Here is a 57,671-nt window from a genome sequence, read left to right as displayed (position 1 = left end):
CGACGTTTTCCATCGCTGCGACGCTGTTGGCCCTCACCACCCGAGCCAAGCCGCAGAGGTTCTCCGAGACAATCGGGTTCCGTTTGTGAGGCATCGCTGACGATCCCTTTTGTCCTTCGGAGAAAAATTCTTCGGCTTCGAGCACTTCCGTGCGCTGAAGATGACGAATCTCGGTAGCAAACTTCTCGATGCTTGCAGCAAGCAAGGCAAGCGCCGTTGCATAGAAGGCATGGCGATCACGTTGGACGACCTGATTCGAGACGGGATCCACCTTCAAGCCGAGTTTGTCACACACATATACTTCGATGGCGGGCGCCTGGTGCGCGAAGGTCCCCATCGCGCCGGACAACTTGCCGACGGCAATCTCGTTCCGAGCCTGCCGCAACCGTGCCTGATGACGTCGGACTTCTTCGTACCACAGGGCCATCTTCAGACCAAATGAGATTGGCTCACCATGAATGCCATGCGACCGTCCCACCATGACCTGGCTCTTGTAGCGGAGCGCCTGCTGTTTCAGCACGACGAGAAGCTCCTCGACTCCCCTCAAAATCAGATCGAGCGCCTCGGTCATTTGTACGGCAAGCGACGTATCGACAATGTCCGAAGACGTGAGTCCCATATGGAGAAACCGATGTTCCGGCCCTACCGTATCCATGAGCGATTCAAGAAAGGCGATCACATCATGCTTGGTAACCTTTTCGATTTCGGCAATCCGTTCAACATCGATCTTGGCCTTTTTCCTGATTTTCGCCGCCGTCCCACGTGGCGCCTGCCCGGCCTGCTCGAAGGCCGCACAGGCTTGCAGCTCAACCTCCAACCAGATCTCATACTTGTGCTTCAGGTCCCAGATGGCCTTCATTTGGGGACGTGTGTAACGCTCAATCACTGTCGGCTCTCCCACCAACCGCCCGATCCGGGTCCGCCCGTTTTGCGGCCAACCGCGACTCGGTCGCCAAGACCTTGTCGAGAACCGCGTTCACGAACTTTGAGGCATCGTCATCGCCGAAACTTTTCGCGAGTTCGATAGCTTCATCCATGGTGACCTTTGCAGGCACCTCATCCAACCATAGTAACTCGTACAGTCCGGCACGCAGGATGTTGCGGTCGACGACCGGCATGCGGTTCACCGTCCAATTCGTCGCATACTTACCGATGGTAGCATCGAGTTCATTTTTATGCTCCAGCACACCCTGTACCAACCCTTCCGCGAACGCTTTGGACTCCTCGGACGCCGAGTATTCATGCCAAAATTCGTCGAGCGGCACGTCAGCCTTTCCGTGAATGTCATGCTGAAACAGAATCTGCAAGGCTCGCTCGCGCGCCTGATGACGAGCTCCCATACCTTAGCTCGTAAGCCGCCGCGCGGCCATCCGGGGTGCAACCGATGTCCCCGCATCCGATTTCTGTCTGATCCTGTTCACCTGTCTCATCACCATCATCATCTCGATCGCAGACTTCGCCGCCTCGCCGCCACGGTTGAATTGCCTCGGGTCCGCGCGCTCCACTGCCTGCGCAACTGTCTCGGTGGTCAACACACCGAAAATGATCGGAATATCGGTGTCCAAAGCCGCTTGACCGATGCCTCGGCTGACCTCAGCACAGATATACTCAAAATGTGGGGTGTCGCCACGAATGACCGCCCCCAGGCAAATCACCGCATCAAACCGACCGGACTTGGCCATGGCGCGCGCGACAAGTGGAATTTCGAATGCCCCCGGTACCCGCACGACATGAAGGCTCTCCTTACGGACACCATAGGCACTCAGCGTATCGACGCAGGCATTCAGTAATTTGTTCGTGACCTGTTGGTTGAACTTCGCCGCGACAATGCCGATTCGAAATCCCACCGCGGAGCGTCCCATCCTTCTGTACTTCATCTTTCAACTGCCGCCCTGTCTGAAATTCCTGACATCGGACTTGAGCTGAAACAGCACATCAAACTTTCTTGAGAAGATGGCCCAATTTCGCCTTCTTCGTCCGAAGATACCGGACATTCGCCGCGCGCGGGGGAATTTCAATCGGAACACGTTCGACGACTTTGAGGCCATATCCTTCGATCCCGACGATCTTCCGCGGGTTATTCGTCATCACTCTGATCGCATGCAGCCCCAAATCCACAAGGATTTGCGCACCTACACCGTACGTTCGCAGGTCAGGCTTAAAACCCAACTTCAGATTTGCCTCGACCGTATCACTACCTTTATCTTGAAGCCCATAGGCCTTGATCTTGTTCAGCAATCCAATCCCGCGCCCCTCCTGTTTATTCAAATAGAGCAGCACCCCGCGTCCCTCTTTTTGAATCATCTCCATTGCTTTATGGAGTTGATCTCGGCAATCACATCGTAGCGATCCCAGCACTTCAGCCGTTAGGCATCCCGAATGCACACGCACCAGAGTTGGTTCTCCATCGTCTACTCGCCCTTTCACCAACGCGATATGCGTGACGTTGTCTATCAGGTTCTCGAATGCCACTGCTTCGAACTCGCCGAACATTGTCGGTAAATGGGCGCTCGCCGCCCTCTTCACAAAAGTTTCGCGCTGCATACGGTATTCGATGAGAGATTTAATCGTAACCATCTTCAGTTTATGGTGCTTCGCAAACTTGGTGAGTTCCGGCACGCGAGCCATTGTGCCGTCCTCATTCATGATTTCGCAGATGACGCCAGCTGGCGTAAGCCCAGCCAACCTCGCGAGATCGACGGACCCTTCAGTCTGACCAGCCCGCTTCAATACACCACCAACTTGCGACTTCAGGGGAAAAACATGTCCAGGTCTGGCCAAATCGGCCGGTGTGCTCGTAGGGTCGATGGCCACATGAATGGTCGTGGCTCGGTCCGCAGCAGAGATCCCTGTCGTAATGCCTCTACGGGCATCAATCGAGACGGTAAAGGCAGTCCCAAAGGTCGCGGTGTTTTCCGCTGCCTGTGGAGGCAATTGCAGTTGTTCCACTCGGTCGGGCGTTAGCGTCAGACAAATCAGACCTCGTGCGTGCCTGGCCATGAAGTTGATCACGTGCGGAGTGACTTTCTCCGCGGCGATGACTAAGTCACCCTCATTTTCCCGATCCTCATCGTCCACCAAGATAATGCACTTTCCTTTCTTGATGTCGCGAATCGCATTTTCGATGCTATCGAACGGAGTGGCCATGTCTAAGTCCTATCGGTCACGGTACGACAATTTACCATTAAACATCGAAGATTTAGCAACTAGGAGGGTGCCACATAACCTCGTTTCTGTCCCAACTGTCAATCAAAAAATGGGCCGCCCCCTGAGTCCTATTCGGATAAAGAGGTTTCCATGCCGACAATTTCCGATCATACAGTTGAGAGAAGCCCCTGCCTTTAGTCATCTCCACGTCCGCAGAGTTCACAGTGAAGGGGTCTGATATGGTGCTTGGGTCCGCTTTCAGCATTGTTGCGACCTAGCAGTCTGGTGTAGTCTGCCGTCTGTATGTCCATCCTCGACGAGACAGACCTACAGCTGGAGGAGCCCGAAGACGGCGAACCCTCTCAAGCGGACCCACATGAGTTTCCTATCAGCGCCGAGCTGAGTCCTGCTCCTGAGCAGGAGCCAGTCCCTCGATCGGACACGACTGCGGTAGTGCCGTTCACAGCCCTACAGCAATACCTCGCCGAAGTCCGCCGATACCCCTATCTGTCAAAGGAGGAAGAGCTTCAGCTTTTTCAGGAGTACCAGACGCATGGCAGTCGCGAGGCGGCAGTTAAACTCATCATGGCCAACCTGCGTGTGTCGGTCTCGATTGCAGCCGAGTATCTCCACACCGGTGCCGACCACATGGATCTGATTCAAGAAGGGAACGTCGGCTTGATGCAAGCCATCAAGAAATTCGACCCCTCGAAAAACGTGCGCTTCTATGCCTATGCAGCCTGGTGGTCCAGGGCCTATATCCTCCGTTACCTCTTACACACCTTTCGGCTCGTCAAGGTCGGGACGACTCAGGATCAGCGGAAGCTATTCTATAACTTAAAAAAGGAAAAGGCCAAGCTCGAGCGGGAGGGCTTCGCTCCTGACACCAAATTGCTCGCGGATCGTCTGAACGTGCGCGAGCGAGACGTGATCGAAATGGATCAGCGCCTTGGCAACTGGGAGTTGTCGCTGGACCAGCCTATCGGCGAAGACCAGGACAGCACACTACTTGATGTCTTGCCGTCCCACCACGAACCGGCGGACGAACAGATCGCCGACCATCAGCTCAAGACCCTCTTCAGGGCAAAGCTCGCCGAGTTCATCAAGACACTGGAAGAACGAGATGAAGATATTCTGCGAAATCGCATACTGTCCGACTCCCCGCTGACCCTCGATGATTTGGGCGACAAATACGGCATCACGAAGGAGCGAACCCGGCAATTAGAAGCCCGCATCATCAAACGCCTCCGTGATTATCTTAAAAAAGACATCAAAGATTTTGACCGATTGCGGGCGTGATAGCCCTACTCATCCCGCTCCAGTCGCGCAAATGCGCAAAGAATACTTACTTCTCAATAGGTTAGGACGAACAAGATCTCGCAGCGACGAGAAAGTGGACATGACAAAAAATCCCTTGAGTCCCCTCTTGACTTAGGTGAACGAAGGCCTATCTCCACACAAGTTACAGGCTGCCGGGACTGCAAGCGAGTTCCGCCCAATTTTCAGCCATCAACACCTAACGAGTTAACTTTCATCAGGAGGAGGTTCTGCTATGGGTACAGCTGAGAAGGAAAAGAAGAATGTGGCCAAGGGCTTCCAACCCTTGGGCGAACGGGTGTTTGTCACATACACCGAGGAATTGGATCGGACTGCCGGGGGCATTTATGTGCCGGATTCAGCGAAAGAAAAGCCTCAACGGGGCGTGGTTCAGGCAGTCGGAAAGAAAGTGGAGAACGTCAAGGTCGGTGATCATGTGCTGTTCGACAAGTATTCGGGCAGCAAGCTTCGGATTGAGGACGAGGAGTGCCTGATCCTCAAGGAGGAAGACATCCTCGGGGTCTTCACGAGCTAGGTTCATGTCGCAAGCAACCCAGGAAACCATACAAAAACGATAACCGGAGGAATCCAATGGCAAAGCAACTCATGTACGGCGATACAGCACGAGCGGCCATCCTGAAAGGGGTGAACCAGCTCGCGGACGCCGTGACGGCGACACTCGGGCCGAAGGGTCGGAACGCACGTCTGGAGAAGAAATTCGGCGCACCGACCATCACCAAGGACGGCGTGACGGTAGCTAAGGAAATCGAGCTGAAAAACCCATACGAAAACATGGGTGCCCAGCTGGTCCGCGAAGTGGCCAGCAAGACCAGTGACACGGCGGGCGATGGGACGACCACTGCAACCGTGTTGGCCCAAGCAATCTTTCGTGAAGGTGCGAAGAACATCACTGCCGGGGCCAACCCGATGGAGATCAAGCGAGGGATCGACAAGGCCGTCGAGGCCATCACCGCCGAACTCAAGAAGCTCAGCAAGCCGTGCCAAAGCAAGACCGAAATCTCTCAAGTGGGCACCATTTCAGCCAACAACGACAAGACCATTGGGGACCTCATCGCAGAGGCTATGGAAAAGGTCGGCAAGGACGGCGTCATCACCGTGGAAGCCAAGTCGATGACCACCTCGCTGGACGTGGTCGAGGGCATGCAGTTCGATCGCGGCTACATCTCCTTATTTCGTCACCAATGCGGAGCGGATGGAATGTTCCGTGGAAGAGCCGCTCATCCTGATCAACGAAAAGAAAATCAGCAGCATGAAGGACCTGCTCCCGCTGCTCGAGCAGGTGGCCAAGATGGGCAAACCGCTCGTCATCCTGGCTGAAGAAGTCGAAGGCGAAGCGCTGGCCACTCTCGTCGTGAACAAGCTGCGCGGCACGTTGAACGTTGCGGCGGTGAAGGCGCCTGGCTTCGGCGATCGTCGCAAGGCCATGCTGGAGGATATCGCAATCCTCACCGGCGGCCAGGTGATTTCGGAAGACATCGGCATCAAGCTCGAGAACGTCAAGCTGACCGATCTCGGCCGCGCCAAGCGCGTGACGATCGATAAGGACAACACGACGATCGTGGAAGGTTACGGCGATTCCAAAAAGATCGAAGGGCGTGTGAAGCAGATCAAGGCCCAGATCGATGAAACCACATCCGACTACGATCGCGAGAAACTGCAAGAACGCTTGGCAAAGATCGTGGGCGGTGTGGCCGTCATCAATGTCGGCGCCGCAACCGAGACGGAGATGAAGGAGAAAAAGGCTCGGGTCGAGGACGCGCTGCATGCCACCAAGGCGGCAGTGGAAGAGGGGATCGTCCCAGGAGGCGGCGTGGCCTATCTCCGCTGCGTGAAGGGGCTCGATGGACTCAAGGATGTCCCACTGGAGCAGAAAGTCGGCCTCGATATCGTCCGGCGCGCGCTCGAGGAGCCGATCCGACAGATCGCCGCGAATGCCGGGGCTGAGGCATCGGTCATCGTCGGCAAGGTTCGGGAAGAGAAGAACGTCAATGGCGGGTACAACGCCGCCACGGACGAATATGTCGACATGATCAAGTCCGGCATCATCGATCCGACCAAGGTGTCGCGGACGGCGCTACAAAACGCCGCCAGTGTGGCGGGTTTGATGCTCACCACGGAGGTCATGATCACCGAACTCCCCGAGGAGAAGAAAGAACCGGCTATGCCGGGTGGCGGCCACAGCCACGGCATGGAGGGGATGTACTAAATACGTAGGGAGCTAATGGCGTATAGCTGCTAGCTCGGAGTAAAACAGGAGGGCTCGGTGGGAAACCATCGGGCCCTTCGTGTTTCCAGATCGATCATACCCCGGCATCACCGCCACTACACGCACCACAGGATCACATCTTCCATAGCCGATAGGTACGGGCTGGACCGATCATGATCATTTGAGAAGTGGCCTGCTTTCCGCTGCTCTGGAGAAGATTCGCAAGAAGCTCCGTCGCATTCGATCGAGATAGAGATAGACGACCGGCGTCGTATAGAGGGTGAGCAACTGGCTGACGAACAGACCACCGACGATGGCGATCCCGAGTGGCCGCCGTAACTCCGATCCCTCACCCATTCCTATGGCCAATGGCAAGGCGCCGAACAAGGCCGCCATCGTCGTCATCATAATCGGCCTGAAACGCAGCAGGCAGGCTCGGTAGATCGCCTCCTCCGGCCGTGCGCCGTCCTTCCTCTCGACCTGCAAGGCGAAATCGATCATCATAATGGCGTTTTTTTTCACGATGCCGATGAGCAGAATGATGCCGATGAGCGCAATCATGCTCAATTCCGTCTTGAACAGGAGCAGGGCGAGCAAGGCACCGACGCCGGCGGACGGAAGCGTGGAGAGGATCGTCAGCGGATGGATATAGCTCTCGTACAGAATGCCCAGCACGATGTAGACCGTCAGAAGCGCGGCAAGAATCAGCAAGGGTTGATTCTCGACGGATGACTGAAACGCTCTGGCTGCTCCCTGAAAACTGCCTTGGATACCGCCCGGCAGTCCAATCTCCCGCATCGACTTCTCGATGGCCTCCACCGCTTCGCCCAGCGACACGCCGGGAGGCATGTTGAACGACAGCGTCACGCCGGGAAATTGCCCCTGATGGTTGACGAGCAACAGCGTGTTCGTGGGTTCAAACCGCGTCACCGCGCTCAGCGGCACCTGTTCCCCTGTCTGAGACCGCACATAGATCTCCTGAAGCGTGGAAGGGTTCTGCCAGTATTGCGGTGCCACTTCCATCACGACGTGATACTGGTTCAACGCCGTATACAAGATGGAAACCTGACGCTGGCCGAATGCATCGTACAAGGTGTCATCGATGAGCTGAGGGCTGAGCCCGAGTCGAGAAGCGGTGCTCCGATCAAACACGACCAGCGATTGCAGCCCCTTGTCTTGCTGATCGCTGTTGACATCCACAATTTCGCTGAGCGTTCGAAGACGGCGCTCTACTCTGGGCGCCCATGTGTTCAGCTCGGCTAGGTCCACGCTCTGAAGGGTATATTGGTATTGCGCGCTGCTTGCCCGACCCCCGATGCGCAGATCCTGAATCGCCTGCAGCACCGTTGGGGCGCCCGGCACCTGGGCCAGCTTGGGACGCAACCGCGCGATAACATGGTCCACGCTGATCTGCCGCTCCTGAAGCGGTTTCAGCGTAATGTACATCCGGCCTGAATTCGTGCCACCACCCCCGCCGCTGAATCCGGTTACCGTTTCCACTGCCGGGTCGCTCTTGATGATATCCACAACTTCGGTAAGCTTCTCACGCATGGCTTGGAACGAAATGTCTTGTGCCGCCTGAATGAACCCGAACATGCGACCGGTGTCCTGTTGAGGAAAAAACCCTTTAGGAACGACCGTGTAGAGATACAGGCTCAAGACCATCGTGGCTAGCGTAAACACGAGCATTCCGCGAGGATGGCGGAGAACCCAGGAGAGACTCCGGGCGTATCCGGCGAGCATCCCTTCAAAAAACCGCCCGCTCAGGCGGTACCACCACCCATGAGATTGTCCCTGGTCTGACCTCAGCACCCTGGCACACATCATGGGCGTGGTAGTGAGCGACAGGACGAGCGAAACGAGAATCGCCACTGCGAGTGTGACGGCAAATTCTCGGAACAGCCGACCCATCATCCCCCCCATGAAGAGGATGGGGACAAAGACGGCGACCAACGACAACGTCATCGACAGGACCGTAAACGTAATCTCCCGCGCGCCACGCAGAGCTGCCTCCATGGGAGCCAGGCCCCGCTCACGATATCGGCTGATGTTTTCTAGGACAACGATCGCGTCGTCCACCACAAATCCGGTCGCGATCGTGAGCGCCATCAGTGAGAGGTTGTCAAGACTGTATCCCAGGAGGTACATCACCCCGAACGTGCTGATCAGCGAGACAGGGACCGCCACACAGGGAATGAGCGTCGCGCGGACGTCCCGGAGAAACAAGAACACCACCAGGATCACGAGGAATACGGAGATCGCCAGCGTCCGTTCAACGTCATGTAGGGAAGCGCGGATGGCCGGCGTGCGGTCGCCCATGACCGAGAGCGTCATCGTCCCTGGAATCGACGCTTCCAGCCGCGGAAGCATGGCCTTGATCCGGTCGACGGTTTCGATGATATTCGCTCCCGGCTGTCGGTTGATAATGATGAGCACTGCCGGTATGCCGTTCGCCACACCCATGGTTCGTAGATCCTCGACCGAGTGCTCCACGGTCGCGATGTCCGAGAGTCGTACGACGCTGCCTTCGCGGTAACTCACGATCAACGGCAGATAATCTTCTGCCTCGTAGAGCTGGTCATTGGTCCGGATTTCCCAGGTTCGTTTCCCATCGGAAAGCTGACCTTTCGGGCGATTCACGTTCGTTTCGCTCAACATCCGACGGACCTCGCCCAGTCCGATCCCGTACTTGTGGAGCGCCGTCGGGTTGAGTTCGACGCGCACTGCGGGAAGCGAGCCCCCTCCCACATAGGCCTGACCCACACCGTCGATCTGCGACAGTTTCTGCTGAATGATACTGGAAGCGACATCGTACATCCGACCACGGCTCGCGATCTCTGAGGTCAAGGACAGGATCAGAATCGGCGCATCAGCCGGATTGACCTTGTAATACGCAGGCCGACTCGGGAGGTTGGCCGGCAGATCGCTGCGCGCCGCCATGATCGCTGCCTGAACATCGCGCGCAGCCCCGTCGATATCGCGACTCAGTTCGAACTGTAGAGTGATGTTCGAAGAACCGAGCATGCTGGTGGAGGTCATCTCCGTCACGCCGGCGATACGCGTGAACTGGCGTTCAAGCGGTGCCGCGACCGAAGTCGCCATGGTTTCCGGACTCGCGCCGGGCAGCCTGGCCAAAACGCTGATCGTTGGAAACTCCACTTGCGGCAGGGCGGCGACAGGAAGGAACCGGAACGCCACGATGCCGAGGAGGGTCACGCCGACGGTCAGCAAGATTGTGGCCACCGGGCGCCGGATGAATGGCGCGGAAATATTCATAGCGTGTCGGGAGGCACCGCTTCCGTCCTGAGTGTCGATGACCGCCGCAAACGGAGACGGCTCGCTAGGCGGTCGAATGCGAGATAGACGACCGGCGTTGTGTACAGCGTCAGCGCCTGACTCAGTACGAGCCCGCCGATGATGACGATTCCGAGCGGATGCCGCAGTTCTGACCCGACTCCGGGACCGATGGCCAGCGGTAGCGCTCCGAGCAGAGCGGCCATCGTCGTCATCATGATCGGCCGAAAACGTAACAGGCAAGCCTCGTAGATCGCCTCTACCGGCGGTTTTCCTTCTTTGCGTTCCGCATCGAGCGCAAAGTCGATCATCATGATCGCGTTCTTCTTCACGATCCCGATCAAGAGAATGATCCCGATCAGCGCGATCACGCTGAATTCGGTTTGGAAGAGCATCAGCGCCAAGAGTGCGCCGACTCCCGCCGATGGCAGCGTGGACAGGATCGTAAGCGGGTGAATGTAACTCTCATACAGAATCCCGAGCACAATCTCGACGGTGATGAGCGCCGCGAGAATCAGCCACGTTTCGTTCGCCAACGATGATTGGAACGCCTGGGCGGTGCTCGAAAACTCCCCCGAATGCTGGTCGGAAGTCCGATCGCTTGCGTTGCTCGTTCGATCGCTGTCACGGCCTCACCGAGGGAAGTTCCCGCCGTCAGATTGAATGACAGGGTGACGGCGGGAAACTGCCCTGACGGCTGATCGCCAGCGGGGTCGTCGTTTCGGAAAACTGGTAAACACGTTCAACGGAACCTGACCTCCGGTCCACGATCGAATGTCGAGAAACTGGAGGGCCTGCGGCCCGTTCTGGAATTCCGGCATGACTTCGAGCACAACGCGATACTGGTTCAGCTGGGTGAACATGGTGGACACCTGTCGTTGCCCGAACGCGTCATAGAGCGTATCGACGATCAGTTGAGGCGTGATGCTAAGCCGCGAGGCGGTACTGCGATCGATGATCAAGAGGGACGCGAGCCCCTTGTCCTGTTGGTCGCCGCCCACGTCGCGCAGTTCGGGCAAGGCCTGCAGCGCCTCGACCAGCGTGGAGCCCATCGATTCAATTCCACCGGATCCGCGTCTTCCAACGTATACTGATACTGGGTGCGGCTGACCGATCCTCGACGGTCAAATCCTGCATCGGCTGAAGGAACAGGGTGATGCCGTCCACTTTCGCCACATGATCTTGCAGCCGAAAAATCACGTCTTGCACGCCGACCCGGCGTTCGGCTACGGGTTTCGTAGGTTGATCTGGATCCGTCCGCTGTTGAGCGTCGTGCTGATCCCATCCACGCCGATGAAGGAAGACAGGCTGGCCACGGCCGGATCGGCGAGGATGGCGCGAGCCAGCGCTTGCTGGCGTTCGGCCATGGCAGCGAACGAAATCGACTGAGCCGCTTCGGAAATGCCCAGGATCGCCCTGTATCCTGCACAGGAAGAAGCCCTGGAACGACGATGTACAGTACGATCGTAACCAGGAGCATCCCGACCGCCACGTTAGCGTGGCGAGCTGATGGTTCAGTACCCAGCGGAGCGTCCTCCCATAGGCTTCGATGGTGCGGTCGAACACCCGCTGCGTCCGGCGGTAGAAGGCTCCTTGTTCCGCCACACGGCGGTGGCGCAGCAGCCGAGCGCACATCATCGGTGTCACCGTGAGTAGAGACGACGGCCGAAATCAGGATCGTGATACTCAGCGTGACGGCAAATTCCTAAATAAGCGCCCAACCACGTCCCCCATGAAGAGAAGCGGGATCAGCACCGCGATGAGCGAGATGGACAGCGACAGAATCGTGAACGCGATCTGCTCAGATCCTTTGAGCGCGGCCTGAAACGGGGACTCGCCCGCTCAATGTATCGCGAGATGTTTTCGATCATGACGATTGCGTCGTCAACGACGAAACCGGTCGAAATCGTGAGCGCCATCAAGGTCAGGTTGTTGAGGCTGAACCCCATCAGGTACATCGCGCCGAAGGTGCCCACGAGCGACAATGGAACCGCCACGGTGGGAATGGCCGTAGCCGACAGGGTGCGAAGAAACAGAAAATGACCATGATCACGAGGACAACGGCGAGCATCAGTTCGAACTGCACGTCGCGAACGGATGCACGGATAGAGGTGGTCCGGTCAGTCAGCATCGTCACTTGCACGGAGGACGGCAACGCGCTCTGGAGTTGCGGCAGAATCTTCTTGATGCGATCCGCCACTTCAATGACATTGGCTCCCGGTTGCCGTTGGATATTGACAAGAACGGCCGGTGTCTCATCCATCCAGGCCGCCTGCCTGACGTTTTCCACGTCGTCGACGACGTCGGCGACGTCGGATAAGTGGACGGGCGCCCCCTTGCGGTAGGCGACGATCAGTGGGCGGTACTCGCGGCTCGACAGCAACTGATCGGTCGCGTTGATGATGGAGGCTCTCCGCGGCCCGTGGAACGAGCCTTTGGCCTGATTGACGTTAGCAGCGGCCACGGTCATGCGCAGATCCTCCAGCGTCAATCCGTAGGCCGACAGGGCCCGGGGATTCGCCCTGATACGCACGGCCGGCCGTTGGCCACCGCTGATGCTGACGAGTCCCACGCCGGAGAGCTGGGAGATTTTCTGGGCAAGCCTGGTTTCGGTCAGGTCCTCGACCTGAGTCAACGGCAAGGTACTGGACGTCAGGGCCAACGTCAGGATCGGCGCATCGGCCGGATTGACCTTGTTATAGATCGGCGGGTTCGGAAGATCACGCGGGAGGAACGTGGAGGCGGCATTGATCGCAGCCTGTAGCTGTTGCTCGGCCACATCCAAGCTCAGATCGAGACTAAATTGCAGCGTCACCACTGAGCAGCCGCTCGAACTCGTTGAGGTCATCTGACTCAGGCCAGGCATCTGCCCGAACTGTCGCTCAAGCGGCGCGGTCACGGACGATGCCATGACGTCAGGACTGGCTCCGGGATAAAAGGTCGAGACCTGTATCGTAGGGTAATCAATTTGGGGAAGGGCCGAGACCGACAACTGCCGATAGGCCAGCGCTCCGGTCAGCAGAATGGCGACCATCGATAAGGCGGTCGCCACAGGCCGCATGATGAAGAGCCGGGACGGATTCACGATTTGGCGCCCTGCTGCTGCATCTCGGATCCCGATGGGAGAGAGTCAAGATCTTTGATGGGCTGGTCGTTCTGCTTTCGCACTTCGACCTTGCTGCCTTCGCGGAGTTTCTCGGTGCCGTCCACTACGACCAATTCATCGGGCGAGAGACCAGAGGTGATCGATGTGTCATCGCCATGAGATGCACCAACCGTAACGGTCCGGACGGCCACTGTCCGGTCGTTATTCACAACATAGACGAAGGTGCCTTTTGCTCCGCGCTGCACGGCGACGGATGGCACGATTGTGACTCCATGTTTCATCTCCAACAACAAGCGGGCATTGACGAACTGATTTGGAAACAATGCGCCGTCCTCGTTCGGGAATACTGCCTTGAGCCGGACAGTACCAGTATTGGGATCGATCTGATTGTCGACCGTCAGGAGAACGCCGGTGGCCAGTTTCTTCTTCTGCTCCCGGTCGAACGCATCGACGGACAAATGTTCACCCGCTTTGAGTCGTTCCAAAACTCCCGGCAAATTATCCTCCGGAATGGCAAAGACGACCCCGATCGGGATGAGTTGCGTAATGACCAGCAGACCATTGTTGTCGTTTGCGTGGACCATGTTCCCGGGATCCACCAGACGCAACCCCACCCGCCCGCTGATGGACGCTGTGATGCGGCTATAGCCCAGCAGCAATTTGGCATTGTCGATCTGGCTTTGGTCGGCCTTTACGATCCCTTCCAACTGACGCACCATGGCATCCTGAGTATCCAATTGTTGCTTGGGAACGTAGCCTTGTTCATACAACCCCTTGTACCGCTGCCAGTCGAGGCGCGCATTGGTCAATTGCGCCAGATCGCGAGCCATCTGCCCCTCAGCCTGGAGCAATTGCACTTCGAACGGTCGCGGGTCAATCTCCGCCAAGAGGTCGCCCTTCCGAACGATCTGTCCTTCCTGAAACAGCACCTTCATGAGTTGCCCATCGACCCGGCTCCTCACATTGACCGTATTCAACGGCACGACCGACCCGAGGCCGTTGAGATAAATACCGATGTCACCCGTCTTGGCCTCCACCACCGCCACCGGAAATGAGCGCGCGCCTCCCGATGCCTGACCGGCACGCGACGGATTCTCGTCCGATTTCGCCAGGAGTGCGTACCCTCCCAGCGCAAGGAGACAGGCCGCTAACAGACCGAGCACCCAACGTTTCACGGTAGTTGCAAAGCGAATCGGTTCAGACATGCCGCTGCCTGCTAGGGCATTGCGCCATTTTTGTGAGCTTCCAGATAGTCATGTGAAAGTCGCCAATGCTGTTGCAGTCCCGCATACATCTTGTCCAGTTCCGACTGCTGCTCCGGGGACAGTTTCCCTTTCATGCCCGCCATCCCCTCGCTCAAGATCTGTTCAATTTCCCCTTGATGCGAAAACCGCAGATCGAGATTTGCGACGTGAGCTCGACCCACGATCGGCTCGATCTCCAGTTGCTGTCGGGTCGTGAGCGACAGTCCCTGCGTGAGACATTTCATAATCCGCTCGTGCTGAGTGGACAACCTCTTTGACATGATCGGCTGGTAACCGTCGGCCTACGATGCGGGTGACATGGGGTTGATACCGACTGATCAGCTCGGCAAATCGTTCGGTTTCTCCCTGACCGATGCGTCGGAGGAGGCTCCTTTCATCCGACGCAGGTTTGAATGACGAGCCGTCGACCATCAGTAGGTGGATTCCCTAAATCGTCGGCACCCCCCAGATCGACAATGTGGCTCACGATAGTACCTCGCGTCAGAAAAATGACCGACAAGCCTCCCATCATCTAGTCGCTCCGAACTCCCCTGAGGTTACATAGAGGTGCTAAGAGCTAAGAAGCTGATGACCGCCAAGGGATTTCGGATCTTGTGTGCCAACCCGTCGAGCAGTTTCCCGAGCGCCGCCAGCTGCTCCGATCCGCGCAATTGTCCTCTGAGTCTATCTTGCGCTGATCGTTGTTGTGTTAACGATCGAGCGAGCGTGAGCATCAGAGCCAAGGACAAGCCGTCAAGGAGAGGCCGACAGACATTTCGTTTCAGCCTAGAACGGCGTAAAGGTCAACATGCCGTTGAGTGTAATCGGACTACTGTCACCTGGCGAATTTGTATTAGCACTCCTGAGGACAACATTTGTGAAGATCGCCGAGCCGGCTGTTCGGTTGATCGTCACTCCATGACAGGCGCCTGCGGCGGGCCCGCACCCCCATCCCCCGCTTCCTCCAGAATCTATGTAGAGGAATCCCACAGTGCCCACACGACCCGCTGGATCCAATGACACGGTCACTGTCGTGACATGAATCCCGACACCGCGAGTTTCGTTCCAATTGATCCCTCCGCCGGTAAAACCGGCAAATTTCGTGGTCGTAAGGCTCCCATCGGCCACGAATGTTCGGCCGACACTGGTCGGAGCGCCGGTCACACTGAGTGTTCCTAAGCTCCCTCCATCTCCAGATGCAGGATTGATCGTCGTGCCGAACACGATCTCATCCGATTGAGACGGCGTACCGTGATCTTGCACGCGGATCGTACAGGAGAACGCTCCGGTCCGGATCGGCGTGCCGCTGATGACCCCACTGACAGGATTCAACGCCAATCCTGGCGGCAAGACCCCAAAACTGATGCTCCACGACTTTGCACCGGTGCCACCCGTCGCCATCAACGTGGCGTTGTAAGCTGTGCCCACGGTCCCGGCGGGAAGCGCCGCTGTCGTGATCGCCAGAGGTTGCACCCCCGGTGCGTGGATAGTCAGTGCGAATTCCGTTGTCGCAGTCGCTCCGGCCGAGTCGATCACATTGACGGTGATCATCGTGGTACCAGCCGCGGTTGGAGTGCCGGAAATGGTACCGGTCTCGGTGAGAGCTAACCCGACCGGCAAGGCATGCGACCCGCTGTTCAGACTCCACACATAACCGGGCACCCCACCGGCCGCCTCTAAGGTCTGATGGTACATCGCTCCGACATTGCCTCCGGGATGAACCATTGTCGTGATCGTCAAGGGTCGCGGCAGTTTCACGAGGCAATTGGGCCGCCGAATGTCTGTTGCCGATGGTCCGACATTCACCAGGTTCGAGATGAGCACAAACTTGAAGGTCTGTTGATCGAATTCAGAGAGACCGAGCTTCGCCCGGCTGTTCTGGCGCATGGCGACCTGGAATGTTCCATCCTCAGCCGTGAGACCTGTCGCCACCCCCGTATAATCGATGCCCTCCGTTCGAACAAGGGCATTGGCTACCGGCTCCCCATTGGCGTCCTTCACACAGCCGGTGACGAAGATCTGTTCTGTGGTAACGTCGGCGTTCCAATAGCGGAAGTGAGCGACCGTTCCTTCGTAATACCGATCCGGAGCCGTACCTTGCAACGTCGCGGTCCCCTCTTCCTTCCACACCCCAGCCGTCTCATCCAAGAACCAGAGCGAGACTGTGGCCGGAGGATTGGCGGACTGCGTCCCGAGCGGAATACGAATCGTCGAGGTCTTTCCTTCCGCCAATGTGTAACGGGTGCCTGCACTATCCCTGATATCAACCAACAGGGCGCCGAAGCTTTCGATCGGCTGCGCCGCCCCACCACCTATAGAAATCCCGCTGAACCCGCCCGGCATCAGATTTGGGTCTATGGCCGGATTGATCGGGGTCAGCGAAACTGTGACTGTCTCTGCCGACGTCCCTCCTGCTTTCGGCACCAAACCATTGGCGGGAATCGTCACACGAGCCGGTGAATGGGGCACCGAGACAGTATCACCCTCCGCCACGGATACCGTTGTCGTCGCACCGGTCGGCACAAGCTTCACACCGAGGTTGGTCGCTTGTCTCGATATCACGCGAGCCACAGGAAAGGCCTCGGCGAATCCGTTCGCTTCTACGTGAACAATGGTACGATCTCCTGGAGGCGCCGGTACGCTAAATCTCCCATCGACAGCGGTTGTGGTTGTCCCTACTTTCGTCTTCACGGTTGCTCCGCTTACCGGCGAACCGTGCGCCAGTGACACGACTTGCCCCTTCACCGTTCCCGTTGGCGATGACGCTGGAACCGGTATTACTCCGACAAGGCGATCACCCCCACAGCCGCTGACGAGCCCTAACATGAGAAAGAATCCGCAAATCCTGTTCAACGAGACCATCAGCGCACCTCCTTGTACGCAACGAGGGTCGACGTAAAATCCGAATAGTTGATTCAAACTCGCTCCCTAACACGAAGCATTCCTATCCAGAAAGATAGAGACCTTACGAATTCACGATTACCGAGTACATTGTTACACCCAGTTGCGGAATTCCCGTTCTTAACTCGCTGGTTTCAAGGCAGCTTTCAAGAGAGGGCAGACCGCTCGGGCTGACAGAAAAACGAGACAAACTGATCATGCACCGCCTTCGTATGTCTGGCATGGTCTGCCGCGAAGCGCTTGCGGGCTTCTATACGATCCTTCTCCATATATCCCATCCGCACGGCACATTTCTCAAGCTCAACACCGTCGTGTGGCAGAGCGTGGGTTTGTAGATCATGGACCATCTGCAACTTGTGTTCGACATCGCGTAGGAACAGATAGGCGGCCGTCAAGGCATCACGGTCTTCGATCGAAAGCAGTTTCTTCTGAGCCAGCCGGTTCAGCGAACCGAGCGTGCTCCGATCCAGTAGTGCCGGCACCTTCCGCCCTACCAAGATTTGAATGGTCTGTACGAAAAACTCGATCTCTCGGATTCCGCCGGTCCCCAGCTTCACATTGCGTTGCGCATGGCCGCGGTCCGTCATTTTGGCGTCAATCATATCCTTGACCGCACGAACATCCTGTACGATCGCCGATGCCTGATCCCGATCCATCTTTTCTCCCAACACGAACTGCTTGACCAGCTTGAGAAACACCTGTCCGACTTCGTAGGAACCTGCCACAGGCCAAGCCTTCAGTAGTGCCAATCGTTCCCAAACCTGTCCACGTGCGGCATAATACTTCCGATACGCTTCCAGCGAGCGCGCCAATTGACCGACGGATCCCTCCGCCCGTAATCTCAAATCGACTCGAAAAACGTGGCCTTCTTTGGTGGGTTCGATCAAGACCCTGGTCAATTCGCGGGCAAGAATCTCAAAATATTCTTCGTTGGAAATGCCGACGCCGGCCGGTATGGCGGCACGCACCCCTCTCGGCGCTCTGGTTTCTCCATGATGCGACTCATAGAGGTAGATCAGATCGACGTCGGAACTGTAATTCAGTTCGTGTCCCCCGAGCTTGCCCATCCCGATCACGGCAAACTTCGTCTCGACCCATCGTCCCCGCCGAGTTCGATGCATGGGAATGCCATACTGCCGCTTGAGATCAGACTCGACAATCTCATAGGCGGCGTGAATCAGCAGGCAGGCCAAGTCGGACAAGGAGCCGGTCGTCTCCGGTATGGTGGCGAGGCGGAGGAGATCCCGCACGCCGATGCGCAACATTTCCCGTCGGCGCACACGTCTCAGAGCGTCCAGCTTCAGTTCCGTGGAAGTCAGGTGCCCGATGCTCTTGCGAAGCGCGTCCTCCATCCCCTTCCGCGTCGGAGGTCGGGATAGGACCTCTTCTTCGGCCAACCAATAGACCAACGTGGGGTCCCGGATCAGCGTAAAGGCCAGGGCGTCGCTGCTGCCGAAGATGACGCAGAGTAGGTCGAGCATGCGGGGCCAGCCTCGCAAATAGTCGAGAAAGGTTGTAGGGGCCACGTTTCCCAGGAAACGCTCCCAATGGTTCAGCGCCTGATCAGGGTCGGCCGTCCGGGAAATCGATTCCATCAGTATCGGGAGGATATCGGCCAGCCGCCGGCGCTGGGCCGGGTCACCCGCCATTGCATCGAGGTTGCGGTCGGCTTGGTCGAGATCATGCAGGCCATAGGCGGACAAGATGGCTCGCACTTCCTCGACATTCCGCTTGGCAGCGAGCAAAACGGGGCTGGGATCCGGGTTAGACGTGGGATTGTGAACCCGAGACGGAACTCGTGGGAATAGCGGCGGTACAGAGGAATGACTCATGGCGCGGCATTATACTGACCCGTTCCTCTACGCACAATGAAACCATTCGGGTATACTGAAGCTTATGCCGATCGGTTCTCCTGATCGCACATCGCTTCTCAACTCGGTTCGTCCGCTCTGTCCAGACATTCCATCCGATCTACTTCTCGATTTCTTCGCCCGCATGGACCAGGAGTACTTCCGGCGGTTTGAGCCTCAGACGATTGCCCGGCATGTCCGATTGACGGCTCAACTGACGCCGGAACATCCCTGTCACATCACCTTTGCCGAACAACCGGACAAGCGGTTTGAGATCACGATCGTGGCCTACGACCACTTCTCCGAATTCGCCATGATTTGCGGCCTGCTCTCAGCATTCGGCCTCAACATTGAGGAAGGACATATCTATACCTTTGCCGAAAAAACCGCTTCACAAACCGCCCGCGCCGGTTGGACAGGATACAGACCGCGTGTCCGCGCAAAGGGCAGCCCGGGTCTGAGTCGAAAAAAGATCGTGGATATCTTCCGGGTCCTTCCGGTACCAGGCGCAGAGCTGGACCTGGCCCAACAGGACCAATTGTCGGACGCGCTCCATTCGGTGATCACCCTGCTCGACACAGGGCAATTCGAGGAGGCGCGGTTCGCTGTAAATCGGCGTCTGGTCGAACAACTCGGTAGGCGACGCGGGTCCTTCAGCGGCCTGCTCAATCCGGTACGGATCATGTTTGACAACAGCCACTCGCCCACTGACACCGTCATGGACATCCGGTCAGACGACACTCCGGCCTTTTTGTACGCCTTCGCCAACGCCCTCGCGATGCGTGATGTATATATCTCCAAAGCGCAGTTCGACGTTGAGGACGGGAAGATTCATGATCGCTTCTATGTCCGCAACCGCCACGGCCAAAAGCTCACCGATGCGGCCGATCAGCAACAGTTGCGCCTGACGGCCGTCCTCATCAAGCAGTTCACCCATGCTCTCACCTGGGCTCCCGACCCGACCAAGGCCCTGGAAGCCTTTGATCAGTTCCTCGATCTAACGATGCAACAGGCAAAGGGCAGGGCCCAGCAGGAAGCATTGGCCTTTCTCAGCGATAAGAAGACCTTTCCTCTGCTCGCCCGTCTGCTCGGCGCCAGCGATTTTCTCTGGGAAGACTTTCTGCGTCGCCAGTACAGCAACCTCCTGCCGCTGCTGCAAGACTACCGGGATGCGCCCCTCATGATGCCACGAGCGACGCTTCGCAAAGAACTTGATCGCCTGGTGAATCGGGCCAAAACCGACGAGGCCCGTAAGGTGGTGCTGAACAGCTTTAAAGATCGCGAGCTGTTCCGCATCGACATGAAACATATCGTCGAGCCGGATACGGCCCTGCCGGATTTCTCCGCCGCCCTGACTCAACTGGCCGAAGTCATCGTCGATCGAAGCTTGAAGGACTGCCAGAATAAACTGAACAAGCTCTATGGCCCACCGCGCTTGGCGAACAAGAAACTCTGTCCCTTCACCGTTCTCGGCTTAGGCAAATTCGGCGGCAGGGAACTGGGCTATGCCTCTGATATTGAAGTGATGTTCGTCTATGGCGACGCAGGCCGGACCGGCGGCAAGCAGCCGATCGAGAACAGCGAATACTTTGAGCGACTCGGCGCCGAACTCTTACAGTGGATCGAGGCCAAGCAAGAAGGTATCTTTCATCTGGACGTACGCCTCCGACCTCACGGTGGGAAGGGCTCGCTGACAAATCCATTTGATGAAATCACCAGCTATTACAGTAGCCGAGGTTTTGCCGCCCCGTTCGAGCGCCAGTCGTTGATCAAATTGCGGTATGTGGCGGGCGATGCAGCTCTGGGTAGGCGAGTCGAGACCCATCGTGATAGTTATGTCTACAACGGCCAACCTTGGGATCTTCCTGTCGCCCTCGACTTACGCCGGCAACAGTTGGAGCAACTCGTGGAGCGAGGCACGATTAACCTCAAACATAGCCTCGGCGGGATCGTCGATATCGAATATGCGATCCAGTACCTTCAGATCATGCACGGCCATCGACTTCCAGTCCTGCATACTCCCAACACCATGCAGGCTCTGGCTGCCCTTGCCGATTGTGGCATTGTCACGAGACAAGACGGCGAGTCTCTCCGCAAAGCCTATTTCTTCATCCGCATGCTCATCGACGGTCTCCGCATGGTACGCGGTAATGCCAAAGACCGCGTCCTCCCCCCAGTCGATTCCGACGAATTCATCTTCCTCGCCCGCCGTGTGGGCTACACCACCGACGACTGGCAAGCAGGAGCAAGCCATCTGGAAACAGATGTCCAGGAGCATATGGGAAAGGTGAAGGAGTTTTTTTCCAGGACGTTTGGGAAGGTGTGACTTCTGGTGAGGATGAAGACACATCGTTGCCCGGTATTCCCAGATTGCCCATCGAGACCTTCGCGATCGAGCCTGAGCTTCCACTCAAGACATTGATTTTACGAATGTTTCTAATGTAGCGCTTTGACGACGAGAGCTAACGGCGGACTCTGAGGTGAGTTTGGTTTTCTCCGCAAGCTGCTGCGAGAAGCTCGTTATGGCAACAGGAACATGACGTGCCGACGACTATTACGTGCTTTCCTGATCTCGCCCGTTGACAGGCAGCCTTAGGGACAGTAGCCTATCCTTCTAGACGAGTCCGCGTCACACCGAGCCGACAGAAAGGGGAGGTTTCAATGAAATCTATATGGAGCATCCTGAGCCTTTGTCTGTTCATGATCACCGCGGGCTGCGGCGGGAAGCCCGCCTCGAAAGAAGAAGACCGCATCACCGTCGGCAAGGTGCAGGGCGAGATCAAAGTCGGGATGCCCGCTTCCAAGGTTGCCGAACTCCTCGGGACTCCCAATATCGTGACCACGGACGAGAACCGACGAGAGGTCTGGATCTATGATAGGGTCTCGACCGATCGTGTAGACTCGACCAGGTCGTCCTATGCGACGATCATCATTCTGGGCAATGCCTCAAATGACCGTGTGCGGACTCAGCGCCAACGGACGCTCACCATCATCATTAAGTACGACGAAGAGAAAAAGGTCAGGGACTTTGCCTACAACGCCACTCAGTTCTGATCAGCCGGTGGGATGCATCCCCGCCACAATTGCTGTGATGGGCAGGTGGCGGCTTTCAATCCTGACACTCACGCTTCTCAGCGGCTGTGTTTCCAGTACTAAGCCGGCCGATTTCTTTGCGCTGACGCCGGAGATTCTGACGCATCGCGTGATGCAGACCAGGTTTTTCGAAACGGCGAATGAGCATGAACTGCTCTCCGCTTCGGCCGCTCTGCTTCAGGATTTGGGCTTTCAAATTGATGAAAGTCAACGGGAAGTCGGCTTCCTGCGCGCGGTGAAGGAGCGAAGTGCCCGTGAGTACGGTCAAGAGATCGGGAGGACGGTATGGTTCTTCCTCTCCTTCGGGAAAGTCCGGCAACCGGTAGACCTACATCACAAGATCGTCGCGGCCCTCGTGTCCCGCCCGCTCAACCCCGACGCAACTCATCACGAAGTTCGCATTGCATTCTACCGGGTCGTCTGGAAGGGAGATGGCCAAGTCGATTACGATTACATTCCGCCCGGTGCGCAATATATGGAGATGGTCAACGATCCGGTGGTGTATCAACAATTTTTCGCGAAGCTTTCAAAATCCGTGTTTCTGGAGGCTCATCGAATCTGAAGCCACCCCATGGAAAGGCTCACGATGCACAGCAACATGATCTGCATCGGCATCCTGCTTGCCGGAGTAGTCTCCTCGCAGGGGTGCGCCGCGCCGGAAGCCCAGCAAGATTTGTTCCTCTTGACTGATGCGCAGATGGAGATCCGCAGCCGCCAGACCAGGACTTTCGATGTGACGGACCGCAACGCCACCATCCGAGCCGTCATCGCGACCCTACAAGATCTGGGGTTCATCATTGAACGGGCCTATGAAGACCTGGGACTTGTCACCGCCGCACGATTCGCCGAACCGAACTATTATGACGTCGTCACGATCACTGTGACGGTGCGGGAAGCGACAGGGGGGAAAATGAGTATTCGCGCCAACGTCATCTATAACAACCAACCCATTGAAGACCCAAAGGTGTATCAGAACTTCTTCGTCGTATTGCAACGGGCGCTGTTTCTCCCTGGGGAGTCGAACCCATCGTCATGACCACCGATACATCACCGGGTTCGGCACTTCCGCTCCGATGGCTGCTTCTGACAGTGTTCGCCGGGGTGGTGTGGTCCCCGGCCTGTTCGCCCTACGAAATGCGGCATGAAAAGCAATCGGACGCGCGGTCGCAGATCTGGTTATCCGAGGACAGTCAGGTGAAGGTCCGAGCCGCGCAATCACGCGTGTTCGACACCAATGATCGGCGAAAGATGCTCGAGGCGATCGTCATGACCTTGCAGGACTTCAACTGCAAGATCGAAGTGCTGGATGAGGAACTGGGAATCGTGTCCGCAAAGAAATACGCTGCATTTGAGCGACCGACCTTCCCCTACCCATCCTACTTCCTCTATCAGCCGGACACGCTCCTGTTCCTCACCAGAAACTATCGAGATTGGGGCCCCTTCTACCACCGCAGCGACCTTGTACGACTGACCGTCACAGTCCGCAACCGCAACGAGTCGCAGCTCATTGTCCGAGCCAGTGCTCAGTCCTATCTTCGCGCCGTCGAAGATCCCTTGCCCTACCAACGGTTCTTCCGTACCCTGGAACAGGCGGTCTTCCTGGAAAGCCACTCTGTCGAATAGCTCGCGAGCATCCAGCCGAAATCCAGGATCGCTTGATGCCCGATCGTGCGCACTTTCTTCCACGGCTTCATGCTCTTAAGCTCCATAGAGTTTTGACCGATAGAGCTTCTGACCCTCAACCAGAGTCCCCCCTATGCCTTCGTCAAACGCAGCCTCGGAATCGGTCTTCATCGACTCCATCCGCCCTCGCCTCCATCAGAACCTCAGACCTCTCTTCGATGAATCCAGCCGCTGTCTCCCAATTTTGGAATCAACTTGTCAGCAAATCCTGAATCACATGGGACCTCAGTCCAACGCCGTGAATCTTGCCCAGGTGATCAGCCGAGACCATGGGCTGACGTGCAAAGTTCTGCAAGTTGCGAACAGCATCGCCTACAGCCCACAGCAGACGATTGTCTCGGTTCCCCATGCTGTCAGTTGGCTCGGGCTCGACACCGTTCGGTCCCTCGTTGCTGCGGCACATCTTGTCGAACAGCTGCAACATTGGCCGGTTCGCCAACACGAGTTCCGAACCTTGATCGCCAAGTCTCTTCTCTCAGCGACCTATGCCGGCGAACTGGGAATGGCCATTGGATACTCACAGCCGGGGCAGTTGTTTACCGGCGCACTCCTCTATTCGATCGGGGACCTGGCCATCGCCTACCAGGACCCGGACCTCTTTCTTGCTCTCCAGGCTATTTCCAAGAAATCCAAGCGCCCGTCGGAATGTGCGCTTCAAGAGACGCGCCTCATTGGTATACCACGGCTGACCTTGGCCCAAGCGTTGGCCCAGATGTGGAACCTGCCGGACGATCTGATCGAGCTCTTCCGTCATCCAGAAGAACTGGCGATGGGGCATTGGCAAAGCGGGCTTCAAACCTACCGAGGTGTCGTCGCCGGGTCCATTCGGCTGGTCGAGGTGCTCACCGGTCCAGCCTCGCAAACCGCTATTGAGGAAGCCAAGAAAACTCTCCAGCTTGGAAGCAGACTCTCTTCTGGCCTATTCGCTGAGTTGACGATTCGGGCTATGGATCGGGGACGTCAACTCATCCGCTCCATGGGGTTGGCAATCGATTCTTCCCATGAAGCCATGGCACCACCACCCAAGGAGGACGCCACCGAATCACTCTCGCATCCGCCCCCCATCAAAGGCACGCTCGGCAAAGAGCAGGCAACGCTCCCACCGCGAGAGGAATCGGTTGCTCCCGTTCTGGCCAAGCCGCTTGAAACACTCCAAGCCTTTCAGGACTCGCTCCAAGCTGCAAGCGACCTCAACGGCCTACTCGGGGCTTTTGTGCAATCCCTACATCGGGATGCCGGATTTGACCGCATAGGCCTGGCGCTTCTGAACCAAAACGACAGTGATCTGCTGGTTGGAAGACTGGTGCTTGGTGTGGCACCTCCGACACCCTACCTCCGGTCCCTTTCAGGTTCACTGAGCCGAGAGCATCAGTTTTTTCTCACGGTTCTCAAGCGGGCCGATCCATTCCTCGTTCCCAACTTTTTAGACCGGAAGGCCGGGATTCTGAAACATGATTTTATCGAGGTCTGGAGACCGACGTCGGCGATCATGGCGCCGTTGCGGGTTGGAGCAAAACCGATTGGGCTCATCTTCTGTGATCGAGCAACCACCAACCAACCGGTATTATCTCAAGACTGCCAGGTATTCCGGCTGTTTTTCGCCCAGACGACGTTGGGTCTGAATCGATTGGCCGGCATACTGTAGCTTGGCGCTTGCGACAGCGCGACGCCCCCACGGTAATTGGTCACCCGCCTGAGTTCCATCACGCGATAAGCCGCCGAATCGGAAGGCCGACTACCGTAACCACATGGGGCGATGAACTCCCATTAAACGGACTTGGGACCTTTTTCTGATCATGGACAATGTCTGCGGAATTAGGCGGCCATGGCACGAGGACGGATAAGCGCTAGGGTATCTTGCAGCTTGGCTCGAGCATCCGTGAGCAGTGCCGTGAGGCTGGCCGCTGCAAACCGGGTGGCGGTGATGGCATAGGGACTGATCGGCATTGCAGCAGGGCGGCGACTCGGCTCGAACTCTTCGTAATCGGCGACGACGCCGGCCAGATGAACGATCGACGCGTGGAGGATGAATTCACCGGCATCGTTTGGACTCAGTTGACAGCGGATGGCCTGTTCGATTTGGACAGGCATCCCCCAGGCCCGAATGAGTTCGGCTCCCACTTCCGCGAAGTCGCACCCAATGTTGGACTGCTCCACCTCGGCCAGAGAGGTTCCGAGATAGCCCGCTTCAATGAGAGCAGACTGCGCACGCTGCGGGATGGTCTGGTAGAGGACGAGATGGCCGATATCGCGCAGCAGGCCTTCGAGGAAGAAACGCTCGCTGTCCTCTATGCCGCAGGCTGTAGCAATCCTTCTGGCGAGCAGGGCACAGAGCACGCTTTTGCGCCAGAACATCGAGACGTCCATGAGTTGAATCGGCATCCCGGAGAAGGTCCGCCCCACAGTCGTTGCGGTGACGAGATCATTGATGGCTTGCCTACCGACGATGCTGACGGCGCGAGAGATGGTGTCGATCTGTTTGGGAAATCCATAGAGGGGGCAGTTGACAATGCGAAGAAGCCTGGCCGAGATGGCCGGGTCCAGCTTAAGGACCTCGGCAAGGTCATCCATGGTCGACTTCGGGTCGTCCACCACATCTCGCACACGGAAGTAGATCTCCGGCAAGGTAAGGACAGTGGTGCAGGACTGAACCAGTTCGCTCGCCAAAGGCATGGTGAGGATCCCTTTCAGTGGTGGATCGAGAGAGACCGGCTTCCACCTTCTCTATCGGCTATCAATGGATAGAACTGTAGAAGAAGCGGTTTCTATGAGCCGAATACGGAATGCCTTCGGCTCAACAGCAGAGCTTGGGGCGCCGGGAGAGATGCGCTGCGCAGTGGGTTTGGCACCGCGTCCTTGCCTCGAGCATCGGAATGTACAGGATAAGCTTTACGAACTGAATTTCGGACGGCTCCGATCCTCAACTTCCCATGGCTCGCAATCGCAGAAAGGCTTGTTTCTGTCGACATCGTGCCGTCTCGTGCTCATGCCGAATGGGCTTACGGCTGCTGGCGCGTCTGGACCTGGAGCTTGTTGGTGACCTGTTTGACGCCACGTACCTGTCTAGCCAGTTGTTCCGCCCGAGCTTTCTGCTCTGAGGTTGGCACTGTGCCGCTGAGAATCACGGTCCCTCGTTCCGTCTCCACATCGACCCTGGCAAAATCGATCACATTATCGCCTGCCAGGTTCCCCTGTACGTTCGCCGTGATTGAATCATCGTTCAAGCGTTCTATGTCGGTTCTGGCGGTCGAGGCCTCACCGGCCATGAGCTCGCTCACCCCATTCAGCACGAGAACAAGAAGTACGAGAACAAGCGACGACATCCTCACAGGATTGTCCCCTTATGAATAATTTTTGGTTAATCGACTCAGTTGTATGCTATCCACGGCTGTGTGACGGCTCATTGGCTGCTTCTTCTACCACGTTCTGTCTCTGTTCGGCAAATTCCCTAGCGGACCGTCCGACATCTTTCATTGCTTCCTGTCTCTGCCTTGCAAATTATTTGGCCGAACATTACGCATCGCAAATCGTCCCTTATCCCTTTACTTACTAATACTCCTTGCCTCGTTCTGCCATGGTATTCCATGCCTCCTGCCCCTTATCCATCGGGCCATCCTTCGCTCAATTTGATGTCGTCGCGCAAGGCAACATGTCGCGCAGCTCCGAAGCCGGTTGAGGAACAAACAGCACAACGACGCTGGCATCAATCAATGCTCTCGCCATAGACTCGGACTCTCCCGCCGAGTCCCCGATTCCTCTGTCGTAATAATTTCCGTTGCGCGTTTAAGAAACTTAATGTTCTGTGGCTACATTCGAATTTCATTAAGCTGTTGTTCCGCTTCAAACCAATGAGACCAATCGTTGCCATGCTCACAGCCACTCTCTAGAAACAGAATAAACGCCCGCTCCGCGATTCTACGATGCGTCGCAGAATCATCCTCGATACCTTGATGTCCATTCGTGGTAGTAGAAGGCGTTTCCTCGGAAAGCTTTTCAGATTCTCGCACATCAGCAGGCAGCTCCTCTTGTATCCGCTTGTGCTCTTGCTGCTCTTTGGATCTAGCGGCTGGTTGCGATGAATGGTCTTGAGCGGGGGTTTCGTCCGACCGACCGGCCTTTATTTCCTCTGCGTTAGATGACTTGTTTTTACTTTTGTTTGAACGTACTCGTGCCATCTCCTCTCCCTATGACCACCCGTTTATGGTTGTCGACATTCTTCATCCTGAACGATTAGTAAGACACCTGTTTCATCAGCCCTGCTGCCACCTCATCCTAATCCTACGCGCCGTCGAGCATTAACTAGGAGATCGCCTAGGTTTGCGTAGATCGGCATGCTCGAGATGTCTTGAATGAGTCCCGGAAAAGATTCATGCCAGGTTAACCAGGATGAAAAATTGCACGACCGTACTCGTATCGTCTTTTCTGACGCTCGCAGATTGCCGAGCTTCTCCCGGCGTTGTCCGGTATCTTGTCGAACTGTGACAGACAGTCAACCAGTAGTGGATAGGAACAGAAGTGTATGCTGGGCGTAGGCTGAGCAGCCTATTTTTCAAACATGTTGTGGATATTCCTTCGGTCCAGTGAATGTTTCCTATACCAGGTGACCGGTCTGAGATTTCTCCACGATGTTCTCCCGGGTTTCGCTAACCTTGACTCGCTCGAGGTACTCAGCGGAAAGCCCACCCACCGGTAGCTGCATCGTAGCAGCATAAAAGTGATCGGCAGGAGCCGCCGTCCGATGAAGATTGATCAGGATCGTCACCCACTAACTCTCAGCGGTCCAACGACAGATCCCATTTCTCCCCGAACTTCAAATCCCAAAAATCCGGTTCATATTTTAAGCGCCCTCCCGCAGGAGTAAAGGTAAACTCGCCAAAATAGACTCGCCCCTTAGCGTTGTACAAATCGACGCGGACGAACCCGAATTCGGCCGACAGTTTTGCTGCGAGTGCAAGCATTTCCTCCAAATCGACCGGCTTTGGCACCGACGGCCGTGCTCCACTTACCCCATCGGAGAAATCGAGGGGATTCCACGTTATGTCAAAAGATGGGTTGATGTCGTGCGTATGATTCCGAACAAGAATCTGCTCCGGCGTTCCGTTAAAACAGGAGAATTTATAGTCGAGCGGCGGACTCCCATCCTCGTTGGTCAGGTATTCCTCAATCACAATCATGGGTTTAATGCCATAGTATTGGTATTCACGTTCCTCCCAATAATAGTCGCTGAGCAGCCAGCCCGAGACCTGATGAATAATTGCCTCGCGATCCACCTCGCCTCTGACAATGATCACTTGTCCGCTTGAGTGGCTCGGCTTGATCACATACTCCTCCGGCAGCCGATCAAACGGGATCGCACGCGGATCGTCTCCGTGCCATAAGAGCTTGATCAAATACGCCTCGCCTACCCTGCTTGCCACATGGGCTCGCACCGCATACTTATCGGCCAACTGTCGGAACCGTGAGGGCATGGCTCCCCGATTCCAGGTGACCATGCGCCAGAACAGCTTTTCTGTAAAGGTCTGAGGATTTGTCAAATTGGGCGGTCTGCCATGGATCTGAGAATATCTGTGCAACAGGATGGCCTCGCCTTCCGACCGCCGCATGACCTGGCGTCTGATGTCTCGATAGTGGACGACGAGGTCATGCACCCAGGTCTCTCGTAACTTGCCACGGAGCGCTGCGATCCCCGTTGGTTGAACCAAATCCTGCATTCTTCTAGCTTCTATTTCTCACGTTCTATCTTAGCCTTCCTAACCGCTGGACACCGGACGAGTCTAAAGGTGCGCAACTTGCCAGTCAAGCCATAAGTAGCCTCTTGTAGCTAGCACATCATATGTACATGTCTGGTTTTTGTAGCACGCGAAGTGTCCGGTTCAGGGCGGGTCCTCAAAGGGGAGGGGCACCGTGACACGGGCGCGGATCCTAGCCTAACCTCAGGCTAACCGGAGCTGAGCGCCAGGATTTTACTTCGTGCCAGGGCTACGATGGTCTTGTGGACTGGTCCGGGAGCCGTAACAGCGTACGTCGGGCATGATGGATGACTTTGCCCACCGTGTTGAGCACCAAAAACCTCAGAGGCTTGAGCCGAGCCTCCGACAAACCCGCGATAAGGCCGGCCGCTTCAACGCACTGAGCAGATTGTAGATGAGGACGCTAAGCCGGAACCAGGCGGCGTTGGCGTCAAACTTCTAGCTGGGGAACACCGCGGCCGCTCACTCGTTCTTCGCAACATGGAGGGGAACTAGGGTCGGTCTTGTCTCGTGCATTGCGGGAGTTCGCTGATTCTCAGTACAATCGAGGAATGAATTCGTACAAGCCTTGCCTGCACGCCGATAGCCCCGCCAAACATCGCGCTCCAATTGTCGGCGGCATGATTGAGAGGTCTCTCGTCTGCCCATTGACGAAAAACGCATAGTCTTGGGCCCACGCAGCCGTGCGCTTCGAGTTGCTTGGCTCTATTCCACAGATTGATACATTTGCCGTTGACGCTCAAATCCACGGGATCGTCCGTCTGCGTAATTGCTACGGCAAGGGACGCTGGCGGAAACGGAAGGGCCCAAAGGTTCGATTCTCCGACAACGCTGTTCACCTGGCTGAAATTCACTGGTACCAAGCCTGAAGAATAGGGCGGAAGGAATCAAAGATCAAACACATACGCTGAGGTACCACAATGCGAAAATTGAACCGAGCCGCTTCCGGATTTCTGATCTGCCCGGACAACGAAGGATACTCAGTTTCCCTGGAATGACAAAAACTCTATGTGGCACTTCCTAGATACGATGGCGCTTAAACACGGACAGATCCGCGTCATCGATGTATCGGATGAGGATTAGCTTTGCTCCAAGAGTCGCTTTTTGCCTGCTCCAATTCCCCAGTCCCTCCCCAAAGCTATCCTAAAAATGGTTTATTTCCAACTTCAGCCTGTATGTTGCCGATCGCTTGAGCGCGTTTTTCCTCCAGTTCGGCCCAGCGGGCGTAGAGGCGTTCGACTTCTGTCTGAGCAGCATGAAGTGCGGCAAACCGATCTTGCAGATCAGCGGCGGATGAGGCGATAGCCGGGTCATTTGCCGCAGCTTGGCAGGTCGCAACGGTTTCCTCGGCTTCCAGGATTTTTGCTTCGATCTGTTCCCACTCCTTTTGTTCCTTGTACGACAAGCCTTTCCGTTTGGATGGCTTCGCCGATAGGGAGGTTTCCTCCAAGATCTCGGGTTTTCTTTCTTCCGTCGCCTTTCTCGCCTGTGCGGCTTCCCATTGGGCATAGTCGGCGAACCATTCGGCGCGGCCCATCCCGTCGAGCGTCAGAAGTCTTGTGGAGACACGGTCCAAGAGCCACCGGTCGTGCGTCACCAAAACAAGCGCGCCTGTAAATTCAAGCAAACTGTCTTCCAGGACATCGAGTGTTGGAATATCCAAATCGTTCGTCGGTTCGTCGAGGAGCAAGAGATCCGCCGGTTGGAGCATCAGTCGCGCGATCAGCAGCCTCGCCTGCTCGCCGCCTGATAAGCGCGAGACCGGCAGATCGAGCTGCTCCGGCTTGAAGAGGAAGCGCTTGGCCCATGAGATCAGGTGCACGGAACGATCCTGGTATACGACGGCATCGCCGCCGGCTGGAGCAAGGGCGCGCCGCAACGTGGCTTGCTGGTCCAATGACTCACGGTGTTGCTCGAAGGTCACGACGCGCAACCGATCGGCACGCGTGATAGTGCCACGATCCGGCTCCAATATGCCGGCTAAGAGTTTTAAGATGGTCGTCTTGCCACCACCATTAGGGCCGAGGAGACCAATTCGCTCGCCTGGACCCATCACGATATCGAGATTGGACACGATCGGTTTGTCGCCGAGAGATTTCCCGATCCCCTTTGTCACCAACAATTGTTTCGACTTTCGTCCAGAGGCTGTGAAGTCGATCCCGGCCGATCCCTGCGCTTGTCGTGATTCGATATCTTGTAGTTCATCGATCATCCGACCGGCTGCATCGATCCGGGCCTTGGCTTTAGTCGTGCGAGCTTTCGGCCCGCGTCTGAGCCATTCCACTTCTCGCCGGACCCGATTTGCCAACGATGCCTGATAGTCGGTCTGCGCCTGTAATGCCGCATCGCGTTGCTCCAAAAACTCGCTGTACCGACCGTTTGCTTGAAAGACGCCATTGGCATATCGGCGATTCAATTCCCAGATCCTCGTTGTCACCGATTCCAGGAAGCGCCGATCATGACTAATGACCACGAAGGCATGGGGCTCGGCTTTCAGCAGGCGTTCCAGCCAGAGAATACCTTCGACGTCCAAATGGTTGGTCGGCTCATCCATGAGCAGCACGTCCGGTTCCAGCATCAGCGACCGTGCGATCGCCAACCGCTTCCTCCATCCTCCGGAGAGCGTTGAGACTGATTGGTCGGCACGGATAAACCCTCCGAGGCTGAGCGTTTTGGCGATGCGCCCGCCATGCTCATGCTGGTCCAGTCCCTCGTCGAGGAGGACCTGGATCAGCGTTTCCTCGACCGAGGACTGCTCGATAAACGAGGATTCTTGCGGAACATAGCCGATGCGGATCTGCCTCCGCACAGATCTAGTACCGCTGTCCAGCTCCTCGAGACCGGCCAGGATCTTGAGCAACGTGGACTTCCCTGACCCATTGGGACCGATCAGCCCGACATGATCGCCCTCGCAGAGTCCGAGTGAAAGGTCACTGAATAACGGTTTGATCCCGAAGCCCTTGCCGACGGATTCGCAACTGAGCAGCAAAATCGGTGGCATGGTGGTGTATCCGATCGAGACCCTAGTAGGCAGAGCTGCTCGTCGACCGTTTGTGCAACTGCTAGCGGTTTGCTGTACGAAGACTACGGAGTGTTTTGCTCCTCGAACGCGCGGAGCAGGTCAGAGACTGAAAGTACACCGATGATCGTGGCATCGGCAGTCACCGGCAGATGTCGGATGCTCTGCTTCTTCATCAGCGACATGGCTTCGGCGAGTGACTCATCTTCTTCAATCGTAACAACTGGCCGGCTCATGCAAGCGGCGACGGTCGTGGTATTGGGGTCGAGACCTTTGGCAACAGCCTTGCGAGTGAGATCGGAATCGGTCACGATACCGATATAGCGGGACCCGTCATCCACGATCAGCGAGCCGACTTTATGCTTTTGCAACAGCTGCCCCGCCTGTTTGATGGTTGCAGCCCGATGGATGCTTCGCACATCATGCGACATATAGTCTTCAACAATTGCTGCCTCGATCCCTTTCCCTTTCCTCGTTGCCTGCAATCGTCGACGTAATTCGAGATCAGCCAAACAGCTTTCCAGCACTTGGCGACGCTGTTGGAGGCTCTCACGTTCCACATCGTGGGTCCCGCTTTCCTGCGCCTCTTCAGGCAAGAGTGCCGATTCACCCGTCTTGGCAAAGAAATAGGCCTCTGATTCATCCGATGCCGCGCCGAATACCTGACTGATCAACTCTTCCGCCGCGTCGTCGAAATCTTCAAGCGAAGCCGACCCGCGCTTACGCGAGAGGAAAGGTTGAAATTTCACGAGCTGCTGCTTAAACCGCTCGACATATCGATCGAGAATATCGCTCCTTGTCAACCCCGTACGAACTCGTTTCGGCATCATCTTCCTCCTGGTTGTAAGCGCGAGAATAACCTAACCCTAGGATGAGGCTCAAGGGGTCTCTGATCATGCTCGTTTAGTTCAGGACACAAAAGGCTTGCTCCTTGATTTTTTATCTGCGACCCTTTATGCAATCCGCTCCGAATAGAACTGGGTGATTCGATCGGTGCCGAAGGGGATCAACTGCCATGAGGGGATTCGTGTTCATCGCCCTGCTGATACTGCTCAATTCCGGCCCGGTCTATGCCCGCTGGGAGGCTCTGGAGAAACAATACCAGCCTGCCGGTCTTGAGACCCTGTACTTGGACCCAAAAACTATTCAACAAGCGGGGACTCGCGCAACGCTCTGGCAATTAACGGATCTCAAATGGAACAGCACCACACGATTCTTGTCCTTCAAGACCCACAAGGAATTTGACTGTGAACAATCTCGCGTACGCGTTCTGCAAGTCATCGAATTTTCCCGCCACATGGGCACCGGCAAACCGGCAACCGGCTACATCGAAAACGGGAACTGGCAGCCGGTAGAAGCGCGCAACGTCAATCACGCGCTTTGGAGGGCGGCTTGCGGGAAACGCTAACCCTCCACCTGTGTCCGACGACGGCTCCCTACAGCTAGACGTCGTAATAGAGAAAGAACTCGTGGGGGTGTGGCCGCACGCGCATCTGATCAATCTCCTTGCTTCGCTTATAGCCGATCCAGGCCTCGATCAGATCCTCGGTAAACACTTCCCCTTTAAGGAGAAACTGGTGGTCCCGTTCTAGGCTGTTGATCGCCTCATCCAAACTACCCGGCATGGTCGGAATACTCGCCGCCTCCTTCGGATCGAGATCGTAGAGGTCTTTTTCGGCCGGCTCGCCTGGGTTGATCTTGTTTTGAATGCCGTCGAGCCCCGCCATGAGCATCGCAGAGAATGCCAAATAGGGATTACAGGATGGATCGGGAAACCGCACTTCGATCCGCTTCGCTTTCGGACTTGGAGAGTACATTGGAATGCGGATGCCGGCCGATCGGTTCCGGCTGGAATAGGCCAGCAGCACCGGCGCTTCGAACCCCGGGGTGATGCGTTTGTAGGAGTTCGTCGTCGGATTCGTAAAGGCTGCCAGCGCCGGCGCATGCTTCAGGATGCCACCGATATAATGTAAACAGAGCGGTGAGATGCCGGCATAGTCTTTCCCGGCAAAGAGCGGTTTCCCATCTTTCCAGATGCTCTGATGGGTGTGCATCCCCGATCCGGCATCACTGAAGAGCGGCTTCGGCATGAATGTCACCGTCTTCCCATGTCGACGCGCCACGTTTTTGACGATGTACTTGTACAGCATCATCTTGTCCGCGGTTCGCACGAGAGAATCAAATCGGATATCGATTTCGGCCTGCCCAGCCGAGGCTGTCTCGTGATGATGCTTCTCGACCTCAATGCCGACCTTTTCCATCTCCAGGACCATCTCGCTCCGGATATCTTGCTGGGTATCAGCTGGAGCCACTGGGAAATACCCCTGCTTATGCCGAATCTTCCCCCCCAGGTTGATCCCCTCTTGCCCCATGTTCCAGGCGCCTTCCTCCGAATCGATATAGTAGAAGCCGCTGTGGCTGGTTTGGTCGTAACGAGCATGATCGAAGATAAAAAACTCGGCTTCAGGCCCCCAGAATGAGTTGTCGCCGATCTTGGTACTCTGGAGATACTTCTCAGCCTTTTGCGCGATAAACCTGGGATCACGTTCGTAATTCTCCCGAGAAATCGGGTCCGCGACATTTCCGGTCAGGCTGAGCGTCGGGACCGCGGTGAAGGGATCCAGGCATGCCGTGGCAGGGTCCGGCACCATCAACAAATCGCTGTTGTTGATGGCCTTCCAGCCGCGAATCGACGACCCATCAAGGCCGGACCCGTCCTTGAACAGCCCCTCCGTCAGCTCGCTCACAGGGATGGTCATATGTTGCCACATTCCAGGCAGATCGACGAATTTCAGATCGACCATCTGGACCCTGTGTTTCTTGGCGAACTCCAATACCTCCCGCACGTTCATCCCCGTCCTCCTTATGAAGTTCCTCCGCGATCCTGTTCTAGTGCCTGGACCCCTTACCGCGTCACAGCGCGGTTTCTCCGGTTTCCCCCGTCCGAATGCGCACGACCGCGTTCAACTCTCGAACGAAAATTTTTCCATCCCCGATACTACCCGTCTTCGCCGCCTTGGTGATGGCCTCAATTACTCGAGACACCTGGGCATCCGTCACAGCTACCTCGATTTTCACCTTGGGAACAAATTCGATCGTATACTCTTGACCGCGATAGGTTTCCTTATGGCCTTTCTGACGCCCAAACCCTTTGACTTCCGATACAGTCATCCCCTGAACACCGATTTCCAACAGGGCATCCTTGATCTCTTCAAGTTTGAACGGCTTGACGACAGCCTCTACCAGCTTCATGTCGATGCCCTCCTTGCCCGACCAGCTCAGGAACTCCGGGCGACTCTCAGATGGACCCATTCAGGAGCTGTGCGCAACCCACCGCCGCCCCATGCCTCTCGTCGCGCAAAGGTCACAGCCACTCCACCTTTCCCTCTGCTTTGGGGGAGCCATCATAGCCCATCCTTTCCTCTCACTCAACGTGGAAATCTTGTAAATTCCTCAAAATTGCTCGACCTCTATGACCCACGTTGTGCGCATGGAATGCATACGGCAAGCGAATCACGGGCCAAGAAGCCCAGGCGATTCACTCCGGTCCGGAATCATTGGACAGATATCTGAGTAGTAACGGTGTGATTAGGATACAGAACCAGTTGAGGCTATGGCTGCTTGATGCGGTAGCCGTTCGTAATCGGCATTCGTCGGTCCTTGCCGAAGGCGCGGTGAGTGATCTTGACGCCAAGAGGTGCCTGACGTCGCTTGAACTCGCTGCTATCGACCATCCGGACCACGCGTGAAACCGTCGCGCGATCGAATCCTGCCTCGACGATGTCGTCGAGCGAGCGGTCTTCTTCGACATACGCCTGAAGAATGGGATCGAGAACGGCGTACGGAGGAAGAGAATCTTCATCCTTTTGATTCGGCCTCAACTCGGCGGTCGGAGGTCGGTCCAGGATACCTTTGGGAATCACAGGCGACGGACCACGTTCATTGCGGAACCGCGCCAGGCCGTAGACCATCGTCTTCGGAACATCCTTAATGACGGCGAACCCACCGGCCATGTCGCCGTACAGAGTCGAGTACCCCACACTTACCTCGCTTTTGTTTCCAGTGGCCAGAACCAGATGCCCGAACTTATTGGATACAGCCATGAGTAGATTGCCGCGAATGCGAGCCTGGAGGTTTTCCTCGGTGATGTCCTCCGAGCAATCGACAAATGACGGTACCAGAGACTGTCGATAGGCTTCAAATGTCGGGGTAATCGGGATGGTATTCAAGTCGATGCCGAGACACCGTACGAGTTCCACAACATCCTCTTCACTTTCATGTGAGGTGTACGGAGACGGCATGAAGATACCGAGCACTTGCTTGGCACCAAGGGCATCCACAGCGATTGCCGCGGTCACTGCCGAATCTACTCCGCCGCTCAGCCCGATCACCACTCGCGTAAATCCATTCTTTTGGACATAATCTTTCACGGCCAGTACCAGAGCGTGATACGCCTCCTCGATCTCAGCCAATGCCTCCGCTAGCCCTGACACGAGTCGAGGCCGATGCTTCTTTTTTACCGCCGTCTCGTTCACCACGAGACGATCGACGGCTGAACCAACTTTTCCGGTCAATGCCGCCCTACGCCCGCTCGCCGCAGGTCCACGTGAAACGGCATCCACGTTCAAATCGGCCACAAGTAACTCTTCCCGAAACGCGTGACCACGTGCGATCACATTCCCTGATTGGTCTAGAATCAAGCTGTTCCCGTCGAAGACCAACTCGTCTTGCCCCCCAACCATGTTCGTATATGTAACAATGACTCCCTGTTCCCTCGCTCTCGTCGCCAGCATCTGCTCCCTTAAACGACTTTTGCCGACATGAAAGGGCGAGGCATTGATATTGACGATCACCTCAGCACCAGCCGCTGCTTGTACCCGAGTAGGCCCTTCGTGCAACCAAATATCTTCGCAGATACTCACTCCGATTGTCGTGCCGTTAACGAGGAGCAACGGGACTCTCAGCCCGGGACGAAAATAGCGGCTTTCATCGAACACCCCATAGTTGGGTAAACACCACTTTCTATAACTACCGACTAACTTGCGATCGGCGATCAATGCTGCCGCATTGTAGAGCGTATGCCGCCCGGCTGAGACGATCGACCGCCGGGGCGAATGCGGGTCGATTTGCTCCTCCTGCCCAACATACCCTACCACAGCAACCAAACCGCGACAGACTTGCGTGATCTCGTTCAGTGCCCGTAGGTTATCCGTCACAAACTGCGACCTGAGCAGCAGGTCTTCGGGCGGATAACCGGTAATGGCCAGCTCAGGAAATACAACTACGTCGGCTCTGGCCTTCTTCGCGTCTCGCAGCCAGGTCGTAATGCGGTGGACATTGCCGGTTAGATCCCCGACAGTTGGGTTCATCTGTGCCATCGCGATTCGCAACGTCCGCATAGAACTCCGACAAAACCGGCCTCTCCCCGATGGCCAAACGCCCTCTACACAATAGATGGGTTCATGTTGACTCCGTCCTTGGGGCAAGCGATGCGTAGTTAGGCATGACCGTGAAGAGAGACTCGTGAAACCGCATACCATTGCTCAAACACGGATTTTTCAATCGGTCCTATCCGTACCTGTCCGATACGTTCCGGCCACACTCCAATGACTCGCCCTTCCGAGACTTTTTTGTCATGAAGCATGGCCTTCCATATCCTCTGCGGTTTCCACCTCGGCATACAGTCACTTAACCCCGCCTCCTTCACAGTGCGCCGAATCTCTTCGACTACTGTACGAGAACAAATTCCCTGAAAGCAGGCCAGCTCGGCCTCCTGCACTAATCCTATCCCCACCGCTTCTCCATGGACGAACGATTTATACCCCCCCAACGCCTCAAGGGCATGGCCGATGGTATGGCCATAGTTGAGGATCCGTCTGCGATCGGATTCTCGTTCATCCGCAGCCACCACTTCGGCCTTTATCTCGCAGGATCGTTTCACTGCTGCCGCAACGATGCCGGGCGATTGTCTCCGCAGCTCAGACATGTGCTGCCGCAGATAGGCAAAGAAGGACTTGTCCGCAATGATCCCGTACTTAATGACCTCGGCAAGCCCAGCAACCAATTCCCGAGTGGGCAAGGTATGAAGAGTAAACGGATCTATCCATACGGCGCACGGTTGATGAAATGACCCGATCAGGTTCTTCCCGAGCCGATGATCGACGCCCGTCTTTCCTCCGACACTCGAATCGACCTGCGCCACAAGAGTCGTCGGCACCTGAATGTAGGGAATACCACGCTGGTAGATCGAAGCAGCAAAGCCGGCCATGTCGCCCACAACACCACCGCCGAGCGCCAAGAGCATGGACGACCGCTCGAATCGATGACGTGCCAACACGTCAAGGATCTGCTCCACGGTCTTCAGCGTTTTCGATCGCTCTCCTGGAGACAGAATGATCGGAACGGAATCAATTCCATGCTTCTTGATTTCCTTCAGACTACTCTTCAGGTAGTGCCGAGCGACATGCCGATCCGTCACAACTCCGACCTTTCCTTGTACTCCATATTTCTTCAATTCTCTTCCAAGCCTCTCTACAAGTCCGGCTCGGATGGTGACCTCGTAGCTCCTTTCAGCTAGAGAAACCTTAACCGTTGAGGTTGGAATCACTTCGTAACCCAGTCGCTGATGAAGCCTGAGAATTTCACGTCGATTCTGTTCCCGAGCCGCGTATGAAACATCAAAGGGAGAAGTATCGTAACACAGCCCCGACGAACTAAAAAGGCGGTCACGTTCCTGGCGGAGTGCCACCATTCGGGTCGGGAGTTGTCGCGATCACCATGGCACAAAAGCAAAAGCCTGGTGATGCTGAATCGCATCCCCAGGCTTTTGCCGATCACAGAAATGAAGCAGACTCTAGGTCTTGATAATGCTTGGCGTGAGAAAAATGAGCAACTCTTGCTTTGAAACTGATTCGGATTTGTTCTTGAACAACCAACCAAGAACCGGCATACGAGAGAGATAGGGAATACCTTGCACGTTGTTGGCTTGCGTGTCGACGAAGACTCCGCCGATCACCATTGTTTCACCATCCCTCACAATCACCTGCGTGGTGGCTTCCCGTCGGTCGATGCTGGGGCCGGCAGGGTTGCTCCGTGCCCCGACCGCATTCCGCGTTGCCCTTACACGCATTAAGATTCGCTTCCCATCTTCCTTGGGATCGCGTGACGTGATCTGAGGTGTGACATTCAATTCCAAATTCGCATCGACAAACGTTGTTTGCGTACCCTGTAAGGATGTCGTTTGGAATGGGATCGATTCGCCTTGAGAAATCTTGGCTTCACGCTTGTCCAATGTGGTGATCTTCGGCGCTGCGATCACCTTGGTCAAGCCTAGCAATTCTCCGGCGGAGAGCCGCATATCCAGTCCGAAATCACCATTTAGTTTCCCAAAGGTCCACCCAATCCCAGGGACCGCCGGCAATCCACCAACCTGAGCCGGTAGATTAACCAAGAAAGTTTTCGGTATGGTACTAGCCCCATTCGCACCTGCTGCAAATGGCCCGATAAGATTCGAGACGCCAAAGAAATCGGTTGGTGTGGCATTCCCCGCCTGGAATCCCCACTGAATCCCTAACCCTCGAGCATAAACGGTATCAGCTTGAACAATGCGCGCCTCAATCTGAACCTGAGGGACCTCCAGATCGAGTCCCTCTACGAGCTGTTTGACGATTGCCAACTTTGTCTCGGTCTCTCGCACAATCAGTGCGTTGCTACCCTGATTGAATTGCATGACACCCCGTGGGCTTAAATATTGTCGCAGCGATGTCATAACCTCTTGGGCCTGGAGATTCCTGATATAGAAGACACGGTCGACCAGTTCCTCCGCTTTCGTCTTGGAATCCTTAGCCCGTGCTTCTTCATCCTGCTGCTTGGCAATGTTTGCCAGCGAATCGACCCACACAATGCTACCTTGACGAATCATGCCGAGCCCGTTCATTTTCAAGAGCATATCCAACGCCTGGTCCCAAGGCACACTGACCAGCTTCATGGTGACCTTGGACTTGACGCCTTCTCCAACGACAATGTTGAAGCCGCTGACCTCGGCGATCAATCGAAGAATGTTCGTAATGTCAGCCTGTTGAAAATCGAGGGAGATACGCCGACCAACAAATCGTGTTTGCCCTGCCACAATGTCATCGGACCTGTCATCCTTTTCAGCAGGAACACTTTCTCCAACCATCTGAACCCGCTGCACCGTAAACTGAGACGGGAGGGGCCGCACGATTCGCGTCGCTCTCTTGACCACGCGATCGCCCGGCACGAATAGCCCCTTACGGGTCTGGGGGTGGAATGGGCCGATCTTTCCCCCATCGACGTACGCAGCAACAACAGAGGACATTTTCCGCTCGCTCGGCCTCAATGTGATCAATACCTTATTATCTTCGCGAGCAATAGACAAAACCGGGCGCTCGGGGACATCGAACACCAGTCGAACCTTATCAGCGTGGTGTCCCACCCTGATTTTTTTGAGCAGATAGTGGTCGGCCGGCACTACTGATCGTCTAAGGGTGGACGAGACCGCCGGAATATCAACGATTAAGCGGGATTCATCTAAAAAATTGGCTTCAGGAAATAGTTGGCCATCCCCGGCAACTACTACGGTCACCAGATCCGCTTTGGGGCGGACCTCAATAGCGGTCACGGCCTGGGCCAGCAATCGTGTCCTAGCCGTTTCGGCTCGCCTGGCATCACTCCGCTTTAGCACGTCGATCTCTTCGGCCAACGCAGGCGTCTGGGCAATTATGGACAGAGCGGCGATCGACAGCGCCAAGACTTCGATGAAAGATCCGACAGTTCGAGAATTATCCGCCGGCAAAGGTAGTGGTTTCATTCTGAGCCCTCTTTGGGATGTAAGAGCTTGACATGTTCTCGCTCCTGCTTCTTGCCATACACATCAGTGAACCGTTCCTGGACAATGATGCCACGCTCGGTAATTGCGCTGACTACTCCGTTGTTTTGCCCGATCCTTGTTCCCCGTCGAACGGTGTACCCATGTCCTTCTGGTGTCTGCACCATAGCGGTATAGCCGTATGCCCCCCATACGACGGCAATAAGGTTGAGCTCTGTCAGGGTCACGCGTTGCAATGGTGGAAGAGTTGTATCCGTTTTCCCGGGCTGAAGCTCCTGGACGATAGGAGCAAATGGATCTCGACGACCGGAAGGATCATACCCACCTCCAACCATCCCGTCCGGTACGGAAAGCTGGGAAGCCACCGGAGTACCTGGCCCAGACGTGGGCGCTTCTCCAGCTTGGGGAGCCGTCCTCTGGATTTCTGGTACAGAAGACAGCGTGAGAGCATCTTGCCGCATCGGAGTCGTCAGGCCAGGAAGAGGAGAAGACTCGGCTTGTGCATCTATACTCCCCGAAAGGGTGACACAGGCGCATACCAGGCTGACACCAACTATCAGAGAATATTCTTTAGGCTTCCTTCTGATATTCAACACATGCATGGTGTCACGATTTCGCTATTTCCCAACTTGGGCTACTTTGGGAGCATTAGCCGCAGGAGATGCTCCGGAAACCGGCTTTTCCTGAGGCGCGGCGTAAGCCACCAGGTCAAATGTCGTTTGTGATACGATTCGTCCTTGTTCAATCCTCGGAGACCCCATCTTAAGCCCCGACACCGTAATTATCCGAGGAAGTCGATTGATCCGATCGAAAAATAGTGCGGCAGTGTGATAGACCCCGGCCACCTCCACACTGACCGGCATCTTGACGAAAAGCTTCGACCCATCTTCAGTCTGGGCACCTGGTTTCCAGAGTTTGATATCGAGCCCCAATCGTACCCCGAGGTCAGACACCTGCTTCAGCAACATGATCGCTTCTTCTTCCGGGGGAAGACGTTCCTTCTTCTTAGCCAATTCAATTTCGAGCTGTCTGTTCGCCGCGACTAATTCGTCGAGATGTTTCACTTTGATTGTGAGTGTTTGAATTTCACCCTCCAGCCTACTGTTTTCTGCCTCGAGCGCCGTGATGGTCGCAGACTTGGGTTCTGCAATGTAGAAATAGAAGCCAGCAATCATGCCGCCGACGAGCAAGAATAAAAGCGCGGCCTTTTGGGACGCCGGCACATTGCGAAGCGCATCAAGCTTGATCTGCGGTAACCCCATCAGGATCCCTTTAGACGAAAGGCTAAACGAAACTGGTACAAGTTAATTTTGTTTTCTACTGCGGCCTTACTCTCCTGCAGATTGATGCCGGCAAAATACTCTGTGCGTCGCAAGTTGTTCACGAATTCCACTACGTCGTCGTTGGTTAACGCTTTCCCTTCCAACTCAACCGTATCGGATGCCACACCCAGTTTCGTGAGCCATACTTTAAGCGGCTCTAAACTCTGACTCACATGATCGAGCACCTTCACCGGACCCATTCTGGATTGCTCAAGCTGGTCTATAATCCGATTCTTGTCCTCGAGTAACTTTTTTCTTCGTTCAAAATCCTGTACTTGCTTGACCTGTTCTTTCAGCTGGGCAACTTGCTTTTCTTTATCTCGCTTTTCCTCCTGTCGAGCCTCAAGCTCACTGTCCAATGAAGCCGAATACCACCAACACCCGGCCAGCGCGACCAGGACCATCCCGACGCCGAGCAGTGCCTGTGCGCGTACGTCATATTGAGGTTTGGCTGACTTTCCTTTGGGCCCACCTGGAAGGAGGTTAATGCGAATCATCTGTCCCCCACCGCTCTCAAGGCCAACCCGACACCGACGGCTGCCGATGGGGCCAAGTCCGCCAGTAGGTCAGGATCGATGTCGCACCCTGTAACATCTATTTCAGCGAAGGGATCAGCCATTTCTGCAGGCAGTTGCATCCGATCGCCGAGCTGTTGAATCAGCCCTTTTGCCCGGGCTACGCCACCACAGACCAGCACACGACTGAGCTCAGCGTTGGTGGACGAGGTCTTGAAGTAGTCAATCGTTCTAGCGATCTCGGACGCGACTTCCGCATTGACACTGTCCATAACACCGGTAACCGATACCCCGCCGGAATCACCTCCTCGGTCCTTTTTCTTGCTCTCTTCAGCTTCCTCGAAGGAGAGCCCTATCTCGCGTTGAATCGCTTCTGTGTACCTATTGCCCCCCAACGGGATATCACGCGTAAACAACGAAGAACCGGCACGGACAATGTTCACATTCATCACGCTCGCGCCGAGATTCACCAAGGCCGTCGTTTCTTCCTTCGCCATCGGATAATTAATCGCGTGCATATTCTCAACCGCAAACGCATCAACGTCCATGACCATTGGGATAAGTCCAGCTGCCTTGACGAGTTCGGTCAATTCATTAATCTTGTCTTTCTTAGCGGCAACAAGAATCACCGACATATCCTCTTGCTGATCTTCTGACGCATCCGTCGGCAAGACATGAAAGTCGATGTTCACTTCGTTGATGTCGAAGGGGATGTACTGCTCCGCTGCCAATTTCACCTGTCCTTCCAATTCTTCATCAGGCATGGGTGGTAATGTGATCTTCTTCACAATGACAGCGTGACCTGAAATCGATATCGCGACGTGCTTATTCTTGACGTTGGCTTCCTCGAATAATTCTCCAATGGCCGAAACCACACGTCCTTCGTCCATGACCGTCCCATCTACAATCACTTCCGGCTCAAGCGGTTTCACGCCGAACTTTTGGAGAAAGTACCGTCCCTTACTTTCCTTGAGTTGAGCGACCTTAATCGCACTCGATCCGATATCGAGCCCCACTAACTGTCTGCGAGGGGTCAGCATCGTTATGACATCGGTTTCCACGAGCTTCTTCAGTGAAGTCAACATGCGTTACCTGCCACTTTACGCGACAGCCTTTCGGACACGGATAACCTTCTCAATTTCGTCTACATTCTTTCTTGTATAGAGCCGCCAATTTCTCCAATCGCGAGCGGGTTGGGTAATGACACCTTCCCGTTCCCAACGAAAGAGTGTCGCCTTGGAAATGTCAAACAATGCACATACTTGATTGGCCTTGTAGCTTGCTTCATTGGACCTGTACTTAGGATTGTACACTGTAGTACTTACACTGTCATAACGCCTTTGGTTGCTCACAAGAGTAAGTATAGTCAGTATGCTCTACCTGTCAAGGAACCGACCGGGGGGCACGGCAGGATCACAATGGCTGTGGCTCAAACAGCAGTCTGTATCTTGTCGATATCTCGGTGTTTGAGGCCGACCTCGTATCCCAGCGCGAAGAGGCTTTCTTGGAGACGACTAGCAACCGCCACCGAGCGATGGCGTCCACCGGTACATCCGATACCGATGGTCAGATAACTGCGGCGCTCTCTTTGGAATAGCGGCAAGAGAAACTTCAGCAGGCCTTCGAGGTGCTCCATGAGTGAAACGGCTTCGGGGTCTGTCAGAACAAAGGTTCGGACCAGCGGATCGTCTCCGGAGAGAGGCTTGAGCTCAGGCACGAAAAATGGGTTCTTAAGAAATCGCACATCAAACAACAAATCGATATCATACGGCACCCCAAACTTATATCCGAAGGTCATGATCGAGATCGTGAGTCGTCTCTCAAAAGGTCCGCCTAGGAATTGATTAGCAAGTAACTCACCAAGCCCATGGACCGTCAGATCGGAAGTATCGATGATTCGATCAGCCTGGCGCCGGAGCTCAGCTACACGTTCCTTTTCGAACCGGATCCCATTCAAGACGGGGAGATCCGGCAACAGTGGATGGGGGCGCCTGGACTCTGAAAAGCGCCTGATCAATACTTCTTCACGAGCCTCAAGGAAAAGCAACTGAACGGCATGGCCAAGCGTTTGCACCCTTTTCAGGATATTGCCGAAATCCGAAAAGAACGCACGCTCTCTAACGTCAATCCCAAGAGCAACGTTAGTAATTTCGCTATGCTGCTGATTGCAGAGATCAACAAAAGTCGGGAGGAGGGCAAGGGGAAGGTTATCGATGCAGAAATATCCGGCGTCCTCAAATGCTTTGAGGGCATACGTTTTACCAGAACCGGACAACCCGCTTATTATGACCAGATTCAGCCGGGCCATAGATCGTACTTGCCTCGGTGGGCATGCCCGAGATACTCCGCTGAGAGTCGCTGCCAGTCTCACCCCGATTCAGCGAGGCGAAGCGCCCTGTGCCTCCATGGATACACTAGTTTCGTCAAGCCGCTCGGGCACCATTGAGTATGCCAAGGATGGAAGGGAGCGAGATTTCACGAAAGACTCACATGGGAACTCGATCGTGATCTCTTCGGTTTGGTCGGCTTATGATTGACAAGACGATCTTTCCATTTCCGAAACTGCGCATCCACACGGTCGACGAGCGCATCGATCGTGGCATACATTTCCGGCGTTGATGTCTTGGCTTGCACTCGCTTGCCACTGACCGCGCCAGTGACTTCCGCCTTATGCTGGAGCTTCTCGACTCCCAATACCACTTGAAGCGATCCGACCTTCAATCCGTACCGATCCAGGCGACCGAACCGGGTTTCCACATAGCTTCTAAGCGCTGGCGTGATATCCATGTGGCGACCTGTGATTCTCAGCTTCATGCCCACCTCCAATTAGACCTGGTTGGATGCGAAGCAACAGTGATCAAAAAAATCGTTTGCGCTGGCTGGCGGATGAGATGTTCAACTCCCCCCGATATTTAGCCACAGTCCTCCGCGCGATAAGCACCCCCTGCTTTCGAAGCCGAGCGGCAATTTCTTCGTCTTTCAAGGGGCGCTCCGTATCCTCTTCAGCCACCATTGTTTTGATCATATCCTTGACTGAAACGGAGGAATGCATGCCTGAGGGCTCATCCGCCCGCTGAAGTCCAGCGTTGAAGAAGAACTTGAGTTCCAACATGCCCTGTGGGCAATACATATATTTATTGGCCGTCACACGACTGATCGTGGATTCATGCATCCCTATATCTTCCGCCACTTGCTTGAGAACCAAGGGCTTGAGATATTGGACGCCGTGATCAAAAAATTTCTCTTGAAACTTGACGATGCTGGAAACCACTTTCACGATTGTCCGATTCCGTTGCTCGATGCTCCGAATAACCCACTGAGCGGCTCGCAATTTTTCATCCATATACGCTTTGGTTTCCGGAGATCCACCCTGTCCGGAAGAAATAAGCTGTTTGTAATACGGACTGATCCTCATGCGTGGCAGCCCATCGTCGTTTAACAGCACAACCCACTCCCCCTCATTCTTGACTACAAACACATCAGGCACGATAACGTAGTTCTGAGTACTTGCGAACGGCCTCCCCGGTTTGGGCTCAAGTTCTCCAATGATTTTGGTGGCTTGGAAGACTTCCTCGATCGTGATATTCAAGACCTTCGCAACCTTGGCATATTGTTTTTTTTCTAAGTCCTTCAAATGATGCAAGACGATGCTTTCAATAACCGATCCTTTCAGCGCGCCGGGTGGAGACCCAAGGGACCCAAATGGATTCCGACCTAAATGCCCGAGTTGTAACAAAAGGCATTCGGGAAGATTTCTGGCAGCAACCCCGGTCGGATCGAAAGTCTGGATGTCCTTGAGCACGGATTCAACCTCGGATTCGTTAAAACCGGTCCCGGCCACGACCTCAGACGATGGGATACGTAGATAACCATCATCATCTAGATTGCCGATGATCAAACGACCAAGTTCCTTTTCTCGATCACCGAGGCCGGACAAGGACAATTGCCAGAGCAGATGCTCCTCGAGGGACGTCGCTTTCGCCACGGTTTGCTCGTACGAAGGAAGCTCATCTTGTGCCGCGGAGTATTCAGACTCGCCGCTCCGTCGATCTCTGCCGAAGTATTCTTCCCATCCGGAAGCGGAAAACTCCTCCGGCGACCCTTGTTCTTCACGTGTTTCAACCCCTGCCTCTGACCGATCCTGTCCTTCCGGTGCGGGGGGAGCTTCAACCTTCTCCTCGGTGACCAAGGACTCGCCCTCGTCGACATCGGATTGAATTTCATCCAGCAACGGGTTTTCCAGGAGATGCTGAGTGAGGCTCTGCTGCAGCTCAAGTCGAGACAGCTGCAGCAGCTTAATCGCTTGCTGCAGTTGAGGCGTCATGATGAGCTTTTGCGAGAGTTGTGGAACCAGCCGGAGTTTCATCGATGCTTCTGCTATTCCCCTACAACTTGAACTGCTCGCCAAGATACACGGCTCGGGCCGTTGGACTCTGCACAATGGCTTCGGGAGTCCCGGCCTCCAAGATCAATCCTTCATTGATAATGTAGGCACGGTCAACGATTGAAAGCGTTTCCTGTACATTGTGATCAGTAATCAATATACCGATCTTTTTTTCTTTCAACCGTGTAATGATCTGCTGAATGTCCGCGACGGCAATCGGATCGATCCCTGCAAATGGTTCATCCAAGAGCATGAACGACGGTGTGGCCGCTAGCGCACGAGTGATCTCCAAACGTCGGCGTTCTCCACCTGAGAGGGCATAGGCCATGCTCTTTCGTATATTGATGAGGTCCAATTCTTTGAGTAAGGCATCCACACGTTGGCTTCGCTCTTTACGAGCATACCCCAGCATTTCGAGAATCGCCAAGACATTATTTTCCACCGAAAGCCGTCGAAAAACGGACGATTCTTGAGGTAGGTAGCCGATTCCCCGACGCGCTCGTTTGTACATCGGGAGGTTGGTCACTGATTCACCGATGAAGGTGATCTCCCCTTCATCTGGCTGGCACAAGCCGACCATCATGTCGAAGATTGTGGTCTTGCCCGCTCCATTCGGACCGAGCAGTCCAACCACCTCGCCGGCATACACCTCGACGGCGACACCTTTGACGACTTTGCGGCCACGGAAACTTTTTACCAATCCAGTAGCACGTAGACAATCCCGCTGCGAGGCTGCAATCGGCTCCACGAGCGCGTCACATTCTGCATGAGCACTCCGGGTCATGGCTGGTTCTGTCCCTCTCCTTCGATACGGACGTGTGAGCCTCCCTCCACCACGCTCCGCTCTTCTGCTAAGAAAATCGTAATCTGTTTACCGCTGACACGTGTACCCTTCTCCCAAGCTACGGGTTCGCCCGTCAACACGATTTTCTCTCCATCAACGAAATATACGGCTTTTTGGCAAGTCGCGTTGCCGTTCTCGTATTGGATCCGGACACGATGAGAGTCCCCGGTCGCCTCGACACGACTCACGGAACGATTCGACATCGTCGAGGCTGTGTTAGGTTCTTTGGGAGCCGTGGGATTCCGACGGGATTCAGGATGATCGGTCCCCTCTTCTGACGGCCGCGCAGAGGTGCGGTTTCGGGGAGTGAATAACACAACCATCTTATCGGAATGGACGATCAGAGGTCCCCTGGTCAGGACAACCGTTTCCTCGAAAATGGCTTGGCTGTCTTGGTTTCGTACCGTCATTTTCTTTGATGTGATGGTGGTCGAGACACCAGGAGCCTCCATGCTCCTCTTGAGGTTCACCGATTCCGTTGAGGGAGCTGCCGACGTGGACCCGACAAAGCAGACGCTAAGAAGAAGGAGCCAAATCCACATGCACATCCTGTAGAATCTCAAATTCTTCGGATTCCAGCCGCCCAAGCAGTCCTTGTCCCCTCACCTCCAACCCATGCCCTACCATTCGCACAGGATCTTGCGTCCGGATTTCTCGTGTCTGGTCAATCCATATCAAGTGGTTGGTATAAATCGTATAGCCGCTCGTCGTCTCCACGACAATGGGCGTTTCACGATTTGCCAGCCTGAAATTCTTGGTCGCGGTATCCAGCGTTCCCTCTTCCCCGTACACAGTCACCTCATCCCCTCCTGCGCCGTAAAAGGTGAGGGCAACGTCACGCAGAACGGCACGCTTATCTTGCTCGAATAATCGGGCCTGTTTAGCCTGCACCTGCCACTGAACGACATCGCCTTGTGATTGTGTAAAGGTGAACTCCATGATCTTCGCATCCGCTTGTTCAATCGACTCTGGAGCGATGGGTCGGTTACTCGACGCTGAATCTGCGTTTCGGAAGAGAAGATAGCCGAGAAATGTGGCTAACAGCACACTCAAGGCGAGAAGAGCCCGTCTCGCTACAAGCTCCCACATGCGCTAGAAATTCCCCCCTGGTAGATGCAGGGCGACACCTGGCACGATCGTAGCATGCACGGTCTGCCAAGTAAACGGCCTCCGGTGAACTGAAAATAAAAAGACTCCCATGTGTTGACACATGGGAGTCTCGATGGCGCCAGCAGAATAGTCGTAACTTAGAATACTACGGCGATGTTCCGACCTCGGTGGGTGCGGGTTGAGTGGTACGAGCATCGGACTTTTTCTTTATGGTTGGCTCCTGACGAGCTACTAATTCGATAGCAACCATTTCAGCCGCATCGCCAATACGGCGACGAGTTTTGATGATCCTGGTGTACCCACCGGATCGATCCTTGAATCGTGTCGCCACATCACTGAATAGTTTAGACACAACGGCCTTACTGTGAAGAAATCCTAAGGCTCGACGGCGCGCCTGCAGAGTACCTTCCTTGCCAAGGGTGATCATGCGATCGGCAAACCCTCGCACCTCTTTCGCCTTGGCTCCGGTGGTCTCGATACGCTCTTGGTCTAACAACGAGGTCACTAAGTTCCGAAACAATGCTCCCCGGTGCTTCGTCTGCCGCCCAAGTTGTCGCCCCTTTTTTCTATGTCGCACGGTAATCCTCTTGATTGGAACGCGTCATTCAGCTTTTGGGCTTCCATTGTGTGGAGTCCCGACCTCTATCTTTGTTCCTAACGAAAGTCCCATTTCCGACAGAATTTCTTTAATTTCGTTGAGGGATTTTTTCCCGAAGTTTTTTGTCCTGAGCATCTCACCTTCCGACTTTTGCACAAGGTCGGCGATTGTCTTGATATTCGCATTCTTCAGACAATTGGCCGCACGAACGGACAACTCCAACTCGTTCACGCTTCGAGTGAGATTCTTGTTCACTTCCCGCTGAGATTCCTCGTAGCCCGCTTCGCTCTTCCCATCGCTGCGCTCCTCCGGATTGATAAAAATATCCAGATGTTCACGCAATATCCCGGCCCCAGTAGAGAGGGCATCGCGAGGGCTGATAGTGCCGTCGGTCCAGATCTCCATCGTCAGTTTGTCATAGTCGGTCATACGGCCGACCCTCGCATTCTCAACATGGAAATTGACCCTCCTGATCGGAGAGAAAATGGAATCGATGGCGATCACCCCGATCGGCAATCCCTCTTCTTTGTTACGCTCGGCTGGCACGTAACCACGACCATGTTTCACCGTCATCTCGATGTCCAGGGTCGCATCCTTGTCGAGAGTGGCCATATGCAAATCAGGCGTCAGAATCGTCACGTCGCCATCGTGAAGAATGTCCGACCCTTTTGCTTCTCCAGGCCCCTTCTTTTTTAACCGTATCGTTTTCGGTTTCCCCGTGTGGAGCGCCAAACGCAAGCTCTTGATATTCAGAATGATTGCTGTGACATCTTCCGCCACACCAGAAATCGTCGAAAACTCGTGCACGACCCCTTCAATCTTCACAGTGGTCACCGCTGCCCCTGTGAGCGACGACAACAATATGCGACGGAGGGCATTACCGATTGTGGTGCCAAACCCCCGTTCAAACGCTTCCGTGGTGAATCGTCCAAATGTGGGAGAATGTGCATCCTTGTCGACTTCCACCCGCATGGGGATCTGAAAGTCTTTCATCGCTTTGATCATGACCCACCCTCCATACCATCGAGTGACTAGAACATCGAGAGATAACCCCCGATTTCGGAACAACCCAGCTCAGAACAGCAGACTATCGTGAGTATAATTCCACGACCATCTGTTCGTTGACCGGCAACGCGATTTGCTCCTTGGCCGGCAACGCGCGAACAGTGCCCTTGAACGCGCCTTTGTCAAGCTCAAGCCACTCAGGAATGCCTCGACTGTCAACCGAGTCCAATGCCGCCTGGATTGCGGCCAAGTCGCGACTCCGTTCACGAATTTCGATCACATCTCCCGGTTTCACCAGCGCCCCAGCCACCGTAATCTTCTTACCATTGATGGTGAAATGACCATGACTCACCATCTGGCGAGCTTGCTTGCGCGATGCACCGAATCCTAATCGATAGGCCACATTGTCCACGCGACATTCGAGCAAACGCAACAAGGCGTCGCCCGTAACGCCGGTCTGTCGTTCTGCACGTTCGAAGACGCCGCGAAATTGGCGTTCCTGAAGGCCGTAGATCCGACGCAGCTTCTGCTTTTCGCGCAGCTGCAGACTATAGTCAGAAGTGCGCTGTCGCCCCTGCCCATGTTGGCCAGGCGGATAACTCCGGCGCTCGACCGCGCACTTTTCCGTCATACAACGCGTGCCTTTGAGAAACAGCTTCTCCCCTTCTCGTCGACACAACCGACAGACTGGACCACGATACTTTGCCACTGCTCCCTCCTCGTTCTTCGTTAACCGTTAGACGTTACTCGTTAATCGCCCCTCGATTCACGTTTAACGATTAACGTTTCACGTCCCTTAGACTCTCCGACGTTTGGGAGGTCGACAACCATTATGCGGGATCGGCGTGACATCGCGAATCAGATTGATCCGCAAACCCGCTCCTTGGAGTGAACGGATCGCCGATTCGCGACCGGACCCTGGTCCATTCACATACACATCGACTTGCCGCATTCCGCTTTCCATGGCTTTTCGCGCTGCGGTCTCCCCGGCTCGCTGAGCAGCAAAGGGGGTACTCTTCCTCGATCCTTTGAACCCTTGATTGCCTGCGCTTGCCCACACCACCGTGTTTCCGCTCATGTCAGTGATAGTCACAATCGTATTGTTGAATGAGGCCTGAACATGTGCCACTCCACTTTGGACTATCCGACGTTCTTTCTTTTTCCCTTTTTTGACGCTCATGCGAACTCCTTCGGCTGTTTCTGCAGACTAGGTGCTCGAGGCCCCTTTGGTCACCGTGGGTCTCGGCTTGCTACTGACGCCTGCGCGCCGTCCTTTACGTGTCCGAGCATTGGTTTTGGTTCGTTGTCCGCGGACCGGCAGGCTTTTGCGATGACGCAACCCTCGATAGGTCCCCGTATCAACCAACCGCTTGATATTCAACGACACCTCTTTGCGTAGGTCTCCTTCGACCCTGTAATCACGTTCGATGATTTCACGCAACTTGACGATCCTATCTTCGCTCAGGTCTTTGACCCGGACCGCTCCATCGATTCCCGCTTCATTGAGAATCTTCTGAGCCGACATGCGTCCGATTCCATAGATGTAGGTCAACCCGATATCCGTCCGCTTATTCCGTGGCAAATCGATGCCGGCAATACGTGCCATTCCTCCCCTCCAGTTCTAAGTGCGGAGCGTTGAGTTCTATGCTGTGAAATGTCTCCTCATTGGGATCCGCTATAATGCCGGCTCCGAACTCAACACTCACGGCTCGGCACTTTTCTTCATCCTTGTCGCTGCTTATGGCGTGGGTTTTTGCATAAAATCCGCACGACCCCCCGACGACGGACAACCTTGCATTTGGCACATATGGGCTTCACTGATGATTTGACCTTCATGACAATTCGCCACTCCCGTTACTTGAAGCGATAGGTGATGCGGCCCCTGGTCAAATCGTATGGTGACATTTCCACCGTGACCTTGTCGCCGGGCAGGATACGGATAAAATGCATCCGCATTTTCCCAGAGATGTGAGCCAGTATGACATGGCCGTTATCCAGCTTGACCCGAAACATGGCGTTGGGAAGCGTCTCCGCCACCAAGCCTTGGACTTCAATAATGTCTTCTTTTGCCACGTCCTGCTGTATTCTTTCCTGATGAACCGACTCTAGGTTGTCTCCAATTGGCTCAAAATGCGAGGCGCTCCGCTGGCTTGGACGGCGATCGTATGTTCGAAGTGAGCAGATAGGCTTCCATCTACCGTGACTGCTGTCCACCGATCCCCAAGCACACGCACGGCACTCCGACCCATGTTCACCATTGGTTCGATCGCCAGCACCATACCTGGTTGCAATCGAGGCCCTTGACTCGGCTTCCCATAGTTGGGAACTTGAGGCTCCTCATGCAATTGCCGACCAATCCCATGGCCCACAAACTCGGTGACAACCGAGTAGCCAGCGTATTCGACATGTTGTTGCACAGCGTTCGAAATGTCTGTCAAACGGTTGCCGACCACAGCCTGCTTGATCCCAAGATAAAGTGCCTCTTCCGTCACTCGAACCAGTTTTTCTGTCGCTTCTGGAATCCGCCCAACCGCTACCGTCACGGCAGAATCCCCATAGAACCCACCCACAATAGCACCGAGATCCAATCCGATGATATCCCCCTCCTTTAGCTTTCGCTTCGAAGGGATACCGTGAACGACCTGTTCGTTCACGGATGCACAAAGGGTCTTGGGATAGTTCCGGTAGCCTTTGAACGCTGGAACTGCCCCCCTGGCCCGTATCGCTTCCTCGGCAATACAGTCCAACTCATCCGTGCTGATACCTGGACAGACTGCTTTCCTCACAATCGCGAGCGCTTCAGCTACCACTCTTGACGCCTCGGCCATCACCGTAATCTCGGAGGGCGTTTTCAGAATGATCATGCCGTCTGGTATGCCGTCAGCTCTCTCACGAGATTGTGATAGACCGTCTCAACCGGTTCGGCGCCATTGAGATGCGACAAAACTTGCTTGTCCTCATAAAAGGTGATCAAGGGCGCTGTCTGCTCTTCATATACACGAAGACGCATCTCGATCGCTTCCGGCTGATCATCGCTTCGCTGAACCAACGCTGCTCCACAACGTTCACAGAAATTGCCACTCTTGGATGGCGCGAACTCCACATGATAGGTCGCCTGGCACTTGGGACAGCTCCGGCGCCCGCTCAACCGCTTGACAATTTCTTCTCGTGAAACCCTGAAATGAATCACTCGATCCAGCTGAAGGCCTCGTTCAGCAAGCACCTTCGCGAGCGCTTCAGCCTGATGAACCGTCCTTGGAAATCCATCGAGAATAAACCCATTGGCATGTGATGAATCAGCAAGTTTCTCCCGTACCAGTCCTATGACGACTGAATCTGGAACCAACCTTCCCTGATCCATATGCTCTTTGGCTTCAAGGCCAAGGGGCGTCCTATTCCGAACCGCCTCCCGAAGTAAATCACCGGTTGAAATCTTACGAATGCGATACTGAACGGCAGCCTTATCAGCCTGCGTACCTTTCCCAACACCCGGAGCACCGAGAAACACAAGCCGCATGTCCCTACCCGCTCCTCCCGCGCAACGGAGCCATACCCTTGCCTAAAAATCCCTCGTAATTCCGCATCAACATATGGGATTCAATTTGCTGGGCCGTATCCAGGCCCACGCCAATAACGATCAACAGGGAGGTGCCGCCAAAATAAAAAGGCACATTCAGCTTATAAATGAGAAATTCCGGAATTACACAGACGATGGCCAGATAGATAGCGCCGGCAAATGTAATCTTCGTGAGGACATTGTAGATATAGTCGGAGGTTCGTTGACCAGGCCTGATACCAGGAATAAAACCTCCGTACTTTTTCATGTTGTCGGCCATATCAACGGGGTTAAGGACCACTGCCGTGTAGAAAAAACAGAAAAAGATGATGAGCCCTACATACATCAAGGTGTAGAGCAGCGATCCAGGGGCCAGCTGCGCCCCGATCGATTTCACCCATGGCGTCTCAAAGAACCCCGCAATGGTCGCAGGAAATGCGATGATCGACGAGGCAAATATGGGTGGAATGACCCCGGCCGTATTGATCTTCAATGGAATGTGTGTACTCTGTCCTCCATAGACCCGTCGCCCGATCACCCGCTTTGCATACTGCACCGGAATTTTCCGGCGCCCACTCTCCAAAAAAACAATGGCGGCGACGACGCCGATCATCAAAACCGTCAATCCGATCAATACAAACGCATTGAGCTGACCGATTTCGTACAGATTGTAGGTCTGTGCCACGGCCGCAGGCAGCCTGGCGACAATCCCGGCAAAAATGATCAAAGAGATGCCATTGCCGATCCCTCGCTCAGTGATCTGTTCACCGAGCCACATCAGGAACCCCGTGCCGGCCGTCAACGTGATGACCGTCATGAGACGGAATCCCCATCCCGCATTGAGCACGAACGCTCCCTGATTCATTTGTTCCAGTCCAACCGCAATACCAAACCCCTGAATCAGGGCAATGCCGATCGTCCCAAACCGGGTGTATTGAATGATCTTCTTCCGACCTCGTTCGCCCTCCTTGGCCAATTTGGTCAAATGCGGGATGACGACCGTCAACAGTTGGAGGATGATCGATGCGCTGATGTAGGGCATTATGCCCAGCGCAAAAATCGTCAGGCGGGATAATGAACCGCCTGAGAAAATATCGAGGAACCCCAACAAGGCCCCCCCTTGTTTTTGCAAAAACTCGGAAAGGGCCTCACCGTTGATGCCAGGAGTCGGGATGTGAGACCCGATCCGATACACCACAAGCATGCCGAGCGTAAAGAGAACACGAGTCCGCAGCTCGGGGATCTTGAAGATATTCTGAAAACTGGTCAGGAGCCGTTCAAGCACCGCCGATGACCTCGACTCGCCCTCCGGCCGCTTGGATCTTGGCTTCAGCCGATTTACTGAACTTATGCGCCTGAACAACGAGCGATCTCTTCAACTCGCCATTGCCAAGAATTTTAATCGGCAACTTTTTTCGCTTCACTAGTCCGGCATCAACCATGGCTTGTGGCGTGACCGGCTCGTTTCCGACCCATCGTTCAAAACTCTTAATGTTGACGACTGCATATTCCGTCCGTGCCGGGTTGGTGAAGCCGAACTTGGGCAGTCGGCGTACCAAGGGCATCTGTCCGCCTTCAAATCCCGGACGTTTGCCACCCCCTGATCGAGCCAACAGTCCCTTATGACCTTTTGTGGCGGTCTTCCCGTGACCGGACCCAGGCCCTCGTCCTATGCGTTTTCGTCGCTTCTTTGCTCCTTGTGCGGGAGCCAGATCATGGAGGTTCATGGCTTTCCAACCTCAAGCAGATAGCCGACTTTACGGATCATTCCTCGCACCTGAGGCGTGTCCGGACGGATAACCGTCTGTCGAATACGTCGAAGACCCAGACCACGCAAGACAAGGCGATGCCGTTCAGGTGTTCCGATGGCGCTACGTCGCAATGTCACCCGCACAGTTTGAACATCATGATTGGGAGCTTTTGCAGTCTTTGCGGAATCCATCACACTGTAGCCCTTTCTCGCCCTTCGGCAACCGCTTGCCTACGGAAGCGCAGAACATCATCCAAGTTTCTCAATTGGGTAAGCCCATCTAGCGTCGCGCGAACCGCATTGAAGGGGTTCCCACGGCCCAACGTTTTTGCGATGACGTTATGCGCACCGACTAACTCCACGACGGCACGAACCGCCCCTCCGGCGATAATTCCGGTACCGTCGACGGCCGGCTTAAGCAATACGTGCTCTCCCCCAAACAACCCATGCACCTCATGAGGGATGGTTCCGCCTTTCAGCGCGACGTGAACGAGGTGTTTCTTGGCTTGTTCGACGGCCTTTGAAATCGCCACCGGGACTTCAGCGGCTTTCCCCTTGCCTATCCCAACCCAGCCATGACCGTCACCGACCACGACAAGCGCACAGAAGTTGAACCGCTTCCCACCTTTCACCACTTTGGCAACGCGATTGATGAATACGACTTTATCCTTCAAGCTTAACTCATCGGGATTGACTCGCACGCTCTTACCCCGCAGTCCTAAGTTCAGTTACCGTTCGGCGCATAGGTCACACGCTTGCTGTGCTCACCTGGTCTCCAGCCAATCTAGAATTGCAAGCCCCCTTCACGCGACGCATCCGCAAGGGCTTTGACTCGGCCGTGATACATCCGGCCTCCCCGATCAAAAACCACAGTGCTGACCTGAGCGACCTTGGCACGATCGGCGATCAATTTCCCTACCGCCTTGGCCGCTTCAATTCCACCGGTCGACTTGAGAGACTTACGTAATGATTTATCAAGCGATGACGCGGACGCCAGTGTAGCGCCTCGAATGTCGTCGATTATTTGAGCATAAATATGGCTCGCGCTCCGAAATACGTTCAGGCGTGGTCGTTCTCCCGTCCCAGAAATCGTACGCCTCACTCGTCG

Annotated in this window: 53 protein-coding genes and 4 pseudogenes (2 of these 57 only partly in view); 10 read left to right on the top strand and 47 right to left on the bottom strand. The window is 55.3% G+C overall.

Annotated elements, in window-relative coordinates:
• From purB to P0119_17680, 4 genes are all read right to left on the bottom strand, one after another.
• A protein-coding gene (purB, locus tag P0119_17695; protein MDF0667879.1) for an adenylosuccinate lyase crosses the window boundary here: on the bottom strand, positions 1–886 show its 5' portion. The gene continues 455 nt to the left of window position 1, outside the view; the window shows 886 of its 1,341 coding nt (coding positions 1–886); its start codon is at positions 884–886; the stop codon falls past the left edge of the window.
• Entirely contained in the window at positions 879–1,340 is a 462-nt protein-coding gene (gene nusB, locus P0119_17690; GenBank protein MDF0667878.1) for a transcription antitermination factor NusB, read from the bottom strand. The genes purB and nusB overlap by 8 nt, the downstream gene beginning before the upstream one ends.
• Before the next feature lie 3 nt (positions 1,341–1,343).
• Positions 1,344–1,862 carry a 6,7-dimethyl-8-ribityllumazine synthase gene (ribH, locus tag P0119_17685; protein ID MDF0667877.1) on the bottom strand — a complete coding sequence of 173 codons (519 nt, stop codon included), beginning with the start codon at positions 1,860–1,862 and terminating at the stop codon, positions 1,344–1,346.
• Between the two features lie 73 nt (positions 1,863–1,935).
• Entirely contained in the window at positions 1,936–3,147 is a 1,212-nt protein-coding gene (locus P0119_17680; GenBank protein ID MDF0667876.1) for a bifunctional 3,4-dihydroxy-2-butanone-4-phosphate synthase/GTP cyclohydrolase II, read from the bottom strand.
• A gap of 303 nt (positions 3,148–3,450) precedes the next feature.
• Here P0119_17680 and P0119_17675 point away from each other — a divergent pair, with 303 nt between their 5' ends.
• The 3 genes and pseudogenes from P0119_17675 to groL all read left to right on the top strand — a co-directional run bounded on the left by P0119_17675 (position 3,451) and on the right by groL (position 6,691).
• A complete protein-coding gene (locus P0119_17675; protein ID MDF0667875.1) occupies positions 3,451–4,446 on the top strand; it encodes an RNA polymerase factor sigma-32 in 996 nt (331 codons plus the stop codon).
• A gap of 253 nt (positions 4,447–4,699) precedes the next feature.
• A complete protein-coding gene (locus tag P0119_17670; GenBank protein MDF0667874.1) occupies positions 4,700–4,999 on the top strand; it encodes a co-chaperone GroES in 300 nt (99 codons plus the stop codon).
• A 56-nt stretch (positions 5,000–5,055) separates the two neighbouring features.
• Positions 5,056–6,691: pseudogene (gene groL, locus P0119_17665) on the top strand (chaperonin GroEL).
• Between the two features lie 177 nt (positions 6,692–6,868).
• On the opposite strand, the gene P0119_17660 reads toward groL, so the two are convergent.
• The 7 genes and pseudogenes from P0119_17660 to P0119_17630 all read right to left on the bottom strand — a co-directional run bounded on the left by P0119_17660 (position 6,869) and on the right by P0119_17630 (position 19,068).
• Positions 6,869–9,967, bottom strand: a complete 3,099-nt coding sequence (locus P0119_17660) for a multidrug efflux RND transporter permease subunit (protein ID MDF0667873.1) — start codon at positions 9,965–9,967, stop codon at positions 6,869–6,871.
• Positions 9,964–11,037, bottom strand: a pseudogene (locus P0119_17655) (efflux RND transporter permease subunit). The gene P0119_17660 and the pseudogene P0119_17655 overlap by 4 nt, the downstream one beginning before the upstream one ends.
• 4 nt (positions 11,038–11,041) lie before the next feature.
• Positions 11,042–13,019 (bottom strand): annotated as a pseudogene (locus P0119_17650) (efflux RND transporter permease subunit).
• Positions 13,020–13,066: 47 nt separating this feature from the next.
• Entirely contained in the window at positions 13,067–14,296 is a 1,230-nt protein-coding gene (locus P0119_17645; protein ID MDF0667872.1) for an MdtA/MuxA family multidrug efflux RND transporter periplasmic adaptor subunit, read from the bottom strand.
• Between the two features lie 11 nt (positions 14,297–14,307).
• Positions 14,308–14,580: a hypothetical protein gene (locus P0119_17640; protein ID MDF0667871.1), complete on the bottom strand. Its 273-nt coding sequence runs from the start codon at positions 14,578–14,580 to the stop codon at positions 14,308–14,310.
• A 541-nt stretch (positions 14,581–15,121) separates the two neighbouring features.
• Positions 15,122–17,197: a putative Ig domain-containing protein gene (locus P0119_17635; GenBank protein ID MDF0667870.1), complete on the bottom strand. Its 2,076-nt coding sequence runs from the start codon at positions 17,195–17,197 to the stop codon at positions 15,122–15,124.
• Positions 17,198–17,382: 185 nt separating this feature from the next.
• Complete coding sequence (locus tag P0119_17630) at positions 17,383–19,068, bottom strand: hypothetical protein (GenBank protein ID MDF0667869.1); 1,686 nt, start codon at positions 19,066–19,068, stop codon at positions 17,383–17,385.
• Between the two features lie 64 nt (positions 19,069–19,132).
• Here P0119_17630 and P0119_17625 point away from each other — a divergent pair, with 64 nt between their 5' ends.
• From P0119_17625 to P0119_17600, 6 genes are all read left to right on the top strand, one after another.
• Complete coding sequence (locus tag P0119_17625) at positions 19,133–21,412, top strand: hypothetical protein (protein MDF0667868.1); 2,280 nt, start codon at positions 19,133–19,135, stop codon at positions 21,410–21,412.
• A 335-nt stretch (positions 21,413–21,747) separates the two neighbouring features.
• Positions 21,748–22,140 carry a hypothetical protein gene (locus P0119_17620; protein ID MDF0667867.1) on the top strand — a complete coding sequence of 131 codons (393 nt, stop codon included), beginning with the start codon at positions 21,748–21,750 and terminating at the stop codon, positions 22,138–22,140.
• Positions 22,115–22,741: a hypothetical protein gene (locus P0119_17615; GenBank protein ID MDF0667866.1), complete on the top strand. Its 627-nt coding sequence runs from the start codon at positions 22,115–22,117 to the stop codon at positions 22,739–22,741. Before P0119_17620 ends, P0119_17615 begins: the two co-directional genes overlap by 26 nt.
• A 9-nt stretch (positions 22,742–22,750) precedes the next feature.
• A complete protein-coding gene (locus tag P0119_17610) occupies positions 22,751–23,215 on the top strand; it encodes a hypothetical protein (GenBank protein MDF0667865.1) in 465 nt (154 codons plus the stop codon).
• Positions 23,212–23,802, top strand: coding sequence for a hypothetical protein (locus P0119_17605; GenBank protein ID MDF0667864.1), 591 nt, complete (start codon positions 23,212–23,214; stop codon positions 23,800–23,802). The genes P0119_17610 and P0119_17605 overlap by 4 nt, the downstream gene beginning before the upstream one ends.
• A gap of 133 nt (positions 23,803–23,935) precedes the next feature.
• Positions 23,936–25,507, top strand: coding sequence for an HDOD domain-containing protein (locus P0119_17600; GenBank protein MDF0667863.1), 1,572 nt, complete (start codon positions 23,936–23,938; stop codon positions 25,505–25,507).
• A gap of 170 nt (positions 25,508–25,677) precedes the next feature.
• Here P0119_17600 and P0119_17595 read toward each other — a convergent pair whose 3' ends face one another.
• The 7 genes from P0119_17595 to P0119_17565 form a co-directional block, all read right to left on the bottom strand.
• Entirely contained in the window at positions 25,678–26,535 is an 858-nt protein-coding gene (locus P0119_17595) for an HDOD domain-containing protein (protein ID MDF0667862.1), read from the bottom strand.
• Positions 26,536–26,861: 326 nt separating this feature from the next.
• Positions 26,862–27,185, bottom strand: a complete 324-nt coding sequence (locus P0119_17590) for a BON domain-containing protein (protein MDF0667861.1) — start codon at positions 27,183–27,185, stop codon at positions 26,862–26,864.
• A gap of 483 nt (positions 27,186–27,668) precedes the next feature.
• On the bottom strand, positions 27,669–28,037 hold the full coding sequence (locus P0119_17585) for a DUF2934 domain-containing protein (GenBank protein ID MDF0667860.1): 369 nt from the start codon (positions 28,035–28,037) through the stop codon (positions 27,669–27,671).
• A gap of 416 nt (positions 28,038–28,453) precedes the next feature.
• Positions 28,454–28,624 carry a hypothetical protein gene (locus tag P0119_17580; GenBank protein MDF0667859.1) on the bottom strand — a complete coding sequence of 57 codons (171 nt, stop codon included), beginning with the start codon at positions 28,622–28,624 and terminating at the stop codon, positions 28,454–28,456.
• Positions 28,625–28,634: 10 nt separating this feature from the next.
• Positions 28,635–29,573 carry an ATP-grasp fold amidoligase family protein gene (locus tag P0119_17575; protein MDF0667858.1) on the bottom strand — a complete coding sequence of 313 codons (939 nt, stop codon included), beginning with the start codon at positions 29,571–29,573 and terminating at the stop codon, positions 28,635–28,637.
• 1,177 nt (positions 29,574–30,750) lie between these two features.
• Positions 30,751–32,613 carry an ABC-F family ATP-binding cassette domain-containing protein gene (locus P0119_17570; protein ID MDF0667857.1) on the bottom strand — a complete coding sequence of 621 codons (1,863 nt, stop codon included), beginning with the start codon at positions 32,611–32,613 and terminating at the stop codon, positions 30,751–30,753.
• Positions 32,614–32,696: 83 nt separating this feature from the next.
• Positions 32,697–33,461 carry a CBS domain-containing protein gene (locus P0119_17565; protein MDF0667856.1) on the bottom strand — a complete coding sequence of 255 codons (765 nt, stop codon included), beginning with the start codon at positions 33,459–33,461 and terminating at the stop codon, positions 32,697–32,699.
• A 185-nt stretch (positions 33,462–33,646) separates the two neighbouring features.
• On the opposite strand from P0119_17565, the gene P0119_17560 reads away from it, so the two are divergent.
• Positions 33,647–34,039 carry a hypothetical protein gene (locus tag P0119_17560; protein ID MDF0667855.1) on the top strand — a complete coding sequence of 131 codons (393 nt, stop codon included), beginning with the start codon at positions 33,647–33,649 and terminating at the stop codon, positions 34,037–34,039.
• A 34-nt stretch (positions 34,040–34,073) separates the two neighbouring features.
• Here the strand turns inward: P0119_17560 and glnA are convergent, their stop codons facing one another.
• The 29 genes and pseudogenes from glnA to rplR all read right to left on the bottom strand — a co-directional run.
• Entirely contained in the window at positions 34,074–35,483 is a 1,410-nt protein-coding gene (gene glnA, locus P0119_17555; GenBank protein ID MDF0667854.1) for a type I glutamate--ammonia ligase, read from the bottom strand.
• Between the two features lie 61 nt (positions 35,484–35,544).
• Complete coding sequence (locus P0119_17550; GenBank protein MDF0667853.1) at positions 35,545–35,883, bottom strand: P-II family nitrogen regulator; 339 nt, start codon at positions 35,881–35,883, stop codon at positions 35,545–35,547.
• A gap of 359 nt (positions 35,884–36,242) precedes the next feature.
• Complete coding sequence (locus P0119_17545) at positions 36,243–38,030, bottom strand: NAD+ synthase (protein MDF0667852.1); 1,788 nt, start codon at positions 38,028–38,030, stop codon at positions 36,243–36,245.
• Between the two features lie 98 nt (positions 38,031–38,128).
• Positions 38,129–39,382: a 3-dehydroquinate synthase gene (aroB, locus tag P0119_17540; GenBank protein ID MDF0667851.1), complete on the bottom strand. Its 1,254-nt coding sequence runs from the start codon at positions 39,380–39,382 to the stop codon at positions 38,129–38,131.
• 102 nt (positions 39,383–39,484) lie between these two features.
• A complete protein-coding gene (pilQ, locus tag P0119_17535; GenBank protein MDF0667850.1) occupies positions 39,485–41,461 on the bottom strand; it encodes a type IV pilus secretin PilQ in 1,977 nt (658 codons plus the stop codon).
• Entirely contained in the window at positions 41,458–41,844 is a 387-nt protein-coding gene (locus P0119_17530) for a pilus assembly protein PilP (protein MDF0667849.1), read from the bottom strand. The genes pilQ and P0119_17530 overlap by 4 nt, the downstream gene beginning before the upstream one ends.
• 252 nt (positions 41,845–42,096) lie before the next feature.
• On the bottom strand, positions 42,097–42,741 hold the full coding sequence (pilO, locus tag P0119_17525) for a type 4a pilus biogenesis protein PilO (protein MDF0667848.1): 645 nt from the start codon (positions 42,739–42,741) through the stop codon (positions 42,097–42,099).
• The gene (locus P0119_17520; protein MDF0667847.1) at positions 42,741–43,298 is read right to left on the bottom strand and encodes a PilN domain-containing protein; all 558 of its coding nucleotides are present in this window, start codon (positions 43,296–43,298) and stop codon (positions 42,741–42,743) included. Before P0119_17520 ends, pilO begins: the two co-directional genes overlap by 1 nt.
• On the bottom strand, positions 43,295–44,401 hold the full coding sequence (pilM, locus tag P0119_17515) for a type IV pilus assembly protein PilM (protein ID MDF0667846.1): 1,107 nt from the start codon (positions 44,399–44,401) through the stop codon (positions 43,295–43,297). The genes P0119_17520 and pilM overlap by 4 nt, the downstream gene beginning before the upstream one ends.
• 344 nt (positions 44,402–44,745) lie before the next feature.
• Positions 44,746–45,624 (bottom strand): RNase adapter RapZ, encoded by an 879-nt coding sequence (gene rapZ, locus P0119_17510; protein MDF0667845.1) that lies wholly within the window; start codon positions 45,622–45,624, stop codon positions 44,746–44,748.
• A gap of 167 nt (positions 45,625–45,791) precedes the next feature.
• Entirely contained in the window at positions 45,792–46,130 is a 339-nt protein-coding gene (gene raiA / locus P0119_17505) for a ribosome-associated translation inhibitor RaiA (protein MDF0667844.1), read from the bottom strand.
• A 43-nt stretch (positions 46,131–46,173) separates the two neighbouring features.
• A complete protein-coding gene (gene rpoN / locus P0119_17500; GenBank protein MDF0667843.1) occupies positions 46,174–47,682 on the bottom strand; it encodes an RNA polymerase factor sigma-54 in 1,509 nt (502 codons plus the stop codon).
• A 19-nt stretch (positions 47,683–47,701) separates the two neighbouring features.
• The gene (lptB, locus tag P0119_17495; protein MDF0667842.1) at positions 47,702–48,484 is read right to left on the bottom strand and encodes an LPS export ABC transporter ATP-binding protein; all 783 of its coding nucleotides are present in this window, start codon (positions 48,482–48,484) and stop codon (positions 47,702–47,704) included.
• Positions 48,481–48,996 carry an LptA/OstA family protein gene (locus P0119_17490; protein ID MDF0667841.1) on the bottom strand — a complete coding sequence of 172 codons (516 nt, stop codon included), beginning with the start codon at positions 48,994–48,996 and terminating at the stop codon, positions 48,481–48,483. Before P0119_17490 ends, lptB begins: the two co-directional genes overlap by 4 nt.
• 64 nt (positions 48,997–49,060) lie before the next feature.
• Complete coding sequence (lptC, locus tag P0119_17485) at positions 49,061–49,633, bottom strand: LPS export ABC transporter periplasmic protein LptC (protein MDF0667840.1); 573 nt, start codon at positions 49,631–49,633, stop codon at positions 49,061–49,063.
• Between the two features lie 250 nt (positions 49,634–49,883).
• A pseudogene (rplQ, locus tag P0119_17480) lies at positions 49,884–50,231 on the bottom strand (50S ribosomal protein L17).
• 24 nt (positions 50,232–50,255) lie between these two features.
• Positions 50,256–51,257, bottom strand: a complete 1,002-nt coding sequence (locus P0119_17475; GenBank protein MDF0667839.1) for a DNA-directed RNA polymerase subunit alpha — start codon at positions 51,255–51,257, stop codon at positions 50,256–50,258.
• 82 nt (positions 51,258–51,339) lie between these two features.
• A complete protein-coding gene (rpsD, locus tag P0119_17470) occupies positions 51,340–51,966 on the bottom strand; it encodes a 30S ribosomal protein S4 (protein MDF0667838.1) in 627 nt (208 codons plus the stop codon).
• Positions 51,967–52,053: 87 nt separating this feature from the next.
• Positions 52,054–52,437 carry a 30S ribosomal protein S11 gene (gene rpsK, locus P0119_17465; protein ID MDF0667837.1) on the bottom strand — a complete coding sequence of 128 codons (384 nt, stop codon included), beginning with the start codon at positions 52,435–52,437 and terminating at the stop codon, positions 52,054–52,056.
• A 27-nt stretch (positions 52,438–52,464) separates the two neighbouring features.
• Positions 52,465–52,863: a 30S ribosomal protein S13 gene (rpsM, locus tag P0119_17460; protein MDF0667836.1), complete on the bottom strand. Its 399-nt coding sequence runs from the start codon at positions 52,861–52,863 to the stop codon at positions 52,465–52,467.
• A 116-nt stretch (positions 52,864–52,979) separates the two neighbouring features.
• Complete coding sequence (rpmJ, locus tag P0119_17455; GenBank protein MDF0667835.1) at positions 52,980–53,093, bottom strand: 50S ribosomal protein L36; 114 nt, start codon at positions 53,091–53,093, stop codon at positions 52,980–52,982.
• A gap of 18 nt (positions 53,094–53,111) precedes the next feature.
• Positions 53,112–53,330, bottom strand: a complete 219-nt coding sequence (infA, locus tag P0119_17450) for a translation initiation factor IF-1 (protein ID MDF0667834.1) — start codon at positions 53,328–53,330, stop codon at positions 53,112–53,114.
• A 32-nt stretch (positions 53,331–53,362) separates the two neighbouring features.
• Positions 53,363–54,121 (bottom strand): type I methionyl aminopeptidase, encoded by a 759-nt coding sequence (map, locus tag P0119_17445; GenBank protein ID MDF0667833.1) that lies wholly within the window; start codon positions 54,119–54,121, stop codon positions 53,363–53,365.
• Entirely contained in the window at positions 54,118–54,774 is a 657-nt protein-coding gene (locus P0119_17440; protein ID MDF0667832.1) for an adenylate kinase, read from the bottom strand. The genes map and P0119_17440 overlap by 4 nt, the downstream gene beginning before the upstream one ends.
• A gap of 4 nt (positions 54,775–54,778) precedes the next feature.
• Positions 54,779–56,098, bottom strand: a complete 1,320-nt coding sequence (gene secY / locus P0119_17435) for a preprotein translocase subunit SecY (GenBank protein MDF0667831.1) — start codon at positions 56,096–56,098, stop codon at positions 54,779–54,781.
• On the bottom strand, positions 56,091–56,540 hold the full coding sequence (gene rplO, locus P0119_17430) for a 50S ribosomal protein L15 (protein MDF0667830.1): 450 nt from the start codon (positions 56,538–56,540) through the stop codon (positions 56,091–56,093). Before rplO ends, secY begins: the two co-directional genes overlap by 8 nt.
• A complete protein-coding gene (rpmD, locus tag P0119_17425; protein ID MDF0667829.1) occupies positions 56,537–56,755 on the bottom strand; it encodes a 50S ribosomal protein L30 in 219 nt (72 codons plus the stop codon). Before rpmD ends, rplO begins: the two co-directional genes overlap by 4 nt.
• Positions 56,755–57,264, bottom strand: coding sequence for a 30S ribosomal protein S5 (gene rpsE, locus P0119_17420; GenBank protein ID MDF0667828.1), 510 nt, complete (start codon positions 57,262–57,264; stop codon positions 56,755–56,757). Before rpsE ends, rpmD begins: the two co-directional genes overlap by 1 nt.
• Positions 57,265–57,347: 83 nt before the next feature.
• Positions 57,348–57,671, bottom strand: the 3' portion of a protein-coding gene (gene rplR / locus P0119_17415; protein ID MDF0667827.1) for a 50S ribosomal protein L18. It continues 42 nt past the right edge of the window; only the last 324 of its 366 coding nucleotides appear in the window; its start codon lies off the right edge, out of view — the gene reads right to left on this strand; it ends in the stop codon at positions 57,348–57,350.

It is taken from the genome of Nitrospira sp., from assembly GCA_029194665.1.
Taxonomy (GTDB): Bacteria; Nitrospirota; Nitrospiria; order Nitrospirales; family Nitrospiraceae; genus Nitrospira_D.
This window is presented reverse-complemented; position numbering and strand designations above follow the sequence as displayed.

Bases quoted from the DNA above. Each gene is read 5' to 3' on its own strand.
- nusB (MDF0667878.1), bottom strand. From the start codon at position 1,340: ATGGGAGCTCGTCATCAGGCGCGCGAGCGAGCCTTGCAGATTCTGTTT.
- ribH (MDF0667877.1), bottom strand. From the start codon at position 1,862: ATGGGACGCTCCGCGGTGGGATTTCGAATCGGCATTGTCGCGGCGAAG.
- P0119_17680 (MDF0667876.1), bottom strand. From the start codon at position 3,147: ATGGCCACTCCGTTCGATAGCATCGAAAATGCGATTCGCGACATCAAG.
- P0119_17675 (MDF0667875.1), top strand. From the start codon at position 3,451: ATGTCCATCCTCGACGAGACAGACCTACAGCTGGAGGAGCCCGAAGAC.
- P0119_17670 (MDF0667874.1), top strand. From the start codon at position 4,700: ATGGGTACAGCTGAGAAGGAAAAGAAGAATGTGGCCAAGGGCTTCCAA.
- P0119_17660 (MDF0667873.1), bottom strand. From the start codon at position 9,967: ATGAATATTTCCGCGCCATTCATCCGGCGCCCGGTGGCCACAATCTTG.
- P0119_17645 (MDF0667872.1), bottom strand. From the start codon at position 14,296: ATGTCTGAACCGATTCGCTTTGCAACTACCGTGAAACGTTGGGTGCTC.
- P0119_17640 (MDF0667871.1), bottom strand. From the start codon at position 14,580: ATGAAATGTCTCACGCAGGGACTGTCGCTCACGACCCGACAGCAACTG.
- P0119_17635 (MDF0667870.1), bottom strand. From the start codon at position 17,197: ATGGTCTCGTTGAACAGGATTTGCGGATTCTTTCTCATGTTAGGGCTC.
- P0119_17630 (MDF0667869.1), bottom strand. From the start codon at position 19,068: ATGAGTCATTCCTCTGTACCGCCGCTATTCCCACGAGTTCCGTCTCGG.
- P0119_17625 (MDF0667868.1), top strand. From the start codon at position 19,133: ATGCCGATCGGTTCTCCTGATCGCACATCGCTTCTCAACTCGGTTCGT.
- P0119_17620 (MDF0667867.1), top strand. From the start codon at position 21,748: ATGAAATCTATATGGAGCATCCTGAGCCTTTGTCTGTTCATGATCACC.
- P0119_17610 (MDF0667865.1), top strand. From the start codon at position 22,751: ATGGAAAGGCTCACGATGCACAGCAACATGATCTGCATCGGCATCCTG.
- P0119_17605 (MDF0667864.1), top strand. From the start codon at position 23,212: ATGACCACCGATACATCACCGGGTTCGGCACTTCCGCTCCGATGGCTG.
- P0119_17600 (MDF0667863.1), top strand. From the start codon at position 23,936: ATGCCTTCGTCAAACGCAGCCTCGGAATCGGTCTTCATCGACTCCATC.
- P0119_17595 (MDF0667862.1), bottom strand. From the start codon at position 26,535: ATGCCTTTGGCGAGCGAACTGGTTCAGTCCTGCACCACTGTCCTTACC.
- P0119_17590 (MDF0667861.1), bottom strand. From the start codon at position 27,185: ATGTCGTCGCTTGTTCTCGTACTTCTTGTTCTCGTGCTGAATGGGGTG.
- P0119_17585 (MDF0667860.1), bottom strand. From the start codon at position 28,037: ATGGCACGAGTACGTTCAAACAAAAGTAAAAACAAGTCATCTAACGCA.
- P0119_17575 (MDF0667858.1), bottom strand. From the start codon at position 29,573: ATGCAGGATTTGGTTCAACCAACGGGGATCGCAGCGCTCCGTGGCAAG.
- P0119_17570 (MDF0667857.1), bottom strand. From the start codon at position 32,613: ATGCCACCGATTTTGCTGCTCAGTTGCGAATCCGTCGGCAAGGGCTTC.
- P0119_17565 (MDF0667856.1), bottom strand. From the start codon at position 33,461: ATGATGCCGAAACGAGTTCGTACGGGGTTGACAAGGAGCGATATTCTC.
- P0119_17560 (MDF0667855.1), top strand. From the start codon at position 33,647: ATGAGGGGATTCGTGTTCATCGCCCTGCTGATACTGCTCAATTCCGGC.
- glnA (MDF0667854.1), bottom strand. From the start codon at position 35,483: ATGAACGTGCGGGAGGTATTGGAGTTCGCCAAGAAACACAGGGTCCAG.
- P0119_17550 (MDF0667853.1), bottom strand. From the start codon at position 35,883: ATGAAGCTGGTAGAGGCTGTCGTCAAGCCGTTCAAACTTGAAGAGATC.
- P0119_17545 (MDF0667852.1), bottom strand. From the start codon at position 38,030: ATGCGGACGTTGCGAATCGCGATGGCACAGATGAACCCAACTGTCGGG.
- aroB (MDF0667851.1), bottom strand. From the start codon at position 39,382: ATGGTGGCACTCCGCCAGGAACGTGACCGCCTTTTTAGTTCGTCGGGG.
- pilQ (MDF0667850.1), bottom strand. From the start codon at position 41,461: ATGAAACCACTACCTTTGCCGGCGGATAATTCTCGAACTGTCGGATCT.
- pilO (MDF0667848.1), bottom strand. From the start codon at position 42,741: ATGGGGTTACCGCAGATCAAGCTTGATGCGCTTCGCAATGTGCCGGCG.
- P0119_17520 (MDF0667847.1), bottom strand. From the start codon at position 43,298: ATGATTCGCATTAACCTCCTTCCAGGTGGGCCCAAAGGAAAGTCAGCC.
- pilM (MDF0667846.1), bottom strand. From the start codon at position 44,401: ATGTTGACTTCACTGAAGAAGCTCGTGGAAACCGATGTCATAACGATG.
- rapZ (MDF0667845.1), bottom strand. From the start codon at position 45,624: ATGGCCCGGCTGAATCTGGTCATAATAAGCGGGTTGTCCGGTTCTGGT.
- raiA (MDF0667844.1), bottom strand. From the start codon at position 46,130: ATGAAGCTGAGAATCACAGGTCGCCACATGGATATCACGCCAGCGCTT.
- rpoN (MDF0667843.1), bottom strand. From the start codon at position 47,682: ATGAAACTCCGGCTGGTTCCACAACTCTCGCAAAAGCTCATCATGACG.
- lptB (MDF0667842.1), bottom strand. From the start codon at position 48,484: ATGACCCGGAGTGCTCATGCAGAATGTGACGCGCTCGTGGAGCCGATT.
- P0119_17490 (MDF0667841.1), bottom strand. From the start codon at position 48,996: ATGGAGGCTCCTGGTGTCTCGACCACCATCACATCAAAGAAAATGACG.
- lptC (MDF0667840.1), bottom strand. From the start codon at position 49,633: ATGTGGGAGCTTGTAGCGAGACGGGCTCTTCTCGCCTTGAGTGTGCTG.
- P0119_17475 (MDF0667839.1), bottom strand. From the start codon at position 51,257: ATGATCAAAGCGATGAAAGACTTTCAGATCCCCATGCGGGTGGAAGTC.
- rpsK (MDF0667837.1), bottom strand. From the start codon at position 52,437: ATGAGCGTCAAAAAAGGGAAAAAGAAAGAACGTCGGATAGTCCAAAGT.
- rpsM (MDF0667836.1), bottom strand. From the start codon at position 52,863: ATGGCACGTATTGCCGGCATCGATTTGCCACGGAATAAGCGGACGGAT.
- rpmJ (MDF0667835.1), bottom strand. From the start codon at position 53,093: ATGAAGGTCAAATCATCAGTGAAGCCCATATGTGCCAAATGCAAGGTT.
- map (MDF0667833.1), bottom strand. From the start codon at position 54,121: ATGATCATTCTGAAAACGCCCTCCGAGATTACGGTGATGGCCGAGGCG.
- P0119_17440 (MDF0667832.1), bottom strand. From the start codon at position 54,774: ATGCGGCTTGTGTTTCTCGGTGCTCCGGGTGTTGGGAAAGGTACGCAG.
- rplO (MDF0667830.1), bottom strand. From the start codon at position 56,540: ATGAACCTCCATGATCTGGCTCCCGCACAAGGAGCAAAGAAGCGACGA.
- rpmD (MDF0667829.1), bottom strand. From the start codon at position 56,755: ATGGATTCCGCAAAGACTGCAAAAGCTCCCAATCATGATGTTCAAACT.